Genomic DNA, 57671 nt, shown 5'->3' with positions numbered 1-57671 from the left:
GCAACAGAAAATTTGCCGACTGACAACACTAGCGACATGCCGCATTTGCCACTCGCGCAAATGGCGGAAGCATTAAAGCGCGCCATTTGGGCCGCAGCTGCCCACAAGGGCGACGATATCAAGCTCAATGCCGGCAACACGCATTAATCTGCTTTTCAGTTGCGTAAAATTTCCAAAACAGAAGCGACAAGAGGTTGCGGCTTATAGCCGAGACGGGATGGGGTTAGCCCTAGGCGCACAACCACTAATTCTTCCTCTGGGCTTATGGCGATGGATTGCCCATCATGTCCCAGCATCCAAATCATATCGTCTGGTAGGCCCAAACCATCGTCAGGGTTTAGCTGATCTGGTGTATGACCACGCGGACCATGCAGCCACAATTGCCCTTGGCCATATTCATTTTCGCCCCAAGGGGTGACTGATTTTGGCGTTGGCGAAATCATGAAATCGAAAAAGGTCTCTGGTAAAATCTCCTTGCCAAACCATTGGCCGCGTTTTGCCATCATCAAGCCAAATCGCGCCCAGTCATGCGCCGTCGCATAGAGATAAGAAGAGCCCATAAAGGTGCCACTTGCGTCCATTTCAAATACGGCGCTTCGCATGCCGAGCGGCTCGAACAATGCACGATCCGGCCAAAATAAGGAGTTTGCGCCCAGCTCATTTTGCCAAATACGCGCCAAGATGACACTGGTGCCCGAAGAATACTCAAACTGCGCATTGCCAACATCGTCCTGTAAATCTCGTTCAGCAACAAAGGCAGCAGAATCTTCTGTGAGATAAAGCATGCGGGTTACGTCTGAAACGTCGCCATAGTCCTCGTTCCACGCCAAACCACTTTCCATGCCCATCAACATTTTCAGGCTTATGTTCGCCCGCATATCATTATGCCAATTTGTCATCAGGTCCGTGCGGTTGAGGCTGAAATCATCCGTCAGCAATGCGCCAATCAATGCCGCATTCACTGTTTTGGTCATCGACCAGCCAACAAGAGGTGTTCGCGCGTCAAAGCCCTCGCCATAACGTTCAGCAACAATGCGACCTTTATGTACGACGACCACAGCACGCATGTCGGGCCCGGTTAAAACCGGATTGTCCATCACATCTTGCAGCAAATCGCTTTGAGACTGGATCACCTTGTCGCCCATCGGCCAAATGCTATCCGCATCATATTGTGCGAATTCCGGTCGCGTTAGGCTGAACTCTGCCAATTGTCCACGATCATTTGAAGGCAAGGCCGCACAGCCCAAGCCGTCTCGATAGGCTGCAGTGCCGGGGGCGAAAATGCCAAACAAACGGGCAGTGACCTGCCGTTGGTCTTCATCCACATCAACACGAACATAGCTTAATAGCGGATGCCCTGGTGCTTGCACGTCATTTTGCAAAACCAATTGCGGATCACGATCAGCCACAAACACATTGGAACAAACAATCTTGGCAGCATAATTGGTGCCAACGCGCAAAAGATCGGGTGGTGCGGTCAACAGAAAGGCGAAACCGCCGACCAGCACGAGCAAAAGTGCCACAACTACCCATTTAATGGCTGATTTTACGCGCCGCATTTTGTTCTCCCTACCAAAGTTTGGTCATTGAATTTGTTTTTAAAGGTCAAATCAAGTCAATGGCTGCGTTCTTCCCACCAATCTTGCGCCTGCATGGCCCAGTAGGCCATTTGCGTGCCCATGCGTCCGACCAAACCACCGCTCCAGCGAGCCTTATAGGGAGAAAACAGACGATAGCGATCGGAACTGCCCATTATGGCTTCGGCTACAAGATTGCCGATGAGGGCGGTGGTGTTTAAACCATGCCCGCCAGTTGCGGTGGCGGACCAAATGCCCGGTTCTAGCTCGCCCAATAGGGGCATCTTATGCACACAATATCCCATTAGGCCGGACCACGCATATTCGATCTCAATTTGATCCAATTGCGGATAAATAGCCTTTATATCTTCACCCAACAGCTTAGCCAGCTCTTTGGGTGCGGACTTTTGCGTTGTGATGCGCCCACCCCAAAGCAGGCGCTGACTAGCATCGACCAGGCGATAATAGTCGCCCGCGCGGCGCGTGTCCGAAATGGCGCCGCGATATGTAATGGCCCGTTCAAGCAAGGTGCGCATCGGCTTTGTAGTTACCACATATGTGGCAACAGGCAGCACTGCGCCTTCAATTCGTGGATAAAGATTATGCAAATATGCAGAACCACAAAGCACCACTTGGCCGCATTGAATGCGATAACCATTCTTGGTTGTGAGCTCAAATCCGTTGGTGAGTTTTTGTAGGTCGATCGCAGGACTATTCACAAAAATATGCGCGCCGAGTTTGCGGGCATCGTCGGCCAGACCAAGCGCATAATTCAGCGGGTGAATATGCACAGCGTTGAAATCTTCTAGGCCCTGATGATAGACATTTGTGCGCAAAAGGCTGCGCACTTCTTCTGTGCTGCGCGCTTCATAGTTTGCGCCATAAAACTCATTCATTTGCGCGGCTTTACGCAACATGGTGTCGCCCACATCGTGGCGCACGACCGACATCCAATTGTGGCCCATTGGCTTTTGTGGCACCGCAAAGCCGGCCATCCGGTCTTTCACATATTGCGTGCCCTCTTGCGACAATTGAAACAGCGATTTGGCATGTTCACGACCTAGCTCCTGCTCAATTGCGCCTATACCTTCGGCAAATCCATCAGAGACAAAGCCGCCATTGCGACCGGAAGCACCCCAGCCAATTTCGTTTGCCTCCAGCACGCATACCGATTTGCCGCCAGCGTTCAGCTCACGCGCAGCGGTAAGTCCGGCAAGGCCCGCACCGACAATGCAAACATCTGCTTGTATGTGGCCTTTTAGGGTCGAGAATGGCGCGATCTTGATCTGCGTGTCTGTATAAAAACTATCGATGTAGGGCATGTTGGAATCGCTAAAAGAAAAAAGGTTGGACCACTATCTTAGTCGATTTCCACTTGCTCGGGAAGTTGCCATTCTATGGGCGCGCGACCGTTCTCCTGCAAGAACGCATTCGCCTTTGAGAAATGGCCGCACCCTAAAAATCCACGATGTGCGGAAAGGGGCGAGGGGTGAGGCGCTGTTAGCACCAAATGACGGTCTCGATTGATAAAGCTGGCCTTCTTCTGCGCATAGCTACCCCAAAGCAAAAACACGCTAGGTGAAGCCTGTTCATTCACCCGATGAATGATTGCATCGGTGAACTTTTCCCATCCTTTGCCCTGATGTGCGCCAGCTTGCCCACGTTCCACAGTAAGCACGCTATTGAGCAGTAAAACGCCCTGCTTTGCCCAACTCTCCAAAAAGCCATGCTTTGGCGGCGATATGCCAAGGTCGCGTTCTATTTCTTTATAAATGTTGATTAGGGAAGGGGGGATACGCACGCCGGGTCGCACACTGAAACTAAGACCATGTGCTTGCCCAGGACCATGATAAGGATCTTGCCCCAAAATCACGACTTTCACGTCGCCCAGTGGCGTAAGGTCAAGCGCCCTGAAGTAGTTTGAACCTACAGGAAATATCGTTGCGTTTTGAGATTTTCGCTCCAGCAAAAACGCCTTGAGATCTTGCATGTAAGCGCTGGCAAACTCCCCTGCCAACGCCTCTTTCCAGCTGTCTTCCAATTGAATATCGTTCATCTGAAACAATCCCCTACCAACGTCCTAAGAGGGTACTGAATTTCTGCAGTTCAGCAAGGCCATAAAAAAAGCCCGCCGAGAAAATGAAAATATCTGGCGGACTCTATGCTTGATGGATAGAAGGTATGGTTACTCTGGATATTCCATGCACGGATTGTATTCAAAGCGTGCATTTATGGACATCTCGCACTCTTCTTCATTTTTTGCTGGACCAGAACGTGTAGCGCCAGATGCATTTTCTTCGATCATGCAGTTCTGCATTTTCACGCCATCACGAATATCCATGTCGCCTGAGCGTGGGAAAATACACAGAATATCCCATGTACAGCTACCATCGTTCGGCCAAGGATATACCGGTTCATGACAAGCAGCGAAAGCAGACGTAGCGCTAAACACACTGAAGAACACCGCAGGTAGGATTAGTTTTTTCATTGGATTTCCTCCCTTAACCAATTGTTAACCAATTGCCGCGGTGTTAATTTTGCATTTTTTTTAATTAGTCGCAATTGCAATTGCGAATCACTCTTAAATTTCATGCTTAACGAAGATCTCGTAAGACTATGCTAGAGTGCCTAAAATAGATTGGCCGCAGGGAACGAATGCGCTTAGGAAGCGAATTTAAGTCCAAGAAGTTATGCGCTGGCAGATTTTCCGTCAACGCGTCATTCCAGAGTTTTGTAGTTAGCTGTTTTAGTGGCTAAAATCCGCTGCCAGGTGCTTCTGGGCCATCTGGACCCTGCGGATCTTCAGGCTCTTCAGGTTCGGTATGAGGCGGCGGCGCGTAGTCCGATTTTTTAGATCGATCAAGATGACATTGTTGCATCTTTACACCATCTTTAATGTCCATATCGCCAGAACGGCCTAGGAAACAAAATACATCAAAAACACATACGCCATCATTTGGCCAAGGATATTCCGGTTCATGGCAAACCTCCGCTAGTGCGGACGATGTGCCCAATAATGCTGTCAAAGTGGCAGCAATAAAAAATCGTTTCATTTTTTTACCCCATCTTATGGTGAGAATCACCAAGCAATGGGGAAGTGGTTGCATCTTAAGTGCATCAAATCAATGGGGATTTCCCCATCACATTTTAATCAATTAATGCGATAATTAAGTGTATCGCGCTGGGCAGTTCAGCGGTGCAACGAGATAAAATATTTGAGGAAAAATGGTGCTGCCGGAGAGAATTGAACTCTCGGCCTCTCCCTTACCAAGGGAGTGCTCTACCCCTGAGCTACGGCAGCAATTGCGTGATCTAAGACTGATCATAGGCGACACGAATGTTTCGCATCAAGCGCCGTGGTTACTGCCACAATGATTTGTACAACGCAAGGGGAAAACTGGACGAGCATGTAAAAAACATGCAAGAAACAGAGCAAACATGTCGGTGTAGGATTTTCACCCCAATAGAACGTGATTGAAGTGATGACATCTCAGCCCCAAAAATCAAAAGATGAGTTGAAAAAAGAACGACTTGCCGCGCAGCTGCGGGCGAATTTGCGCCGTAGGAAAAGTCAATCAAAAGCACGGGTTGAAGCGCCCACTGGGCTGGCTGAACGCCCAAAGGGAAAACCCAGCGCATTTGAAAAAATGAAACAAAATAAGGAATAAGTGCTCATTTGCGCGCTTAAATGCTACCTTTTGGCCGCATTTTTGTTCATAAGGTGAGCCACGAATTATCTCAGATCCCCTGTCGGATCACGCTAAAAGGAAAAAATATGGATCGCATTCGATTGGTAGGTGGCAATGAGCTTAACGGTGAATTGCCAATTTCCGGCGCTAAAAACGCCGCGCTGCCCCTCATGATTGCATCTTTGTTGACCAAAGATCCCTTAGTTCTCAACAATGTTCCTCGCCTCGCTGACGTAAAACAGCTTGAGCGCATTTTGGAAAATCACGGTGTGGATATTTCTGTGCAAGGCCGTCGTCGTGGTGATGATGATATGCAAGGCCAGCGCATTACGTTCACAGCCCACGACATCGTGGATACCTGTGCGCCTTATGAATTGGTCTCCACCATGCGCGCCAGCTTTTGGGTGATTGGCCCGCTTTTGGCACGAATGGGCGAAGCACGCGTCTCGATGCCTGGTGGCTGCGCCATTGGCACACGGCCAGTCGATTTCTATATCGATGGCCTGCAGCAACTTGGCGCCGAGATCGAAATTGATGGCGGATATGTGAATGCAAAAGCCCCCGGTGGACGCCTTAAAGGTGGCAAAGTGGTGCTGCCGCGCATTTCAGTTGGTGCAACCCATGTGATCATGATGGCTGCCACATTGGCCGAAGGCACGTCCGTGATTGAAAATGCAGCGATGGAACCTGAGGTGACCAATCTCGCGGAATGTTTGGTCGAAATGGGCGCAAAAATCGAAGGCGTAGGTACACGTACGCTCACCATTCAAGGTGTTGAAGCATTGCACGGCGCTGAAGTTGATGTGATCCCTGATCGGATTGAAACGGGCACTTATGCCATGGCCGTGGCGATGACGGGCGGCAATGTGTTGCTGAAAGGCGCAAATGCAGCCCATCTGCAAGCGGCGCTTGATGTGCTGAAAGAAACAGGGGCAGAGGTCATTGAAGAAGATGACGGTATTCGCATTGTGAAAAACGGCAATGCGGTAAAGCCGATCGATGTGGATGTTTCTGAATATCCTGGCTTCCCCACCGATTTGCAGGCGCAATATATGGCACTGATGAGCCGCGCCGACGGCACATCTACAATTCGCGAAACCATTTTTGAAAATCGCTTCATGCATGTAAGCGAATTGGCGCGGCTGGGCGCTCATATTGATGTGGAAGGCCAAGCGGCTGAAGTCACTGGCGTGGAGCATCTAAAAGGCGCACAAGTGATGGCGACGGATCTGCGTGCATCTGTTTCATTAGTGATCGCCGGTTTGGCAGCGGAAGGCGAAACCATCGTCAACCGCATTTATCACCTAGATCGGGGCTTTGAACGGCTTGAAGACAAGCTTAGCCGTTGCGGCGCAAAAATCGAACGTGTCTCTGGCTAAACTCTGGGGCAGGCAAGAAAACTTGGCCTGCCCATTGTGAACCCACCTCACACACATTAGGTATGACCCAAGGCTTGATAATGCAGGGAACCGAAAATGGCTGATCTCAAATTGCTCGCACTCGACCAAGAAGACTTGGACGTCATCGCGACCTACACGCAAGATGCCATCATCAAAGTGGGTGACATGGGTTTTGCACCAAATGACAAACGCTTTGCTTTTTTGATGAACCGCTTTGCTTGGGAAGCAGGCGAAAAATCGAGAAAGGGTGAGCGCCGGCGCGCTGCTATGCATTTTGACCATGTGTTGAGCGCCAAAACCTCTGGTTTTGACATTAACGCTAAAGATGGTGTTCTGGAGCTTTTGACCGTCCGCTTTTCAGAAGGCGACGCGCCTTCTGGCGTGGTGACGCTTGAATTTGCTGGTGGCGGATCTGTCGCGCTGGAAGTGGAATGTTTGGAAGCCCGTTTGGCTGATCTAGGTGCCGCATGGCGCGCAAAAGCCAAACCCACCCACGAACTTGAAGAATAGGTAAGTATATGCCGCAAAGACTGCGCACCGCTGACGCTGATTTTGAAAACAAATTTGACCTGCTGCTGAATGCCAAACGCGAATCCTCGGTTGAGGTGAGCGATGCGGTGGCCGAAATTCTTTACCAGGTGGAGCAGCATGGTGACGCAGCGCTGATTGAACTCACCGAAAAATTTGACGATCTTCAGCTTTCGCCTGAAGGGTTGGCTTTTGATCAAGATGAGATCGACCAAGCCTATCTCGATACGCCGGATGAACTGATCAATGCGCTCAAACATGCGTATAAGCGCATTACGGCTTATCATGAACGGCAAATGCCAAAGGATGAATTGTTCGAAGACGAGCAGGGCGTCACGCTAGGGTCGAAATGGAACGCGGTCGATGCAGTGGGTATCTACGTGCCCGGTGGCCTCGCCAGCTATCCTTCTTCCGTGTTGATGAATACAGCCCCAGCACGAGTTGCGGGCGTGGAGCGGGTCGCCATGATGGTGCCTACACCCGGTGGCAAGGTGAACCCAACGGTGTTAGCGGCTGCCAAAATTGCGGGGGTAGATGAAATCTATCGCATCGGTGGAGCGCAAGCGATTGGTGCATTGGCATTCGGTACGCAATCTATCGCCCCGGTGAACAAAATTGTCGGCCCAGGCAATGCTTTTGTTGCCGCCGCCAAACGCAAAGTGTTCGGCAAGGTGGGCATCGATATGATTGCTGGCCCGTCAGAAGTACTTGTTATTGCTGATGAGAGCGCCAACCCGGCTTGGATTGCTGCTGATCTGTTGGCACAGGCCGAACACGACACAGCCGCTCAATCCATTTTGGTGACCACCAGTACCAAACTAGCCGATGATGTGATGGCCGAAGTCGAACGTCAGCTGAACCTGCTGCCGAAGAAGCATTTGGCAGGTCCGTCTTGGGCTGATTATGGCGCGGTGATCGAAGTGAAAGATCTCGACGAAGCGTTCAGCATTTCCAACCGCATGGCGCCGGAACATTTGGAATTGTCGCTCGATAATGCGCAACAATATGTCCACAAAGTGCGGCACGCTGGCGCAATCTTTTTGGGGCACCATACGCCCGAAGCGATTGGCGATTACATTGGTGGCACAAACCACGTATTGCCCACAGCGCGATCTGCACGCTATGCCTCTGGCTTGAATGTGCATGATTTTATCAAACGCATTTCGATTTTGGGGTGCTCGCCGTCTTCATTATCGGCCTTGGCACCAGATGCAATCGCGTTGGCAGAAGCAGAAGATTTGCAGGCCCATGGACGTTCGGTCTCAATTCGGCTTAATCTGTAGCCTCGTTTAGATTTCGACATAGGCCACATGCGCATTTTAGACCCTGAAACCGACAAGCTTGTCACCGTTACACTGGATCCGGAAACCATCATTTCCATCGATCCAGACGAGGTGCATGAACGGCGCATCGCGGTTTATGATCTGGTGGATGAAAATGCCTTTGCCCCCACGAATGGGGCGAGCGGTCCATTTGCACTCCACCTGTCGATCCAAGGCAATCATTTGGTTTTGGATGTGCGTAATCCCGAAACCAACGAACCGATCGCCGCACACTTTTTGTCGCTCACACCCATGCGGCATATGATTCGCGACTATTTCCGTATTCGCGACAGTTATTATGACGCAATTAAGAGCGCGCAACCGTTTCAAATTGAAGCAGTGGATATGGGTCGGCGCGGCCTGCACAATGACGCTGCTGAAATGTTGCGCGAGCGCCTTAAGGGCAAGCTGGAGATGGATCTGAATACGGCGCGGCGTCTGTTCACGCTGATTTGCGCGGTGCAGCCTTATGCTGATCGCTCGGTGAGCATCACGCAAAAACAGCCCTCCGTATTGTTTGTGTGTTCAATGAATTCGGTGCGTTCACCCATGGCGGCGGCGCTGGCACGGAAATATTTCCCATCAGAGCTTATTGCGCGTTCAGCTGGCGTCCGTTCGGGCCAAGTTGACCGCTTTGTCCATGATATAATGGAAGAAATCGGCATCGACATGTCGGTGCATACGCCGCACACGATGGACGAACTGGTCGCCACCAGCTTCGATTTGATCGTAACCCTTTCAGATGAAGCGCCTGCTGCGGTAGATGCAAAAAATTATGAAGCGGGAGCGCGCTTGCATTGGGATGTAAGTGACCCCACCTTAGAAGAAGGCAATCGCGAACAGCGTTTAGATGCATATCGGGCCTTGCGAGAAGACCTTTCTCGTCGAATAAAGGCCGAATTGCCCAAAGCCTTGACGGCGGCGCAAGCAAATGGTTCACAAAAGCCGTGATTTTGTATAGTTTGCGCCAACCTATGCTGCTATAAGGCAGAAAAATTAGCTCAGGAGACAGAATGGCTAAAGAAGAAATGCTCGAATTCCCGGGCGTCGTGCAAGAATTGTTGCCGAACGCGACCTTCCGGGTGAAGCTTGAAAATGACCACGAAATCATCGCCCACACTGCGGGTCGGATGCGCAAGAACCGTATTCGCGTTTTGGCAGGCGATAAGGTGCTTGTTGAAATGACACCTTATGATCTGACCAAAGGGCGGATCACCTACCGCTTTAAATAAGCGAAACGCGCTTCGGCGCTGTTGCGGAGTTTTCAACTATGGTGGCCCGTCCAGACCTGATTTTGGCGTCTGCATCGCCGCGCCGCTTGGCGCTGCTCAATCAAATTGGGATTGAGCCGGATCATTTGGTGCCTGCCGATGTTGATGAAACCCCGCTCAAGGGCGAAACAGCGCGCAAACTTGCTGCGCGCTTGGCGCATATGAAGGCCATCGCCACCCAGCATAAAGCCCGCCAAACCGGCATTGACGAAAATGCATTGGTGTTGGGCGGCGATACGGTGGTGGCTGTGGGCCGACGCATTTTGCCCAAAGCTGAAATGCTGGAAGACGCTGCAAACTGCCTCAAGCTTTTGTCTGGCCGTACCCACAAGGTCTATACCGGAGTGTGCGTGCTCACGCCAAGCGGGCAGGCGCGCCGCCGCATGGTGGAAACTAAAATCCGCTTTAAACGCCTGTCCAGCAACGAGGTGGAGGCGTATCTCGCGTCTGGCGAGTGGCAGGGCAAAGCAGGCGGCTATGCCATCCAAGGCATTGCGGGCGCTTTTGTGGTCAAACTGCAAGGCTCTTACCCAGCAGTTATGGGCTTGCCCCTTTTTGAAACCGTATCGCTGTTGAAGGGCGAGGGATATCCTATCCAGTTCAACTGGTTGAACTCCGCTTCAGGCATCTAGGAGCCAGCAATGGCAGACAGCAAAACCCCTGGCGAAACTAAAGTCACCGGCTTGCGCGCGCCCAAACCATGCGTGATGTGCGGCAAACCGAGTGACCGCAAATTCCACCCTTTTTGCTCCAAACATTGCGCAGATCTGGACTTGGGCAAATGGCTCAACGGATCATACGCAATTCCCGTTGTGGAAGAAGATGGAGCTGAATTTGATGAGGAAAATTAACAGCTTGGGCACAAGCTAAATTTTTCTCTCAAAATTGTGCATTTTTTGCATCTCGGCGCTGGACACAACGGATTGAAGGCCCTATAACCTCGCCATCATGCTGATTGCTCCGCGCAATCAAATTGTGCCCGGATAGCTCAGTTGGTAGAGCAGCGGATTGAAAATCCGCGTGTCGGTGGTTCGAATCCGCCTCCGGGCACCACACTTTTTTCCTTTAAATACAGTGTTTTGCGGGTGTATAGTTGCTAATGATTAGCCCTGCTTTATTTGCCCTTAGGTAGCAACCAGGTAGCAATTGTGTTTCCATAAATTAAGTGGGCAGAGGATATTTTAAAACGATTTCCGTTTTGATCGAGTTACAAAATATTGTCGGATTGACGAAAAGTTAAATTTTTACTAACATTTGCAGTATAAAGTCATCTACTGGATGCACTGACATGCAGTCGCGAACCAAATCGTTGATGTGCATGGCATATGTAGCGTAGTTTGATCTCGATTTCTCCATTTGACGGAGATACAGCTACCTTCCTGCGGGGGTACACCGAAGGCATTTTGCCCAAGGGCTATTCAAACAAAACAACCGAGAACCGGTTATCTAGCGCTTTCGCTGGTAGCCGTTTTGCGTGGGCTTTGATTTGAACGGCGCTTGGGCTTTTTTTGTCTCTAACAGCCATCTTCAAAATTCACGCTCCAATTTTAACGTGAATAGGAGATGGCAATTGATGCAATCTTTACTACCGAATATCTCTAAAGCTGACTTCACCTACGTGGTGATTCAGACATTGATAATGCTTTATCGCGCCGACAAGCTCGATGTAGATCACGTTCAAAGCATACTTGAGGCTGAGTTTCCTAAACAAATGGCGCGGAAAAGGCGCAGGCGTGTAGGCAGATTCAAGCGTTCCAGCAAACGCACCGGACGACCTCAATATAACTCCGACGACATGCTGACACCGGATAAGGCAGCCAAGGTGCTCAGTCTTTCAGTCAAAACACTCGCCAATATGCGAAGCGCAGGCGGCGGTCCTGTGTTCTTGAAGCTGGCCAACCGCACCATCCGTTACCGCTATAGCGATCTAGAAGTCTTTATCGCGAATAGCGCGAAGCAAAACACCAGCCAGTATTAAGAAAGGAAACACCGTGAAATCACGTAAAACGCTCACTTTGAATGTTGCCAGAAGGGGCTCTCCGCCTAAGCAACGGGGTCAGAGAACAGTGTACCTAGGTAAAGATTCCGGCCAGTTTAAACCCAATTCAGAAAAGCTTAATCAGCGTCCTAGTCCGGTGCATAAAAGCGTAATGATTGGCATAAAGCACCATGCACCTATTCCATCGAGAACCGTTAAGTTCTCAAGCGAACTGAGTGTTGAGTCAGCGCAGAACCTGGAACAAGTCACTTTTGATGCCGAAAGGCTGGCCACAGCTCTTAAAAGCGACTTGATGGTTATGTCAACCAATGAGTATTCGAGTTTGATGAGCCGGGTTAAGCTGAAGGAGTTAACCGGAAAGATGATGCTCAAGGAACACGAGGTCGCCATACTTCTTCATACGACCGCTGGTGCGCTTAGAAAAAAGAGATCGACCCATTCAAAAAACATGCCTCTATTTGTCAGGAACGGAAGGCGAATTTTGTATGATTTGGAGGACGTGTTGTCTTATATCGAAAATAATAAGTCTTCATAGTCCAGGAATGCCTTGGGTTGCATCTTTTGTGTAGGGTCTAGGTGGGACAATGCGTAACACTTTTTGCCAATGTTACTTTGGAATTTGAATGTATTCGGGGGACACCAGATAACATCGTTGTTACCTGATGTCCCCTAATAAGGATATAAAATTCCTGTTGCTTGTATAGTCATATATATCATTCAGTACACCATTTAGATGCTACAACTATCGCTTTGAATAGCTCCCTTGGCGAATAATGGAAAATATACCCTGTCGCATAAATCGCAGCAAAAGGGGGGAGTATGGTTGAATATCAATCTAAATCACCAATTGAAAAGTTTCGCGCGCAAGAGATGGAAAATCACAAAATACTTCTACAGTACCACAAGGACAAGCGTTCGAATATGGTGGACATTTCACAGGTCATGCCTCTGCTTGCAAGGAGCAAAATGAAGTGCATGTATGCAGTTAATCATTATTCAAGAATTGGATTGATGAGCGTCTTAATGGATGTGATGGCTAAGTCCTGCGATTTTTCAGGTGAACGATTAAGGATGATCACATTCGCGCCAGCCAGATACGCTTTGAATCTTGAAGACGCTAACACATTTAAACCGTCGTCAATGAAAAAGATGATTTCTCACTATATGCAAGGCCATGATTATGTGGGTATGATTGAGCCCGCGTATTATCCAAATAGTTTGCACCCTGAAACATCGCGCAAAGGAGTAATTCACTGGCATGCCCACTTTTTGAGCTGGGGCAGTGGTAAAGTTAAAATAAGCAAAATCAAAAAACTCGCAAATGCTAAACACGATAGTCTTGTGCATGGATGTTCTGCATTCCATACGAAGACCGTAAAGGTGGGGGAGGTTCCGTCAACGCTCGCCTACATCTTTAAATCGCCGAGAAACGCGTATTGTAGCTTTATCTCGGCTCGCGAGGGCCAAAATATTGCGGGTGAAAAGCTATTAGCGTCCATGAAGCAGCGTAAGAAAAGGTTGCGACCTGGCGAGGCAGCGCGATTGGCGCTGGCCATGAAAGATTTCGATTTGGATCAGCTGCTTGTTAGTGGTGGCGAAGGAAAGGTTTTTGTTGAGCAGATTGGCGCACAAGCGTTTGGGCGGAGATGATAGATTTTCCCGTTGAACTTAAACAATTTTTGAAAATTGTCCTTCCACAAAACCGTCACACCGTGTTAAGCGCATTTTGTATATAAGATGTTGTTTTAAAAGACTAAATTTGACATTCAGTCAGTTTTGTGCAATAGTATACCTGCTTTGATGCGATGCATTGAAGCTAGGGGGCGGCCTTCGGGCCGCTCTTTTTGTTGGTAATCATGCCAACTCGCGGCAGACCTTTGAGCTGCCTCAAAACAATTCCCTTCACACACGGAGATTTTTACCATGGCACAACCAGCCAAACAGATGCCCCTTGTCGATTCAAGTGATCAACCCGCAATAATAGTGTTTCATAAGGATGGCGCCGAGCCTGCTAGAGGCTCATGGTTTGCAGCAGACAACGTTATAGCCGCAAAGAAGGGCGCAAAGGCAGATGGCTTTGAAACGCTGGTCGTGAAGAGCAATGAAGCACTTGCCCTGGCCAACCGTGTGCCAAAAGGCCGTGTCTTTGAGCGTAGCGGCAAACTGTTTATGCCCCGCATCCAGAACACCGTGTTTGAGCAACTCACCAAGCTCGCGCCGAAAAAGCGTAAGGCAGCACATTTGCAAGTTGTGGATAGCAGTGCCGGTAAACCAGGTGACGCAAAGGAAGCGCCAGCAAGTGAACGTAAGGCTGAGGATGGCCCTGTGCGTCCAAAGGGAGCGCCGCCACAGGACTGGTCCAAAATGGGTGTGGGCAGCCTGGTGCTGACCCGTGACATCGAGGAGGATGATGAAGCCTTCTACCTCGCTGTTGTTGTGGGCAAGTTCAATGCAACGACTTACTCGCTCAAATGGCGTGACTATCCTGAAATCGATCCAATCACACGTGATGTGACCCAATTGGCGTTGTTGCACCCAAAAGTTGATGTGACAGAGCTTGATTGGGAGATGGAATAATGCTGACCGCCAATGTGCGCATTCGCCAACTCAATGATGCGTTTAGATCCAATATGCAGGGTGGTCAGATCTTCATCACACCAGGCATTAGTGAGTTGCCAATTGATAGTCAGCTTGCCCTTCTTGAAAAGGTGAGGACATTCGATCAATTCGATGAAGATAATGATCCCCACAACGAGCATGATTTTGCGGCCATTGACATGCAGGGTGTGCGCTATTTTTGGAAAATTGATTATTACGATCCCAAACTGGAATGTGGCTCATCAGACCCGGCCGACCCCAGCCAGACCTGTCGTGTTTTAACAATCATGTGTGCGAATGAATATTAGAACAAAAGGGGATCAAACATAAAAGTTGATCCCTGCACGCACTGAAAGGTACGGCGCACAAAAGACGCACAAAGCCCCGCATATTTTGACAGAAAGTTTTTGGAACAGATTATGATTGAACAACTTGCAAATGCCGCAACGTTTGGCTTTGGTGCCAGCTTCGGACGTGACCTTTACCGTGCAGCCAAAAAGAATCCCATCATTTGGGCGATCATCGGCATCCTGATGATTGCGTTTGGTTGGCGCAATTTATATCTCGGTGTTGGCCGTGGACCACTTTACAAATTCTTTGTGAACTATCTTGGATCGGCCATTTTGATCATCATTGGCACGGCAGGTTTTTTGGCAGTTGGGCTAATGGCGATGAAGGAGATGGGTGGTTTGCCGCTATTGATTGCTCTGGGACTTATTCTGGTTTCTACCATCGCGGGTAACATCTGGGGTATTAAAGACCGCAAAAAAAACGCGTGCAAGCGGCGGAGGTCGCACAACACAACAAAGAGTTCATGATTGAAACTGGTTTGAGCGATAGCGACTTTGACAGTGAGCTTTTGCAGGACCAGGAGGGTAATCTATTGAAGTTAGTTGAGCAAACTGACGACAAGATCGTGTTTTCGGTTTCGGGCAAACGCGGGTATCGCGCGGCCATTAAGCTCGAGAATGGCCGTATGATTGATTATACGGGGGTAGTGAGGCATTAGGCGAGGCTACCCCCCTCAAGCGATAAACGCCGTAGAAAAGGGCTTTATGTAATGCAAGGCGGCCATTTAAGCGAGTCGATTGCTGAATAACCCGCGCAGCCTAGATCCACTTAATCTTTTGACAAACGCAATGAATGCAGAAGCAGAATTCAACCTTCGGACTGGTTGAAGGGCCGGTTAGCGGACTTTGACACATTCGCTTGGTCATCACGAATTACCAAATTGGGCGGGAAGCGGACTTGCGGAAGAGCAACGTTATCGCCGTCCTTCTTCAGCATAGCAGACGTCCAAACAACAGGTTTTATTGATAGGGCTATAAAAACATGCCCTAGTGTTCGCCGATATCAGAATCGTAGTATTTGCTTTCCGTGTGAAAGACAAAATGAAAGATGCATTACATTGCTGATTGACAACAAAAACCATGGAAGAGTCAGCGATGTGCTCAAAGACGCCCTAACATTGGATTCAAAGCTCTCTGTTCTGGCGGGGCTTTTTTCTGTCTACGGTTTTTCTGAACTTAAGTCAGAGTTGACTAGGCTTCGATCCGTTCGCCTATTGCTAGGCCAACCGAAAGCCCGTGATCAGTTCTCGTTGGCCGGAACAAGCGATGAAGCAGGGCTGCGAAATAACCTGGATCTGCAACAGATCGCGGCTGAGTGTTATGACTGGATTAAGAAAAGCGCAGATGTCCGCATGCTGGACTCATCACCAATCTCGCAGAACATATTTGGAATTGAGAACACGGAAAACACCGTCTCGATAACCGGCTCATCAGACTTCACCGCTAGAGGTCTGGGCACAGTGCGTTCCAACGCTTTCGCAATGAACACGGTAACAACCGAGCCCGCTGCTGCAAAACAGCTGATACAATGGTTTGAAACGATCTGGAACGATCCGACAGCTACCAGCGACGTCAAAGAAGATTTACTGCGTAACCTGTCGAGCCTGGCTCAGGACAAGCCAGCTAACCAGATATACTTTTTGACGCTCTTCAATCTGTTCAGAGATTTTCTAGAAGACATAGATGAAGAGAACATCATCCGGTCCAAAACCGGTTTTAAAGACACCATAGTTTGGAACAAGCTTTATAAGTTTCAAAGGGATGGCGTCATCGGTGCGATCGATAAGCTTGAACGCTACAACGGGTGCATCATTGCCGATAGCGTCGGGCTTGGGAAAACCTTCGAGGCTCTGGCGGTTATCAAATACTATGAGCTTCGAAATGATCGGGTTTTGGTTCTTGTTCCCAAAAAGCTGCGTGAGAATTGGACGGTCTACACGGTCAATGACAAGAGAAACCTACTTGCCGCAGATCGTTTCAATTACGATGTTCTCAATCATACGGACCTCAGTCGGGCTTCAGGGAAATCTGGTGAAATCAATCTCGAAACCCTGAACTGGGGCAACTATGACCTCATCGTCATCGATGAATCTCACAATTTCCGAAACAACAATCCACGGGCTGACGGCGTTACGCGCTATCAAAAGCTGATGCAGGACGTCATCAAGAGTGGCGTTGAAACAAAAGTGCTTTTGTTGTCGGCGACACCGGTCAACAATCGTCTGAATGACCTCAAAAACCAAGTCGCATTCATCACCGAGGGAAAAGACGCTGCTTTGTTGGATATGGGTATCCCAAGCATAAATCTGACTCTACGCAGAGCCCAGACCCAGTTTAACACCTGGTTGAAAAAGCCCGAAGCCGAGCGCACCACCGAGAGCTTGCTCGAAAGCCTGAACTTCGCATATTTCAAGCTGCTTGATCTGCTGACAATCGCCCGCTCTCGGCGACATATCGAAAAGTACTACGATACCACGGAAATCGGGAAATTCCCTGAGCGCCTCAAGCCACAAAACGTTAAAAGCGATATCGACATTCAGGGTCGCTTCCCGGCGCTCAAAGACATCAATCGCTCGATCAAGAAGCTTAGCTTGGCGGCTTATGCACCGCTCGATTATGTCCGCTTGGATAAGCAGGAAGAATATAGCCGCCGATATGACCAACAGGTCAAAGGCGGGACATCAACACTTAAGCAGGTTGATCGTGAGCGCAGCCTTATCCGCTTGATGCGCGTGAACATGCTCAAGCGAATGGAAAGCTCTATCCATTCCTTTGCGCTGACAGTCGAGAAGATTCACACGCAGGTGGGCGACTTCCTTGCGCGGATTGAAGCGCATGAGGCTGCTGAGATAGAAGAACTATCCATTGAAGATTTTGACGCAGAAGCGCCTGAGCTTGCGGATTTAGCGATCGGGAAGAAGGTCAAGGTTCTGATCCAGGATTTAGACCTGCACCGAATGAAGCAGGATTTGGCCGCAGACTACGAGCTGCTTGGATATCTCTTAGCAGAGGCTCGCAACGTCGCCAGCGCGGATGATGCGAAGCTGGCCAAGCTGAAGGACACTATCGCCAAAAAGCTGGAGACCCCGATCAATGGTGGAAACAGGAAGGTGATCGTATTCACTGCCTTCTCTGACACTGCCGAATATCTCTACAAGCATATTGTGGCGTGGGCTCAACAAGAATTTGGATTGCATGCCGCCCTTGTCACAGGAAGCGGCAGCAATCAATGCACGATCAAGGGCTTGCCCAGAGACCTGAACAACATCCTCACCTGGTTTTCTCCAACCTCGAAAGAGCGCGACAAGATAGACCCTGACGCGGACCAGGATATCGACATTCTCATTGCAACGGACTGCATCTCTGAGGGGCAAAACCTGCAGGACTGTGACATGCTGATCAACTACGACATCCATTGGAATCCGGTTCGAATTATCCAGCGGTTCGGTCGTGTTGATCGTTTGGGGTCGAAAAATGACGCCATTCAGCTGACCAATTTTTGGCCGAATATGGAACTCGACGAGTATATCAATCTTGAAGCTCGGGTAAGTGGGCGCATGGTGTTGTTGGATATCAGCGCCACGGGCGAAGAAAATGTCATCGAGTACGATGAAACCCGCCAGATGAATGACCTGGAGTACCGCCGCAAACAGATGAAGCAACTTCAGGAAACCGTGATTGACCTGGAAGACATGGATGGCAGTGTGTCGATCACCGACATGACCCTCAATGACTTCCGGATGGACCTATCCGGTTACATGAAGCAACACATGGAAGCTCTTGAGGATGCGCCTTGCGGTTTTCATGCGGTTGTTTCCAACAACGTGCCTGAAGCCATTCCGGGCGTGATCTTCTGCCTTCGGGACACAAAAGGCAGTGTCACGACCGAAGACACCTATGCGCTTGCTCCAAATTTCATTGTCTTCGTATCTGACGAAGGTGAAGTGGTGTTCAATCACCTACAAGCCAAAAAGAGCCTCGATCTCTTCAAGAAGCTGGCCGCCACGACAGAAAATCTGGATGCCGACGCCATTGCCAAGCTTAACGGTGACACGCGCAAGCTCAAGGATATGGTCCATTATCGATCTCTTCGGGACATCGCCATTGCCAGTATCATCGGCAAAAATGATGAGAAAGGCGTCGAGAGTCTTTTCAACCGAGGCGGAACAACACTGACGGGGTCGCATCTGAAAGGCTCAGGTGATTTTGAGGTTGTCACATTCTTCATCATCAAGGAGGGCGCATGACGACCAGGTCTCTTACTTTCCTGGAAATTCCCGAAAACTGCTGGCTCGACAAGCCGCTGTTCAAGAAGCTGTTTCTGGATCATGGTGAGTTGGATGCGACCGAGAAGAAGGCGCTCAGTGAAGACGTTGAGCGTATCCGCTGGCGCTACACACTGAAGCCTGACACCATCAACCTTGCCCCCTATGCCGACGATCAACGCGAGTATCTTGAAGTGGCGGTCCTTACCGTTGAACTGGCGGATGCCAAACGCATCAACCGTCTGGCTGGACTTATCCACCGCGCAATACCCTATCCTTTGATCATTGTTTTTGAATGCGATGGCAAGCTGGCGTTCAGTGTAGCTGAGAAACGGATCAATCAGGCCGACAAGTCCAGGCTGGTGATCGAAGATCGCTGGCTTACGGGATGGATTGACCTGTCTGATCCAAGCACGGCGCAAGAGACCTTTCTGTCATCGATCGGGCTGTCCCGACTGCCTTCGACAAATTTCTATGCGCTCTATCAGGCCTTTGTCGCACAAGTCATAGCCCTGATCGCCGCAGAACGCACAGGAACATTTGCACCAGCCACGGTTGCCGTTGCGCGCCACCACGCCGAAACGCTACAAGAGATCAACACGCTGGACCGCGAGATCGCCGAGCTTCGCGCCAAACTCAAGAAAGAGACACAGATGTCCGGGAAAATATTGCTGAATTCTGAGATTAAAAAGCACAAGGATGCTATAGTCTTTCTCGAACAAAAACTTGATTCCAATAATATAAATTGATTGCCCGATGAAAAATGTAACAAATCAGGACGGACAAAGCGCCGATATCGTTGCCGAGAATATTGAGAAGTTGAAAGAGCTGTTTCCAGATGCCTTCACCGAAAGCGGCGTGAATTTTGACGTGCTGCGCCAGCTTTTGGGCGATGCATCCGTTCTGGATGAAGGTGAAGAGAAATACGGGCTCAACTGGCATGGCAAGAAAAAGGCCCGCCAGATCGCCCTAACCCCTAACACGGGAACTTTGCTCCCCTGCCCAGAGGAAAGCGTTGACTGGGACACGACCCAAAATCTGTTCATCGAAGGCGACAACCTGGAAGTCCTGAAGCTCTTGCAGAAGAGCTACGCGGGCAAGGTGAAGGTTATTTATATCGATCCGCCATATAACAAAGAGAAGGACTTCGTTTACCCGGACAAATTTCAAGACAACCTGGACACCTATCTGCAATACACCGGGCAGTTGAGTGATGAGGGCTTGAAGTTTTCCAGCAATACCGAGGCAGGTGGTCGCAAGCATACAGCGTGGGCCAATATGATGTATCCACGGCTGAAGCTCGCAAGAGACCTTTTAAAAAAGGATGGCGCCATATTTGTTTCTATCGACGACAATGAAGTCGGTACACTAAAGGCAATCTGCAATGAGATTTTTGGCGAGGAAAACTTCGTAGCCCAAATTGTCTGGCAAAAGTCAAAAAAGGGAGATTCAAAGCTCATTGCATCCGTTCACGAGTACATTCTGTGCTACGCAAAAAACAAGACGGCTTGTATCGAAGCGGGTATTTGGCGCAATCGGAAGGAAGGCGTTGACGAGGTTCTTGAGCAATACAATCGCTTGAGAAAGGAGCACTATCCCGATCATAACAAAATCCGCGAACAGATGATGGCGTGGTATCGCGGCCTAAAGAATGACGATCCGAGGAAATCCCACAAACATTATAACTGGTCTGATGAGCGGGGATTATATTTTGCCGCTGACTTTGCGGGACCAGATGACGGTCGCGCTAGTAGGCCACGGCATGATATCTTCCACCCAGAAACCGGCAAATCCTGCAAGAAACCCTCGACGGGTTGGCGATGGGACGAGGCAAAAACTAATTGGGCCTTGGCCCAAGACCCGCCCCGCATCCACTTTGGGCCGGACGAAACAACAATTCCAAATCGAAAAAGCTACCTGAAGGAGACGGCCCTAGAGCCTTATCCCTCGCATTTTTATCAAGATGGGCGAAGTGCAACCCTACAAGTTGAGAAGCTGCTAGCTCCGGGCGTCTTCACGTTTCCCAAGAATACAAAAGTATTGGGGAAGCTTATCAATCTCTTGGCTTCCGAAGATGACATTGTTGTCGACTTCTTTGCCGGATCTGGCTCAACAGCGCATGCATGCATGTTGCAAAATGTTGAGGAGAAATCTTCGCTTCGCTATGTCATGGTTCAGCTTCCGGAACTTCTAGATGGCGAGAAAAGCGAGCAAAAATCTGCATTTGAGTTTTGTATCGAAAATGGACTCAAGACAAACATCGCGGAAATCGGCAAGGAGAGAATTAGGCGCGCCGCTCGGGAAATCACTTCGGAATATCCTGATTTTCAAGGCGACCTTGGTTTCAAGACTTTCAAGTTGACCAGCTCCAACATCCGTGCCTGGAGTCCTGATCGCACCGATCTGGAAGAGACCCTGCTTTCCCACAAAGAGCATCTGGTCGAAGGGCGTAGTGAGCAAGATGTGCTCTATGAATTACTCTTGAAGCGTGGGATTGAACTGACCGTACCGATCGAAGAACGGCATGCGGCTGGTAAGACGCTCTATTCCATCGGCTATGGCGTTCTTTTCTCTTGTCTCGACACATCAATCAGCGCAGGCGAAGTTGATGAGGTCGCCCAGGGTATCCTTGACTGGCACAAGGAACTGGAACCGGAAACTGATACTCACGTCTTCTTCCGCGACAGTGCCTTTGCCGATGACGTTGCCAAAACCAACATGGCCGCCATTCTGCAGCAGAACGGCATTTCTCATGTCCGTAGCCTTTAGGAGTCACCATGAGCAAAAAGATCAGCGGCTCCGAACATGCGCTTGCGAAGATATTCAGCTCGGATTTTGAATACCACATTCCTGCCTATCAGCGCCCCTATGCTTGGGGCGTCGATCAGGCATCAGAATTATTTGACGATCTTCTGGCCTTCCACAAAACCGAAGACGAAGATGGCTATTTCCTGGGTAGTATCGTTCTGATCAAGTCCGAAGGTGAACCCTATTCGGAAGTGATCGATGGCCAACAGCGCTTGACGACACTAACCATCCTATTGTCCGCGATTGCATCACGCCTAAATGGTGAGCTACAGCAGGAACTGAAGGATCACATTGTCGAACCCGGTAAAGCCCTTAAGGGTATCAAGGCCCGTCCCCGTTTGTCCTTGCGTGAGCGAGACAATGCCTTCTTCGCCAAATATGTCCAGGGATTGAACCTGGATGCGATACAGGGGCTCGATCCCGCAGGGCTTGAAAACGAGTCCCAAGTCAATATCCGCGCCAACAGCGATGTCTTTTGCACATCGATTGATAAAGAATTTGGGGAAGATGCAAAGGCTTTGGCGGAGTTTGTCACCTTCATTCTGACCCGTTGCTTCCTTGTCGTTGTATCAACGCCGAACCAACAATCGGCTTTCCGCGTTTTTTCCGTGATGAACAGCCGTGGGTTGGACTTGCAGCCCACTGACATCATCAAGGCTGACACGATCGGAAAACTGACGTCGGAGAAAGAGCGGCAGACTTATAATGACAAGTGGGAACAGATGGAAGTTGCGCTCGGTCGTAACGGCTTCAACGATCTGTTCACCTATATCCGCATGATCTATGCCCATGAAAAGGCGAAACGCTCCTTGCTGGAAGAGTTTCGGATGCATGTCTTGTCCAGCGTCACTGATCCAAAACCGCTGATTGATGATGTGCTTGAGCCTTATGCAGACGCACTCAGCATCGTGCTGACTGCAAGCTATGTTTCTACGGCCAATGCTGAAGGCGTCAATGGATACCTTAACTGGCTTGGGCGCATAGATAATTCCGACTGGATCCCGCCCGCAATTCACTTCCTTGCCCGGTTTGGGGAGGATTCTGAGGCCACGCTTACATTCTTTGAACGTTTAGAGCGCTTGGCTGCTTATTTGCACATCTGCCGCAAAAATGTGAACCAACGGATCGAAGCCTACAGTGAGCTGATTCGGGAAATCGGTGAATCTGAAGATGGTACGGATCTGGATTGGGTCGAGCTAGATGACGATGAGATTGAAGAAATGCGGGAAGCTCTGGACGGCAACGTCTATGAGCTTACGCCCCGTCGCCGCAACTATTTGATCCTGCGTCTCGACTCTTTTCTCTCTGATGGGGCTGCAACCTACGATCCGAAGATTTTGACGATTGAGCACATTCTGCCCCAGACGGTAGCCGAGGATAGTGAATGGGAAGAACTATGGCCGGAAGCCCAGGATCGAAAAGCTTGGGTGCACCGGATTGCTAATCTTGTTCCGCTCAACAAAAAGAAAAACTCGGCGGCGCAGAACTACGACTTCCGAAAAAAATGCGATGTGTATTTTTTGGGATCAAAAAACGTTTCTTCATACGCCCTGACTTCTCAGGTTCTTAAGGCCAAGTCCTGGAATCCTGAAATGGTCCGGGATAGGCAAGCAGAATTGTTGAAAATTCTGTATGATAACTGGGACTTACAGAATTCAGACCAATGAAACTCCATTTTGAAGACAATCTCGATTATCAGCAATCCGCCGTTGCGGCAGTAGTGGATCTGTTCAAAGGGCAGGAAATCTCCCGCTCGGAATTTACCGTCACCTATCGCCCGGAAAGCGGGCCACAAGGTGTGCTCGGTCTTGAGGAAAATGAACTCGGTGTGGGTAACCGTCTCCAACTGATCGATGATGAACTTCTGGAAAACCTCAGCGAAATACAACTGCGCAACGGTCTTGCAATGGACAAGGTTTTGCAATCAGGCGACTTCACCGTTGAGATGGAAACCGGAACAGGAAAGACGTATGTCTATCTTCGGACAATCTTCGAGCTGAACCAGGAATATGGCTTCACCAAATTTGTGATTGTCGTGCCTTCGGTTGCTATCAAGGAAGGTGTTTATAAGACGCTCGAAATCACCCGCGACCATTTTGAGAACCTCTACCCGAATGCCAAAGGGTATGAGTATTTTCTCTACGACTCATCAAAACCCGGCGATATTCGCGGCTTTGCAACGAGCTCCACCATTCAGATCATGGTTATGACCGTTGGCGCGATCAATAAGAAAGATGTCAACAATATCTACAAGGAAAACGAGCAGACTGGCGGCGAAAAGCCAATTGATCTGATCAAGGCAACCAACCCGATTATTATTGTTGACGAACCCCAGAGTGTGGACGGTGGCCTCAAAGGAGCAGGTAAAACTGCACTGCAGGCGATGAACCCACTTTGCACGCTGCGTTATTCCGCAACGCATGTCGACAAGCACCATATGGTCTATCGGCTTGATGCAGTGGATGCTTATGAGCGCGGTTTGGTAAAACAGATCGAGGTCGCGTCTCTGGAGATCGAAGGCGGGCACAACAAGCCTTATGTGAAACTGATATCAGCCCACAATCGACAGGGATCAATCACCGCAAAGATCGAGCTCGACATCGCTAGCGGAAAAACCGTCAAACGCAAAATCCTAACAGTAGAAGATGGTGACGATCTGGAGCAGCTGGCAAACCGTGCCATCTACGAGAATATGCAGATCGGCACGATCACCGTTGGCCCGGAAGAGACGATTGAACTCAAAGGCCCAGGTCTCGACAAGGTTCTCCGGCCTGGTATGGCGCATGGCGGAGTTGATCCAGATGAGCAGAAGCGCCTCATGATCCGGCGCACGATCAAGGAGCATCTAGACAAGGAAATTCGCTTCAGAGAAACGGGCCGCCCGATAAAGGTGCTGAGTCTATTCTTCATCGATAGCGTCGAGTTCTACCGGCAATATGACGAAGACGGCAATCCGGTGAAGGGTAAGTACGCCCTAATGTTTGAAGAGGAATACGCCAAGCTTGCCAAACAACCTGCTTACCAGACTTTGTTTGCCGGTATTGATCTGAGCAATGACATCGACGAACTCCATGATGGTTATTTCTCGATCGATAAGAAAGGTAGTTGGACGGACACCGCCGAAAACAATCAAACAAATAGAGACAACGCCGAACGTGCCTACAGCCTCATCATGCGAGATAAGGAGAAATTGCTCAGCTTCGATACGAAGTTGAAGTTTATCTTCTCACACTCTGCACTTCGGGAAGGATGGGACAACCCGAACGTTTTTCAGATCTGCACTCTGCGTGACATGAACACGGAGCGGCAACGCCGTCAAACGATAGGTCGTGGGCTGCGGCTTTGTGTGAATCAATACGGTCAGCGCCTACGCGGCAATGAGGTGAATACCCTCACTGTAGTCGCCACCGAGAGCTACGAAGACTTTGCTAAAAACCTTCAAACGGATATTGAAAAAGACACCGGCATCAAGTTCGGCATAGTCGAACCACATCAGTTTGCAGCGGTTCAGACGACCGATGGTGAAGGAAATATCCAACCACTCGGCGTAGAAGCATCTGAACGCCTTTGGGAACATTTAAAGTCAGAAGACCTCATCGACGCGAAAGGCCGGGTACAAGATAGCCTTCGGGAGCAACTCAAGGATGGCACACTTGGCCTGCCGGAGGAGTTTGCCGAACAGGCTGAAGAAATTGAAGCCATATTGAAGAAACTGGCAGGTAAGCTCGACATCAAAAATGCTGATGACCGGAAAGTCATTCGGACACGAGAGGCGATCCTGCAAAGCCCTGAATTCAAGGCACTCTGGGATCGAATCAAGCATAAATCGACCTACCGGGTGGAATTCAACAACCACAAACTGGTTGATGATTGCGCTACGGCCATTCGCAACAGCGAGCCGATCACAAAGACTCGTGCTCGATTTAGAAAGGCAGGGCTGGAGATCGGAAAAGGCGGCGTTGCCGCTAAGGATGATGGAAAAGCCAGTGCCTATAGCACGATTCAGGAGAACGATATCGAACTTCCCGATATCATCACCGACCTTCAGGATAAGACGCAGCTCACACGCAATAGCATCGTTAACATATTGCTTAAGAGTGATCGGCTGGAAGATTTTAAGCGAAACCCCCAACAGTTCATCGATCAAGCCGCCGAAGGGATAAATCGAACCAAGCGCCTCGCTCTGGTCGATGGCATCAAGTACCGCCGTATTGGCGATAATCACTTCTATTGCCAGGAATTGTTCGAGCAGGAAGAACTCAAATCCTATCTGAAAAACGCGATCCCAACTGAGAAATCAGTGTTTGAGTATGTCGTCTATGATTCTGAAGGCACAGAACGCAAATTTGCAGAAGACCTCGAAGCCAACGAGGCGGTGAAGGTTTACGCGAAACTACCAGCTTGGTTCAAAATTCCAACGCCGCTAGGCAGTTACAATCCTGATTGGGCTGTCCTGGTCGATCACGATGGCGAAGAAAAACTCTACTTCGTTGTTGAAACGAAAAGCAGCGGCTGGTGGGACGATCTGCGTCATCAAGAGGGAGCGAAGATCAAATGCGGCGAAAAACACTTTGCTGCAATTGCCGTTCCTGAAAATCCGGCAAAATATATTAAGGCAACATCAGTGGACGGCATGATGAAGTATACATAGCGCAACCCGCTTCACTTGCTCGAAACATGTTACGTTGCAAAGCAGTCGCTGTTCCTAACGTCAGCTATTAGGCTGCTGCGACGCAGGATTTGCTGATCGCGAGTGTCTGCAATTGGCCGGGAGCGCCGAAAACCTACCAAAGTCAAATGTCTACCTTGCGCTCACAGCAGCTATCCAATGCTTCGAGTAAACCAGAACAGATTCCGCTGCTTTTTTCGGCCCTTTCTGTCATTAAACCCTCTATTGTCTTAGGCTGTGTGCATACACCTGAAGCACGTCACTTTAAGGTACACCTTAGTGTGACACAGCAATGTTGCAGTCAAAGTTGTAACATCTGGGTTGACATCGACTATTTGTGACTTGCTAGCCTCAAGCCTAAACCCTGAGGTGACATATGGCGAAGTTTGGCTATGCCCGAGTGAGTACGCTTGAGCAAGATCTGGAAATTCAACATGAACGGCTAAAAAAAGAGGGCTGTACCTTAATCCGTTCGGAAAAGGTATCTGGTGGCAGTCGAGACCATCGCACTGAGCTTGCCACCATTTTAGAATTTTTGCGTCCAGGTGATGAGTTGGTCGTGACCCGCCTTGATCGATTAGGTCGCGACACCCGAGACGTTTTAAACATCATTCATGAGTGTGAACAAAAGACCGCGTTTGTAACAGTGCTTGATCCATACGTGTCAACAAAAGGCGAAATGGGTCAAATCGTGATGACGGTTCTTGGCATGGTGGCTCAGATGGAGCGTCGTTTTATCAAAGAGCGACAACGGGAGGGTATTGAACGTGCCAAGCAGCAAGGCAGATATAAAGGTGGAAAACGGCGTATTGATCGTGAAGCGGTTTGGCGAATGAAAATCGATGGACTTGGTCCCAGTGCCATTGCGCGTGAACTTGGTTGTTCAAGAATGCAGGTCTATCGGGTGCTGGCTGAAGATGCGAAGTCAGGAAACGCACCGTGAAAGTTTCCCGCTCACGCCAATCATCCTATCAGATTTATTTACACACAAATGACCGCCTTGAGCCCGTTGAAGACCTTTAACTGCGCGACCAATCCAGGCCCGCTTCTGTAAATGCTGGATGCCGAATGCTGTTCTCTTCAGTCTCGAGAATGCGACAGAAGGAATGTACTAGCGCCTAGTGGTGGAACAACTTCCAAAATCGTCAGTCCTAGATTTGTCTGAACCAAGTAAATGAAGCGACCGTTGTGCACCTTTTTTTGGTACCGCCACTGCGGTTCGGACAGAAGCCGAGATTGAACCGCATCCACGAACTCGTCTGCATGATTACCCATCAGTGCCAGAGAACAAATGCGGCTGTTTGGCTCAATCTGCAACGACATAATTGGAAATTCAGGAGCTGATCCCGTCCAAGTGCCTTTAGAAGACTCCGAATAACCATGCTCCGGCAGAGTTTCGGCAAAACTCGAAAAATCAGGAAGTGAGCCAACACATGCTGTGAAAAACCGATCAACATGTTCATCAACAGCAAACGCGCCATTCGCCAAAGTTAGAGACAGAACTGAAGCAATCAGAAATCGACCGATTGCTAAATGTGCTCTGTAAAGATGTGGGTGAATATTGGACGGAGACAAATGCGACATAGGATCAATCGTAAAGTAAGATATTTGATAAGAATATAGAGATTAGTCTTTGACAGTCAATCAGAACAGTATCTCGAAATGACCAAATTTCCTATTCGGCCGACCTTTAACTGGGCCGTTTTAGCCGCTGAAATAGTAGTATTAAAAGGGCTGATGTGTAAGCCGTTGATTGGTGAAAACAACGGTCGCTTTGTCCGCATTGCTGACGACCGCTCCGAGCCCTTTTTCGGTATTTGAACTACGGGCTGTTGCCGGTAGCTCAGGTTTTTTCAGAGAGCACAATGCTCTTAATTGCTGGAAATCGACTACTGTTTGAATGTTCGTGGTTCGGGTTGACGATAACTGACCTGATCTGTGATTTGATGTTTTTGCCAGTATTCGAACAGGTCCAAGCCGTCGTCGAGCTTTTCAATATGAACAATCTGTTCCGTTTCCTCCTCATTGTAGGGAGCAGCCAAACCTTCGACAGTCGAGGCGTCACCTACCACAAGGTTATCAAAGATCTTCAATATCTCTGGCTCTGCCACCACCGTGCCCCCGGCATAACCAAGCGCCTTTGTCGGTTTAACTCCAACTCTATAGATTTCAGGACCGACAACCTCATAGTATGTTGGCTCCGCTGTAGGACGGTGTATCAACATGTGTGGTGGCGAAAGAAATTTACTAGCCAGATTAACCACCAAACTTGCAGTTCGACCTGCTGTGCTTTCTCGATAGACTTTCAGATTCAATGTCTTTTCGACAGCCCGATCGGAGGTCGTTTGAAATTGAATAGAACCGCTGGACGACATAGCTATTCGACGGAGATCCTCTTCAGATTTTATCGAAGGTAGGCTAGTCAGGTAGACGTAAGCAGCATTGGCAAGCTCGCTTGTCCCTTGCAGATTCCAAGAAGATGATCGGAGTTTTCCACTGCCGACAATACTAGAGAATGCCTTAGGATTGGTAACGTGACGCAAGTTAAGGTCAAAATCTCCATCCGATCTTGGTTTGCAAACCCCAGAAACAAACCGCCTCAGGTCCTTTTTTCCGCTTATTCTACATCGATAGATTTGCGCGCCATCATCAAATCTTCTAACTAGTTGATCAGATTGGATCTGTATATTCAAACGTGTCAGTATTTCGGATCTAGGTTTTCCAACGTCAACCGAAAACCTAGCGAGACTAACTTCAGGATTTACGTTAAGAGCCAAGACGGGAGGGCTGAAAAAACTTGGTTGAAAGAAATGCCATTTCGATTTTTTGATAAACACCAGCTCTGGCAAGAGTATGCTACCAAACGTTGCATGCCCCAATCTAAGTTTTACAAGTCCGTCTACGTGAATTTCATCCTCTCCTATTGGCGCACGTGACTGCCGAGCAGGAGGCCCTGGAAGTCCTGATAGTTGCGGTATCAAAACCATATCTCCATAATTTCAGACAACTCGGTTCGAGAGGGTGCCCTGAGTAATAGAATTAAACGGGTAGCTGAAGATATTCAACAAAGTCTTCCGTAAACTCAAAACGATCAATATTGTTGTGCGTCGTTTCAATGATCGCACCATAATTCTGCATCACTCTCAGCATCGGTTTCAAGTGGTCGTGGTCTTCAAAAAAATACGTGAAGATGGGATTGTTTGAGTCGCCGTTGTAAGACCATTTCTTGGAAAGAATTACGAATTCTCGGATAAATGGATTAGTATTAATATCATCCCGCATTTCCGCTATAAGGCTTGGCATCTTGTTTTCAAGCTTTTGAAAGCTCCGCGACACTACAATTGCAAATCCGCGAATACCTAGATAAGCCCGCATTTCTGCTAGAGTTTTCCACTCTCTAAGTTGATCAACTGAATGACTGATGACATCCGCGTCTACCAGCCTACTACAGGTTTGACAGAGCCAAATACCATTTTCAGCAGCGGCTCGTTCCTCAGAGGTCATAGTAGGATCATACCTCGGCCCGCCCTCAGCAGCGGCAGTAATGTGCGCGGCGACACCAATGCTAGCGCTATCGTCGCCACCGTCCGGCCCAATTGTCGGACGTAAGCAGTTCTGATTTGAACAACGGTAGCCTGCGCGTTGCGCAATTGTTCTTATAACGAGCGCTCTAAAATCATCACGGTTTGCCATAAACAAAACAATACGGGATCAGGTGTGTTGTGAAAAGCGGTCGTTAATCTCGTCCGAGAAAAAGTCAGCTTCGTCCGCATTGCGGACTTCAAATAAAATGGCTCCAATGTTCGCATTGCAGCTTAAAACCATTATAGATGCGGCCAACTGCGAACACCTAATACGATGTTTGCTGCTAAGTAGAGGCTTGCCAAAATAACCAACTGCGATAGGCTATCTTGTGCACTGTACCCGACCATAACCCCACCCCGGAAAGCATAAAGTTGAATCAGATAAAGCAAAAAAGTCGGCCGCTATCAGCACGGGCGGTACGCGCGACCGGTCGTTCAGCGTTATTTTTGGCTAAAGTTGTTGGAAAAGCCAGTTGGTCAATCGCCAAGCCGGTGGGGCGTCAGATAGGTAAGCTCCTTTTAAAGGGCGGTAGAGCAGTCAAGACCAATGCGTCTACACAACTCTCACAGTTTGAACTTAGGCGTACCAGATTTACGCCAGAGAACTTCTTCGAAAAAGGTGCGACTACTCTGGAAGACCTTATCGATGCGCTGCTAATTGAAAAGCGTGGCACGTCTGCCAGAATCGTTACAGCGCTTTCGAGTAAATTGGCTGCGGCAGGTACGACAGCAAGTTTATTTTCCATCGCATCCATACTGGGAACAGCCAGTACGGGAACGGCCATTTCTTCACTTTCGGGTGCGGCGTTCAACAGTGCGGCATTGGCGTGGATTGGAGGAAGCGTTGTTACCGGCGGGTGGATTGTATTGGGCCTATCTGCCGCAGGAGGCGCGCTCGCATATTTTGGAACTCGCCGACTCGTCGGAAAATGGACAGGAAAAAAGCGCAAGAAAAAATCCTTGGACCCGCAAGAGATACGGTTCGTAGAAACCTGTTTAATGTTGGCAACAGCTTTTCGTGAGCGGGCAAATCAAAATGCAGTGTTAGACCCGCTGACCGCTGCATCCCTGCAGCATAACTTAAAACATGATCTTCTCGAACAATTAGATATCTGTATAGCTAAAGTTGAGGACTGGCCGGATATTCCGCTGAGGCGCCTTAAAGATCGCAAGGTAGATTTGGTTGAATTATTAGATGCTTTATCAACGACCCACGACCAAAAGTTGTCGGTTGGAATAAAAAGCTTCACGACAGTTCCCGTGGTTACGGGGGTAGTATCCGCCACGATATTGAAATTGATGGCCGACAAGTTGCCTCCCTTTACGGAAGATGAAGAGCTAGTACTTCAGGCGCTACGTCGATCAAACAATAGTCTTACCGATGCTAGTGTGTTTGAACTGTCAAAATATGTTCAGTCGCTATCCGTTGAGCAAATTGCAGGGCTCAAAAACAATGTAAAGGGTATTTATCATGAGCTCGCGTTTCAGCGGCAAGAAAACCTAGATGGCGACGAGTACATTGTCGAACTTTTTGGCGATACGAACCATGCCGGCGCCGATGTCCGTATTGTTAATGTTGAAACCGACGACGTTTCCGAGGTTCAACTCAAGGCGACAAATTACGCGTCTTATGTACGTGAGCACAACGAAAAATACGAAAACATCGATGTGCGCGTAACCAGTGAAGTTGCGGAGTTGTCGCCGGATTGGTCTTCGTCTGGGTTTAGCAACGTTGTCCTTACATCTAACACGTCCTCTACATTACAAAAGCTTGGACAAGGGGAAGGCGCAGATGTTGTTGACAGTATGGGGGTTGCTGCGATGGTAACACTTGCGACTAATGCCAAGTCGATGTTGAAGGGTGAGGCACTTTCGACAAAAGCAAAACAAAAAATCATACAGGACGGAGTGGTGGCTGCAAGCGTTGCTGGGATTGTGCAGCTTATTATCTAGTGGGATAAGTGTTCTGCTGTATTCACGATACGGGTGACAAAGCGATGCCCAACCAGCGTTGACTGATTTAGTCGCAGTAAAATGGCTCTTAGTCCCTTTACAGCTGTACCTGCACTAAGCAGAGAACAACCATTAGTGTTCGTTGTGGACATCTGCTTCTCAGGTTTAAAAGGCTACGTTCACGGCCCGTATTTATGCTAGGTGCAGTATTTGGCAAGAGTGTCAAAGCTGGTTTTGTTCTGACGCGCATGCCTTTCTTGTCTATTGGCGCCTTCGTGAAACATTTATGTCGGCAACATCATGACAGCATTTAGTCGAATATAGAATTTTTGCAAAACGTAACTTGGCACTGAGTTTTTTCTAAGATAGGTGCACTATTTAGGGGATTTAGGATGACAATGCTCCTTGATAATATTCTTAAGGACTACATCGCCAATTTCTGGGGATATGGTGATCTCAAAGCGCCTATTTGGTTCGTTGGAATGGAAGAAGGAGGCGAGTTGGAGAGCAACGAGTTTAATCGTGTGCTAGAACAATGGAATGAGGAAGGTCAACCTCGAGTTGTTGATATCTGCCCCCCAAATAGCTCACCCTCCAATCCGTGGTTCAACACTTCCAATCCGCCTATTCAAAAAACCTGGGGCAAGCTGATTAGAGCGACTTTGCGGGCGACGAATAAAAGTGTCACCAATGAAACAATCAGAACATATCAACGTTACCAGCTTGCACGACCTAACGGGGACACAAGCCTGCTGGAGCTAATGCCTTTGCCCTCAACAAAAATTGCAGAGTGGCCATACATAAATCAGTCCGAGCTACCCTTTTTGCAATCTCGAAAGGCCTATATGGATAAGGTTTGTCCGGACCGTATTTCTGGGCTCAAAAAGTTAATCATAAATTGGACACCAAAAATCGTCGTTTTTTACAGCGCGACGTACCTTTGTTATTGGAATGACATCGTGGGCAAGGAAGAAGATTGGCATGACAACGGCCTTTTTAAAACAGTCAGAATGGGAGATGTTCAGTTCTACTGCATTCAACATCCAACTAGCCGAGGCGTGACGAATGAGATCTACAATCAACTTGGTTCCCATATGGCTTCAGCAATGTAGCACGAACGACCATGCCTTCAGTTATTCGACCTCCGAGTAGGTCGAATTGTCCGCATTGCCGACTACAGCTGTGAGCCGATCTAGCGCTGAATAAACCCATTTCGATTAGCGACCAAAGCCATCCCTGTGTCAAAGTCCATAAATTTATTCGACAAAAAATTCGATTTTAATTTTTTGTCCAGACGGCTTTACGTTTAATGTGCCTAAATGAATGTTTAAATGGGTGATATCATGGCAACGTTCTTAGGATATGATCCTGGCGGTCTCGGTAAAAACGGGGTTGCCGCAATTGAATTAGGCTCAATCACGCCTACTGTTTTGGACACAGCCCTAGTGCGTGACGCTTCTGAGGCGATAGTATGGCTATCTAAGTATTCCTTAAATGCAAGAGCACTCGGTATCGACACACTCCTTGCTTGGTCGCTTAGTGGTCGGCGAGCTTGTGATGAAGAGTTACGGAGCAAGTACGGCGGGCACTCGGTTATTTCGCAGAACTCTCTATATAGTGCAATGACAATTAACGGTGCGATTGTAGCAAAGCGCATGGGGTTGCCAGCCTATGAGAGCCATCCAAAACTATTGTTGAAAACCCAAGATGCGAACGTCATCCGGCCCGCTTACCACAAATCAGTCTCCGAGAAAAATACAGATCATGAAGGAGATGCTATCATTGCCGCATATTGTGCGGCTATGGGCTATACTCAACGATGGTCTAATGATCTCTTCTCCGAATTCGAGGATGACCTTGAAATGGTGGTGCCAAACGCCAGATACCCTTGGTTTGAAAATGTTCAAACCCAAAAGTCATAGTCGAAAAAATCTGCTATCTTGCGAACACAATATCGGCATTTCAATCCGCAAACTCATCAGCACGGTTACAAGCGCCGTGACTTACAATGGTTTCAAGACCAAGTGTAACTACCTCAGTGTAAAATTGCCCCCTATTAAATAATTTGGCCAATGTGCCTGGCGCAAATACAATATTGGTGAAAAATGACCCGGAATCCTTAAATTCTGCTAGGTACTTGTCACAGCCATCCGTGTCACAACGTTGATATGTGCCAGCCTCTTGGTCGACTATCAAATATATCGGAGTTTTAGTTTCTTCACACGGACTCTGTACGTCACAGGTTGCTTGCTGAAAGGGCTTGCAGATTAATTGTGCGGCGGCGGCTGGCATTGTAAGCATTGCCGTCACTGCTAGTCCGGCAGCGATTTTCCAAATTTGCTTCATATTAGATCTATTCCCGCGTCTGTGCAGCAAACCGAAGTTCGACTCTTGATTTCTTTTTAAACCATCCCTTAGGATTGCACTAGGCCGAACAGGTTTACGGTTAAGCCATTTCGTATGTAACAAACTCAGCTTTTTATAACAGAACAGCACCACCCTGAACTCGAGCAGATGCCTGTTGGTCAATCGGCGCCAACTTGTGAAAGTTTCCGCAATATTGTCGCTGCATCCCAAAGGTCTTGTTCTGTGAGTTCAGGGTGGTCATTGCGCCTGCTTGGTCCACCGCAAGGATCGATAGCAAAGCTACCTAACTGCTCAAGGCGCAAATAGATTTCATCTGCATGGTTTGTGTAAAATGATTTGACGTCGTTGGCAGACCTGAAGCCAAACCGCTTTTGCAGCCGCGCAAGTACCAGGCTTTGTCGCTCAATTTTCATCGCTGAGCGAATATAGATATCGTTTGGCGCTTCATCATTGCCAATGAGATAAATAAGCTCCAATTGTCCCTTGGACATGCGCTGTGGCAGGGCATCTGTCATGCCAACATTTCCCAAAATATGAATCTAAATATGCAGCCATTGTGCCAGCAAATTGGCCAAGTGTGAAGGTCTGTGTTTGTCTGATGAACGGGCGGCATGCGCTAAAGGTTTATTGATAATGATCTATTAGTGTTTGCTCATATTTAGCACATTTGCGGACAAAACAGGTTGCGATCAGATATGTCACAGCGCCAAGGCCGCACAAGCCGTGCACCAGAAAAACCACTTATTGATGTTCGTATGATCTTGGTGCTTGCAATGCTTGCGACCGTGTCATTCTTTGCTGTGGTCTGGCTCGCTCGGGGGTGGACACCGCCACAAACCGTTAGGCACTTTGTGGCAGCCGCCGGATGTGATGCTGCGGCGAGTGCGGGTGTTTATGAAACCGAAAGGGGATCACCAGGCTATTGGCAACATCTTGATGACGACCACAATGGCGTCGCTTGTGAATTAACAAAGCGGCCAACAGTCGGTCTATGTAGCGGTGGCAACAGAGCAGCGCGCCGTGTCACTTGTGTTGTGGATGGCGATACCATTTGGGAAGAAGGTAACAAACTTCGCTTCTTGGATATTGATGCCGCTGAAACCGATAGTAAGGCAAGTTGTGCGGCAGAGCGTGTTGCCGCAGCAAAGGGCGCACAGATGGTGATTGAGGTCATGCAGACTGGTTATCGCATCCATTATACCGGCCGCACAGGTGGTTATGGGCGTGATCTTGTCAAAATGTACAACTCAGGTGGTCAGGATGTTGGGCAGTTGTTGATCCAACAAGGTTTTGCGCAACCTTGGCCGAACAGTTCAAATCCGTGGTGTGATTGAGGTTGGCAGTGCAGGGCATAAAGCCCCGTATCAGGCAAAGTTGCCAACTGCTTCAAGTTTGGTCTGCGGACTTGCCCGCAATTCGCCGAAAAACATCCCCAGTTTGCTCGCTGTATTGCCGCTGTGCCTCTAACAAGTGATGAGCGTAGCGCATTGTTGTTTGTGCTGATTTGTGCCCAAGCAATGAACCTGCCTGCGCCAACGATTGTCCGGTCATGACTGAGTGCGATGCGAATGTGTGGCGCAGGCTGTGGAGTGTGGCCGTTTTATCGATCTGGGCACTTTCACGTATTCGGTACCAGGGCCTGGTCAACGCAATGGGTTTGCCTGCCGCGCTGCTTTCGAGGACCAAACCTGACTGCTGATCACGGTATAAACTCTTCAGCACATCTAGTGCCATGCTGTTCAACGGCACCAAGCGTGAGCCGGTTTTGCTGTCTGGCAGGAATATTGTGCCACGCGCCATGTCGACATGCTGCCAGTCTAAATTCACAATTTCACCAACGCGTAGACCAGTGAACAGAAGCAGGCGAATACCAGCAGTTGCTGCAGGTAACTCTTTCGGTACTCTGTCAGCCGTGTCTAGTGCTTCAAGCAGGCGTCCAATTTCCGCCTCGCTAAGAAAACGATCCTTTTTGTTTTCTCGAAACTTTTTGATCCCCATTGCTGGATTGTCGGTCCGCAGGTTCCAATCTATCGCGCACCCAAACATTTTTGACAAAAGCGCTAACACACGATTGGCGATGCCTTCGCCACCTCTGATTTGTCTGCGCCCCCTTGGTTTGGCAGATAGCTTTCGCGCAGTCTTTCCCTCACGGATGTCGAGCTTCAATCTTTCAATATCAGCGCGCGTAACATCTTTGACCTTCATCTTGCCAATCAAAGGTATCACATGGTTTTCGATATTGGCTTTGTCGGTTTGAATGCTTCGCGGCTTTTTGTGAATTTCCGCATAGTCTTTGAGATAGCGTTGCGCGAGTTGATTTACGGTTTCCGCCTGTCGATCGTTCTGTCGAATTGCGCTTATGTCTTTGCCCAGTGCAACCTCTGCCAGCCACTGTCTTGCAATTTTGCGCGCTTGCTCAACTGTAAAAGTGCCGTGTCGTCCAATCGATGGGCGTCTTTGTTGGCCGCTTGTGGTGCGATAATAGACAAAATAGCTTTTGGTGCCTTTTTCTGAGACCTTGACGCCGAACCCTTTGACTTCGCTGTCCCACTTCACAATGTCCTTGGTTGATGGTTCAAGGCCTTCCACTAGTGTTTTCGTCAATTTTACGGCCATTTTGCCACCAATAGCGTTCCAGGTAGCAAATAGGTAGCGCGAAAGAAGGAAATATGCAATTCCTAAATGTTAAGATTAATTTGCAGTAATCGATATTATGTATATTATTCAATGTGTTGATGTTCACATTGGGAATATCCTCGTCTTTCGGGGAAGTTATTGGTTTGGGTTGAAAATCCGCGTGTCGGTGGTTCGAATCCGCCTCCGGGCACCACTTTCCCCCCTAAAATTGTCGGATTTTGGATTTGCAGTGTTGCTGCGTCCGATTATGTTGGGGCCCTCCACTCAACAACTCAATTTTAGTGGCTAAACAACCCGCACTAATGCCGGTCCGGACTGGACTTTTGTCTACCAATAAAGATGATACATTTTGCCCATGCCAAACCTGCAGTTGAGTGCGTTTTATTGCTGGCAAGGTGGGCTTAGCTATTATGGGTGGCGCCGGAGCAGTTCCGGCAGGGGGCGGGAGTATGCAGTGTCAAAGATAGGTAATGAGACATTTTATGAATACCAAAAAAGCATCGAAACGATCACTGAGTACGGTGTAACACAAAAACGATTGCAACGAGCACTCCAAGTGACTGTCGATATTCTTAATCGGGAAATGGACGGACAAGATTTCGAGGACTTTGACAACGGAGCTGACGTTCTTTTTGAAACGGCTGCTGAATTTGCCGATGTTTCAGACGACAAGATTGCGGAGTTTGCAAATATCGACATAGGTGATCTTGATTATTTTCGCGAATTCGGATTTGCCCAAGTGGACTCGGACGACCCATTCGTCCTCGCAGAGCCACTGGGTCATAAAGTTGGTCAGCATAATTTCGGAACTGTACAGGATGTTGCTTTTAAAATATTCAGTGCATTGCAAAGCATTGTTGATGATTTTCATGTCAATGAAACTGATGAATTGGATTCTGAAAGCGCCAGCGATGTACCGGAAGTGGCCGATACGAACGAACCGTCCAAAACGATTTCTCGATGGGTCGTCAATCCACTCCACAAGTTCGAAAACCAATTGGCGTACAAAGATTTTGTTGTTGGCCTTGAAAAACTGATAGCTGATCTAGAAGAAAGCAAATCTTTTGCAAATTCAGAAAATGTCGCAGAAGCTCGTCGGCAGCACTTAGTGGGATTGGTGGAAACTGTCCTAAAGCTACTCGACGCTCCAATGATCGACGCTGAATTGGTAAAAACGGGTAAGAGTGAATTTGAGAAATTCGGAGATGATCTAAAAGAAGAAACGAAAAGTGCGGTAAAAAAAGGAATCGTCAAACAGGGCATGAACTTGCTTGGAGAAATTGCCAAGTTTTTGTTGGGCTCTGGCTAGACCGGATCACCAATCAGCCTGCCGCCGAGCTCGACATCTTTGTGCTTTTGGTCATGGCCCGAGTTGACGCCATTGTGCGTGAGGCATGACTATTCAATAGTTACATCGCCACGAATGATTATGTCGGTCGCATCCAAAACAATCATGTTTTCACCTGAAGCAGTCACATTCCTTTTACTTTGCTCGCCACAATCGGTAGCCCGCTGACAAAGACCATATGCATACCGTCATTGATACTGATCGGTGCGCAATCTTTTATGAAAAGATTGCGCCGTTCACCACCCCGTTTTCGCCATTCCAATCCATCTAGCAGCTGACTTGTGTGGTAATGTCCGATACATCGAATATCTTATCGCTGGCTCGCCTTTTTGCACCACATTAGCCAAAATACTTTTTCCTCGTCGTTTCAGCTAATGATGAACTCGTCAGGCACACACTTCTCCATTCTCCCAACAATCGCAATCACTTGTATCAATAGTTTAGAATGGTTCTAAACTATTGATTTTTCTATTGATTTCTAAATTAGTCTCAGCTAAAACGCCTTCATTAAAAACATGATGATAAAAATCATGTTATGTGGTGTTTTGGACACCTAACTTTTGGTATTGCTGAAGATCGCGACCTTTTTGTTCGGCAATATCGAATCTGGAACGTGAAGCCTTACTTCACGTTCCAGAAATTTTTGGTCTCGGCCGTGGAGGATTTCGATGCAAAAATCTCAAACTCAGTTCATTACAGAAAAAGGCGCCCGATATATGGGGCAGTTGTGCAAGCATTTTGCGCACAAAATTGATGCCGGTTTTGATGGCAATCACGGCTATGCCAATTTTCCGTTTGGTACAGCAAAGTTGCGGGCAGACGAAAACCAGCTCGAAATCGCCATCGAGGCTGAAGATGACGCTGCGCTAAACCGCACCAAAGATGTGATTGAAAGCCATTTGGTGCGCTTTGCCTTTCGTGAAGAGTTGGAAAAGCTGGATTGGCGCGACGCCGCATAAATAATCTTGCGCATTGTAGGCAAGTTTTGTGTACGTTGCTACACGCTAAGACATTAAAGCGGTGAGTGAGCATGGATCGGCGAGAGTTCTTTTTGGGCGGCGCAGCCGCACTGTCAGTTGGCGCAGCTTGGGGCACAAATGCCTTCGCGCAGCAAGCCGCCGCCATCAATTTAAACGTGCAAAATGCGTCATTCGACCTAGGGAAGGGGATTACCCACGGCCTCGTCTCCACGGTCAGCAATGCGCCGCCACCTGTTTTGCGCTTGCGCAAAAATCAACTCGCGAAATTGCGAGTTAGCAATCAGCTAAGCGACTACACGACAATGCATTGGCACGGGTTGCGCATCCCCAACAAAATGGATGGCGTGCCTTATCTGACGCAATTTCCCATTGGGCCGGGCAGCAGCTTCGATTATGAATTTACGCCGCCAGACAGCGGCACCTACTGGTATCATCCTCACTGCCAAACCATGGAACAAATGGCACATGGGTTGACGGGCATTTTGGTGGTTGAAGACGAGAATGATCCGCAATTCGATGCGGAAATTGTGCTCAATTTGAAGGATTTTCATCTCGACAAAAATGGTGGGCTGGATACGCCTTATACCAAACGCGGCGCAGCACGCGGCGGCACCATGGGCAATGTGATGACCAGCAATTGGCTGCAAAACCCGACCTATGACGCGCCAGCGGGCGGCATTGTGCGCCTGCGCATCGCCGCAACGGACACTGCGCGGATCTACCGTTTGGCGCTATCAGGCGCTAAAGGCAAAGTGGTCGCCATAGACGGCCACGCGACCGATTTGGTGCCATGGCCCACAAAGGACGCGCCCTTGATCCTAGCGCCCGGTCAGCGCGTTGATATGGCCATACAAATGCCGGAAGAGGGACGGGCGGTAACGCTCAACCACCATGCGCTGTCAGGCAGTCGTGCTTTGGCGCAGCTTCGTCCAGTGGGGCAAAGCCTAAAACATCAACTTCGTGATTTGCCTGCCTTGCCGCGCAATCAATTGCCGGAGCCGGATTTATCAGCCGCCGAAACCCATGAGTTCTTGTTTGGCTGGACGCCGGAGGCCGACCCGCAAAATAATGGTTGGTGCGGCTCGCTTGGTTATTCATTTTGGTCCATCAACAAAACACCTTGGCCGGGCGATGCGGAACCAAATGTCGGGCCATTGGCCGAAATGAAACTGGGCAAGAGCTATATATTGCGCCTACGCAATGAAAGCCCTAATGATCACCCCATTCATTTGCATGGATTGGTGTTTAAATTACTACGGTCCAACAAACGCGAAATTCCGCAAATTTGGACTGATACCGCCCATTTGCTGAAGGATGAAACCATGGAAGTGGCCTTGGTCGCCGACAATTTGGGCGATTGGGCGTTTCACTGCCACGTGATTGAGCATCAAAAATCTGGCTTGGCCGGATATTTGTCTGTGGTTTAGCCCCGTTTTGCACAACAAACCTTTTATCGCTTGACCTTACATTGACTGGAAGCTTTAGAACAGTCACCATGACTGTACGCCGCAAGGGAGCTTTGTGCTGCAAAAACAGCTTTGGTTCCCAACCAGACGTTTTCAACGCAGCGCGGTGCGCAGCCTGAAACGTAAGCACATGTGAAAGGTACGATATGCCAATATGTTGTGAAGAAAAGAAGGCTGATAATCTGCCAGCATCCACACAAGAATTGTTGTGCAAAGCACACGCAATCGGGTTTTCTGAAGAGGAGTTGGCAGAACTTCTCAAGCTTTATGGACAATCAGAAGAGGTGCGGTGATGAACATTGGCAGCGCCGCAGAGCTGACCAGCCTGCCCAGCAAGACCATTCGTTATTACGAAGATATTGGCTTGATCAAACCCGGCCGGGCTGAAAATGGGTATCGTGATTATTCGACAGACGATGTGCACCGGCTGCAATTTTTGCAGCGGTCGCGAAGCCTTGGCTTCACTATTGAAGAATGCCGCACGCTGCTCTCGCTTTACGATGATGAAGGGCGCGCCAGCGCCGACGTAAAACGCATTGCCCGCGAAAAAATCAAAAAAGTGGAAGAGAAAATCGCCGAATTAGAAAGCCTGCGGTCAACGCTCAAAGTATTGGTGAAAAACTGTCATGGTGACCAGCGCCCAGATTGTCCGATTTTGGACGACCTTGCTGGCCACAATAGTCGATCAGCCTAGCAATTCTTCCCGCCACGGCGGGTTGGCGCCATCGCGTGATACGGTGATCGCCGCTGCCTGCGCGCCGCGAGACAGCGCACGCCGCAATTGATCTTCGCTTATGGTCAACAGCGTGGAGAATAGATTATCTTCCTGTAGCGCACTCAGAAAGCCTGCGGTGAATGTATCGCCTGCACCCACAGTGTCGACCACTTGCACTGGTTCTGCAGGTACGGATGCAGAAACATGCCGCCCCACAGCCTCAACCCCGTCACCGCCCTTGGTGATCAAAATGAGATCGGTGCCGAGACCTAAAATCTCTTGGATCTTCTCGTCCACTGATTTCAGTCCGGCAATCCACGCCAAATCCTCATCAGACACTTTGAGAATGCTGACATGCGGAAATAGGCCATCCAATTCGCGCCGATAGGCAGCTTCATCAATGATGAAATTGGGGCGAATGTTCGGATCCATCATCACAGGGATGTGCTGGGCTGTTTCGGTGAGCAGGCGCTGATAATAGGGGCCAGAGTTTTCGCCCAACAAGCTGATACCACCAAAAAAGGCCAAATCTACTGTGGCGGGCAAGGGCAAAACTTCATCTGCTGCAAAGTCCTGCGCTGCTGTGCCTTCATCATAAAATTGATAGCTCGCATGGCCATCGACCAAGTGTACAATGGCCAATGGGGTCGGCTTTGAACTGCGCTTCAAATGATCCAGATTGACCTTGCTGTCATGCAGCGCGAGGCGCAATTGCTCGCCTAAATCATCAGTTGCGATTTTAGAATGAAAACCAACATCCGCGCCAAGACGTCCCAAGGCAATAGCCGTGTTAAACACCGACCCACCAACCGCAGGCGCAAACCCCACACGACCATCAGTTGCCCGCATAGGCAACATATCAATCAGCGCTTCACCACAACATAAAATCACAGGCTAAATCCTTCTAAACGCGGAAATATTCTTCCAAAGGTAGTTGGCTTTGCGTGTTTGGTTTTAGCAACGGTTTCGCGCCAACTCCATTAAAAACAAACTGATTGTTGGGCACAGTTTGATTGACCACGCTTGTGCCCTGTCCCAACACGCAATGATCACCGATATTTGTGTCACCTATGATCGCGCTGTTGGGATATATGATCACGCCATCACCGATCGTGGGGGCAAGCCCGTGGTTTTTGCCAACAGTCGAATTTTGATAAAGCACAAGAAAATTGCCATATGTCGCTTTGGCCAAAACAATTCCGGCCGAATGACCAATGAAAAACACGGGGGGCATCTCAATTTCATAAAAGAGGTCGATGGCATTCATAGCCTTGTTCAGCAGAAACAAACGTGTCGGAAGCTCACGTACCCTTGTCTGAGTGTAAATTTCATTGCTGAGCAAATATAGAAACGTGCAATATTGGGTTGAGTGTAGATGGTCGAACTTGCCGGGCGTCCACATCTTAACATGTTTGATGAGGTGGTGTAGGCGTTCCAGCGTGCGCGGCAGATGCGTTTCGATCTCGGCGCACACATCTTCAATATCAGTGTCCGGCAGTAGATTATTCAGTTGGCGCGCAACATGTTCTGCAAGCTCATTGATCTGCATCTTCACGCCTTAATTGTTCAAACAAATCAGTCAGCACGTCGGCGCAGAGATGCCCGGCCATTGCCTCCCGCGCAACTTGCGGAACTACCTCAAATTTGGTGCCATTTTGCTCAAAATATGCACCTTCATATGGTGGAAACCAAAAGGCCCTCGCATAGCGGTCAATGGTGATTTGATCTGCACCTTCCGGAATTTTCTTCATTGGCAAAAATTCATCTAGCGAGTGGTAGCGAACTTGATGCTTTGGTTGTGCATCTGATGGCAACTCCTCGCCATGTTCAATCATCTCAACAAATTCTTTGAATAGGGAAATCATCTCTCTTTGCGCAAGTTGTTCCAACGCAAAACCTGTCAAGATGTCAGGCTCTATTGGAAAGCGACGTACCTTAAGCAAGGGGCCGTCATCAAAACCTTCACCTAAGTGATGGCATGTGCACCCAAATTCCTTTTTATTTTCCAAAATTGCTAAATTATAGGTGCCCCAGCCACCATATTCGGGCAAGGGCGCCGCATGGAAATTCACGGCAGCGCACTTTGCTTTCGATGCAATTTCTGGTTTCACAAGATGTCTAAACATGTAGGAAATCACTACATCTACATCATCGACAAGCGTGGTGAGTTCGCCTTGCTTTACAACCGGAACCCCTAGCGATTTTGCCGCAGTCTTGAGGTCAGGCTCTGGATACCATGGGTGGGAAATGGTGCCAGACACGCACACTGCTCTGATATTCCAACCTTGTTCATGTAGGTGGGTCAGCGCGACGACCGAACCGGGTTTGGAACCCATAAAGATGACACTTGGTTTGCCCATCTATTTTGCCTTATTCGAAAAGAAATTAGCAATTGTGTCGCTAACTTGATCAACGAGCGACAAGTCCATCATGGAGTGGAGCGGTAGCGACAAGATTTCGTGCCCTACGGCATCGGTAACGCTTAAATCCCCCTTGCGGCAGTCTTTCCAAAGCGTGAACCAATGGCCCGGCTGCCAATGGATACCGGTATCGACACCGCTCTCTTTAAGATAGGCCCGCAAATCATCCCGGTCCTCGCTTGGTACACGAATATAATAAAGGAAGGGATTTACATCGCTGAAGGTCGACTTTGGTGTTCGTACTTCAGTCACAGGCTTCAGGCGTTCCGAATAACGTTGTGAGGCGGCCACGCGCGTCTCGCGAATTTGCTTTAGTTTCTCGATCTGTTTGACACCAATCGCCGCGTGCAAGTTTAACATGTGGTAGCGGAAGCCAACCCGTTCCACATCAAATGTCCACGCACGCTTGTTCTGATACATCACCTCAGATGGTTGCTGCATACCGAGAAGGCGTAGCTCTCGAACATATTTCTGTTCCTCCTCAGTGCGCACAACTACCGCACCGCCATCAAGGCAGGTGATGGTTTTGACGGGATCGAAACTGAACACACAGATATCCGAATATGAGCCTACAGGCTTGCCCTTATAGTGAGAGCCGAAAGAGTGGCAAGCATCGTGAATGACCCGCAGTTTATGCTTTTGTGCAAAAGCTTCGACCTTGTCGTAATCGGATATGATGCAATCATAATCCATGATGATGATGGCCTTGGTCTTGTCGCTGACCAACTCTTCGGCCTTGTCGATATCCAGTTCCAGGGTATCATCATCACAGTCGCAAAATACGATATCCGCACCCACCCAACTGATGGCTTGATAGTCGGCCGAGCAATTAAACGCCGACACAATGACCTCGTCGCCCGCTTCAACGCCAGCGACAAGCAATGCAACATGCAATGCGGCCGTGCCTGTGCTGACCGCCGATACATGCCGATCAGGCGCGTTGATCACTTCCGCGATTTTTTCTTCGAACTGCGCCACATAGCTCCCCATGCCGAGCCAACCCATTTCAAGAGATTCAGTGGCAGCGCCAATTTCATCAGGTCCGATTAGTGGTTTAAATACTGGAATATCGCTCATATTGGGCCTCAAAAAGCGGATCGAGATTTCGATTCAATGTCAGTGTAACGTAAAATTTCTATTCTGCTATATTCAGCTTCGGAATTGCCCAAACAAACTTGGTTTTGCGGTGCAATTGGGGTTTCAGCGATTCCATGATTTCTGACGCGATATTCCACGGTAAGATCAAAACCGCATCGGGTTGTTCTTCAATTAGCTTTTCCGGGGATGTGATGGGAATGCGGCTGCCGGGCATATATTTCCCCTGTTTGGACGGTGCGGCGTCTGCAATCATAGGCAGCAGGTCCGGTGTAACGCCAGCGAAGTTCAAAAGCGTGTTGCCCTTCGCGGCGGCGCCATAGCCTACCACTTTTTGCCCCATACTTTTGGCATTGCTCAAAAACAGAACCAGCTCTTGCCTAATCCTTGATGCTTCCATTTGTAGCTTTGAATAGGCTGTCATGCCTTTTAACTCTGCGTCCAACTCCGCCTGCAATATGGCGTCCACATTCCCCGAGGGTGCGCGCGGGTCATCAGAATGGGTAAGAAGAACGCGTAGGCTGCCGCCATGTGTGGACAGTTGTGCCACATCAATGACTTTTAATTTTGCGTGTGCGGCGATCGAATGCACCGCGATTAACGACAGATAGGAAAAATGCTCATGATAGATGGTATCGAACTGAAAATCGCGCAGCAAATTTAAAAGGTGCGGAAATTCGAAACTGATCGTGCCACGAGGCTTGAGCAAGTGAGCTGCGCCCGCGACAAAGTCATTGATATCCGGCACATGGGCCAAAACATTATTGCCAACGATCAAATCGGCGCCGCCATATTGGGATTTGATTTTTTCACTGATGTCCAAGCCGAAGAATTCGCGGCATTGGGGAATGCCCAATTCTTCTGCAGCGTCTGCCGTGGCTGCAGTTGGCTCCACACCCAGGCAAGGGATGTTTGCCGCAATAAAGTTCCGAAGCAAATAGCCATCGTTCGATGCCAATTCGACAACAAAACTTTCCGAATTCAAGTCAAAACGATCTATGGCATTTTTCGAAAACGCAGCCGCATGTTTCAACCAGCTTTTTGAAACTGATGAAAAATATGCATAGTCCGGTGTGAAAAGGGCATCTGCCCGCGTGAAATCCTCGGTTTGAACCAAAAAGCACTTATGGCAAACCTTCACTTTCAATGGGAATGTGGCCTCCGCTCGCTTCAAATCAGTTTCGCTGAGATACGCGTTTGAGGGTGGCATTTCGCCAAGATCAATCAGATCATGTTGCAGTTCTGTTTGACAGTGGCGGCATTTCATAGGTCCACCCCATCACCAAAGCTGGCAAACGAGGGCAATTCCACATCGCGGGCTGAGAGGTTTATTGGCGGCAGCGGCCAATTGATATTCAAATCACAATCGTCAAATCGGACACCGCTCTCGCTCTCGGGATGGTAGGCCGCTGAATGATGGTAGAGCAGGGTGGCTTCTTCGCTCACCACTTGAAAACCATGGGCACATCCATCTGGTATCAGCAAGCCGCGGCGGTTTTCGGCGCTAAGCTCCGCAGCAATATGATCTCCATATGTAGCAGACCCTCTTCGCAAATCAACCGCGACATCCAATACATAGCCTTCCAGCACCTGCACAAACTTCATCTCGGCGTGGGGTGGCAATTGCAGATGCAGCCCCCGCAAAGTACCCGCGCCGTGGTTTTGGGAGAGGTTTGTTTGCGCGACGGGCTTATCCCATCCCAAAGCATGAAGTTGTTCAAAGCAAAATAGCCGGGAAAAACTTCCGCGTAGATCGCCAACAAGCTGGCGTTCCAATATTTTCACGCCTTCGATCTGTGTGTCGACGACCTCAAATTTCATGTGGCCCCCAAAAAGGCATCAATATCTTGATCACAAAGGTTTATCGCATCTTTGTTGTCGTAAAACGCCTTATACCAGCCGATCGTATAGCGAAGCGCCTGTTGACTGGTCAATTGCGGTTGCAGGCCAAATTCTTCATCAATACGCCCAACATCAAGCTGCAACAAGCCAGCTTCGTGCGGCCCATTTTCATTGGCGCTAAATTCCACTTCGCCGCAGCCGAACATTGCTTGAGCGTTTTGAATCAGTTCGCCAACCGTCATCATATCATGAACAGACGGACCAATATTGTAGCTTGCATGGCGTGTTTGGTTGGCGCTTTGGCACAAGAAGAGATAGCCAAGTAACGGTTCCAACACGTGCTGCCATGGCCGTATCGCATTTGGTCGACGCACTGCCAAAACGTCGCCTTGTGTCCATGCTCTAATAGCATCTGGGATGATGCGGTCGACCGACCAGTCGCCGCCGCCAATCGCATTGCCGGCCCGCACGCTGATCAATTTGGATTTGGTGTGCTCAAAAAAACTCTGGCGGTAGGACGATATTACAATTTCAGTAGCCGCCTTGCTCGCACTATAAGGATCATGACCGCCCAACGGATCATCCTCCCTAAAGGGCTTCCCCTGTTCCAAGTTTCGATAGACTTTGTCTGTCGTTGCGACAAGGCAGACTTCCGGCAGGTGCGAAATGCGCAAGGCCTCCAACAAATGTGTGGTGCCCATAACATTGCTTTCGAATGTTGAAAGCGGGTCTTCATATGACGGACGAACAAGAGCCTGCGCGGCCAAATGCAAAACGATATCTGGTTGAACAGAGCGGATAATGTGTTCCACTTGATCAATATGTCTCAAGTCGCCCAGATGGCTTGCCATGCGCCCTTCAAGATTGAGCAAATGAAATAGATTGGGATTGCTCACAGGTGGCAGCGAAAATCCGCTCACTTGTGCACCAAGGCGCAGCAACCAGTGGCAAAGCCATGCGCCTTTAAAGCCAGTGTGGCCCGTCACCAAAACTCTTTTTCCAGACCAAAAATGAGGGTCAAGCCTTGGCTCTGTCATCAAATGTTAGTCCCACACTTTCCACGGTGCCATGCCGGACTGCCAAGCGCGCTCCAATCTGTTTTTATCCCGCAATGTGTCCATTGGTTGCCAAAACCCGTCATGGTTATAGGCGCGCAATTGATCGACTTCTGCCAGTTTTACCAATGGCTGCTCTTCCCAACTTGTCTGATCATTTTCAATCAGATCAATACATTGCGGCGAAAGAACAAAAAAGCCGCCATTGATTGAACCGCCATCCCCACGTGGTTTTTCGTTAAACCCCGTCACGGCGTTTCCTTCGGTTTCCAAGGCACCATAACGCCCGGGTGGTGCCACTGCGGTGATGGTGGCCAACCGCCCATGCGCACGATGGAAATCGACAAGCTCGCTGATATTCACATCGGCAACACCGTCACCATAAGTCATGCAAAAGGCTTCATCGTCTGCTACATAGTGTCCGATGCGCTTCAACCGTCCGCCAGTAAGGGTGTCGATACCTGTATCGACAAGCGTCACCTTCCACGGTTCTGCGTGACGTTCGTGCACATGCATTTCATTGTTTGCGATGTCAAAAGTAACGTCGGATTTATGTAAAAAGTAATTGGCGAAATATTCTTTGATGACGTAGCCCTTATAGCCGCAACACACGACAAACTCATTGATGCCGTGATGGGAATAGAGTTTCATAATATGCCATAAAACAGGCATGCCGCCGATCTCAATCATTGGCTTCGGCCGCAAATGCGTTTCTTCTGAAATGCGCGTGCCGAGTCCTCCGGCGAGTATGACAGCTTTCATGCCTCTGTCTCACAATAGCGGTGCCACATCTGCCGATAAGCCGTTTCCATACGCTTCACGAAAGCCTGCTCATCCATTGCGGGGCTTGCTTCCAATTTTTTGCGCATAGTACTGCGAATGGCGGCCAGTTTATCGAGATCACGGGCTAGATTGACGGCAATATCGACATATTCATCTTCGGTTTGCGCCACCCATTCGCCAAATCCTGCGTGGCGTAAGATAGCGCCACCCAATGTGCCAACACTCGCGCGGTTGTAAAGCGTGACATAGGGGTTGCCCATATAAAGATGTTCAAAAAGGGTTGTGCCAGAATTGTGTGGGAAACAATCAAGCGCGATGTCAATTTCGCGCAATACATCCCAAGGAGGGCTGTTAAAACCCATGATTAAGCGATCATGCTCAATGCCAAATTTGGCAAACTTTTCCGCCACCTGATCACACATCATAGGATCTTGATAATTGCGGCTATCCAGGCGCAACTTTGAGCCATCAACGCGCTTAAGGATGTCGGCCCACACTTTGATAGTTTTCTCATTCAATCGCACAGAGCGCGACAGAGTACAAAAGGTCACAAAGCCGTTTTGCTTGGCTGGCAAGGGACTGACTTCGCCCATGTCAGATCCCGGTCGATAAACCACCGAAGGACCGTCCAGCCGCCAAACTTCACGCTCGCCAAATAAATGATCGTCTCGTTCGGGGGTGACATTCTCATCGCCCACATAATAATCGATGGCATCCATCCCCGTCGTATAGCCGAAGTCCAGCCAATGCAAAGATACAGGAGCAGGGCGCCGAGCAAAGGTCTGGAGCCGATTTCCTTTTGCATGGCCGGAAATATCCACCAAGATATCGATTTCGTCAGCCTGAATGCGCTTCGCTAAGGCAGAGTCGCTTAACGCGTTGGTTTTTATCCAATGGTCACTGTTGGCTTTGTATCGTTCGGTATAGTCGTCAGATTTCGCCATGTCCGCATATGCAAAAATCTCAAAATTTTGATGGTCCGCATGTTCAAACAGCGGCGGCAGGTGATAGGCAGCAGCGTGCTTGTAGAGTGTCGAACTCACATATCCAACACGCAACCGCTTTTCCGGTTCCTTAACGTTGGCATGTGGTAACCGTTGATCTTTCAGTGGTTGAGCAAATGTTGCATCATATTTCCTGTACCACTCAAAAATCTCTTCGCCGCTTTTGCACGGATCATAGTTCATCGTGAACAACATGTTGGAATAGGCTTCGGAATATTTTGGATTTGCCAAAATGGCCTGTTCAAAATGCTGTTGAGCGGCAGAAAATGAACCATATTCTTGATACAGAATGCCCATATTGTTGTGCGCACTAGCATATTCAGGGCGCAGCTCAAGGGCGCGTGCTAACGATTGTTTCGCCTCCACAAGCATCCCACGACGCAAAAATGCATTGCCTGCATTATTGTGCATCCCAGCCGAGTTTGGAGCCAATTCGATCGCTTTAGCATAGCTGTTGCTCGCATCGCGGCTTCTGCCCATATTGAACAACACATTGCCATGATCGTTATAGGCGTGGGCATGTTCTGGATTAAGGGTATAGGCACCTTCAAAGCAAGCCAGAGCTTCTGAATTTTCGCCCAGATCGGCTAGCGTGAGGCCGAGATTGTAATAATGGTCGGCATTGTTTGGTTCAATTTCGGCCGCCTTTTGCAGATGCGCCACCGCATCAGCAAAATGCCCCTCTTCCCGCTGCAACAATCCGAGATTCCGATGTGCGGCGGCAAACTGCGGTGCCTTCTCAAGTAAATCCAGATATTGCGTCTTTGCGTCTTCAATGCGGTCGAGGCGTTGCAATGCATGTGCGCGATTAAATAGAGCGTCCAGAAATTTTGGTGCGAGCTTTATCGCAAACTCGATGTATTTAAGACCTTTTTCGATGTCACCTTTGTCGACCAACAGATTGCTTAAATTGCTTAGGGCTTCCGGGAACTGCGGTTGTAGTTCAATGGCGGTTTCAAACGCCTGTTGGGCCGCGTTATTATTTTCCAACGCTTTCTCAACTAGTCCCAGACTGTTATAGGCTTGCGCAAATTTCGGATCAGCTTGAACGGCCAACATGTGGTGGGTACGTGCACCCTCCAAATCCCCCAAATCCTTCAGCACGCCTCCCATATTATTGAGGAAATGTGGATGATTTGGATTGGCAAGCAACGCCTTTTCCAAAAACTGTTTGGCAATGTCTGGCTTGCCGACCTGCTTGGCCAACAAACCCATTAAATGATTGGCATCCCCATTCTGCGGATTAATGTTCAAGATGGCTTTATATTGCTGCTCGGCTTGCGGTAACTCGCCTTTTTGATGATGGGCGATGCCTTTTGCCAACATGTCTTGAATTGGGCCCTGACCAGTGCCGACGCCTTGCTGTTTTTTTGCCATCTTTTCCTGACGACGACGTTCGGATCGGTTCATGGCTAGAGGCCTCTTATTCCAAAAAGAATCAATTCACTTTTGATGCTAGCATCAAAGAAATGAACGGCATAATTGCACCTCCAAATGCAAAAAGGCGGAGCGCTAAGCGCCCCGCCTTCTGTAATAAGCATCAATGAAGATGACTTATTCTGCGATTGTTACATCAGCAAAATAAGGTACACCCAATGTTGAACGCCAGAAGCCGTTCACATGTGTGCCCATCATCATATAGAGATTGCGGTGATACATTGGCAAAATCACGTGATCATTCATCATGATCGCTTCCGCATTCGCCATATGTTGCAATGATTCAGCCTGATCAACAGCCGCTTTTGCAGCAACGATTTCAGCGTCATAGCTGTCGTTGGCCCACTTGGCCAAGTTGTTCGGGCTTGTTGAAACAAAATTGTCCAAGAAAGTCATTGGGTGCGGATAGTCAGCGCCCCAACCCATTTGCGCAATCTGGTACTCAACCTTTTGCACTTCTGGGTAATAAACTTTCCACTCGCTCACATCGATTTGTACGTCGATGTTGAGGTTCTCTTTCCACATTTGCTGAATAGCTTCGAGCAGTTTTTGAATTGGAGGAGAAGAGTAGGTCATGAACACAGTTTCAGGGAAACCTTCGCCATTCGGATAGCCAGCTTCAGCCAACAACTTCTGAGCTTCTTCAACTTTCGCTGTTTCGCCCAAGCCATAATCTTCAGCTACATCGCGGAAATCTTCGCCCGCAATGTTCATGCCATAAGGCACCAAGCCGGTTGCTGGAACGTCAGCAGATTGCAAAACGAACTCAACAATTTCTTGACGATCGATGGCCATTGAAAGCGCTTTACGCACCTTCACGTCATCAATTGGGCTCGCCGCTGGGTTGAAGAATGCGTATGTGGTGCCCAAAGATGGGATCACAAGGAAAGCATCGCTTTCAACAGACAAACGAGGCACTTCTGATGCTGGTACGGATTCGATGCCGTCAACATCGCCAGCTTCCATCGCAGCCAAAGCAGTTGATTGCTGTGGGATCAAACGGAAGGTCAGCTTGTCGAGTTTAACATTTTCCGCACCGTAATAGTTTGGATTTTTCTCGAAAACAAAGCCTTCACCCAAGTTCATTTCAGTCACGCGGAATGGGCCGGTGCCGATATATGTGTCTGGGCTACGTGTCCAACCTTCAGGGTCAGCTTCCACAACATCCTGACGAACAGGGAAATATGTTGAGTAGGCCACAAGCTGCAACATATAAGGCACGCGCTGCTTCAAAGTGAACTCAACGGTGTGCTCGTCAACAGCCTTCATGTTTGGCTTGGCTTCTGCACCTTCATAAAACTCTTGTGCGCCTTCAATGTGATAAAGAAGGGCAGAGTTTTTCGCGCCGCTGGCAGGGGTCAAAACCCGTGTCCATGCATAAATGAAGTCATCAGCGGTTACAGGCTTGCCGTCTGACCATTTTGCATCTTCACGCAATTTGAAAGTGTATGTCAGGCCATCTTCTGAGATTTCCCAGCTTTCAGCCAAGGCCGGCACAATTGCGCCGTCTGGTGCAAACTTCACCAAGCCTTCAAATGTGTTGCCAATGATTGGCGCCGCAAATGTTTCGTTTGTGGTGCCTGGATCGAACGTGTCAGACTCATTGTTGACCACATAGACAAGTGAAGATTCAGCATATGCTGCACCACCAAGTGCCAATGAAGTTGCTGCAATGAGAGGGATCAGTTTTTTTAACATCTCACTCCTCCATTGGGGAAAATCCCCATTGTTATCATTCGGGCCATTTTGAGTTGGCCCTTGGTTTAATGTGCCGATTATTCGGCGTAATGGCAGGCAACTTTGTGGTTGTCAGCCAATTCTTTTAACTCAGGCTCTTCTGCCGCGCACAAATCCGTTGCCAGCGGGCAACGGCTGCGGAACCGACAGCCCGAAGGCATGTCGATCGGGCTTGGGATTTCGCCCTGCATTTGGTCCTGATTGTCCTTGCGCGCCTCCACGGGGTCCGCAATGGGAATGGAAGCCAGAAGCGCTCGGGTATAAGGGTGTTTCGGATCGTCATAAAGCGCATTGTTGGGCGCAATTTCAACCAATTTGCCCAAATACATTACACCAATTCGATCAGAAATGTGCTTCACCATGGAAAGGTCATGGGTGATGAACAAATAGGTGAGGCCCAGCTCTTTTTGCAGATCCTCAAGCATGTTCACCACTTGCGCTTGAATAGACACATCTAGCGCTGAAATCGCTTCATCGCAAATCACAAGCTGTGGGTTGAGCGCAATGGCACGGGCAATGCCGATCCGCTGGCGTTGACCGCCAGAAAATTCGTGCGGGAAGCGGTTGGCATGGTCTTTGTTCAATCCCACCACTTCAAGCAATTCATGCACCCGTGCCGTGCGGCTTTCATCATTGCCGATGCCCGCAATTTCCAAAGGTTCTGCAATTAAGTCGCGCACATTCATGCGGCCATTCAGCGACGCATAAGGATCTTGGAAGATCATTTGTATGTCGCGACGGTGCGGGGCCAAATCCTTCTCTTTGAGCTTGGCCAAATCCGCGCCGTTAAACTCGATAACGCCATCGGTTGGGCTATAAAGCCGGATCAGCGTACGGGCGAGGGTGCTTTTGCCGCACCCGCTTTCGCCCACAAGGCCCAGCGTTTCGCCGCGACGAATGTCGAGATCAACACCGTCAACGGCCTTGAGAAACTTTGGGTTCTGACCAAAAAAGCCAGCAGAAACTTGAAAGTGCTTTTTCAGGTCGCGCACGCGCATCAAAATTTCATCGTCACGCATATGTTTCTGATTATCCATTGGTGACCTCCGGCGCGTCGAAAATGGATTGCAAGGCCTTTGGTGCCTCTTCATGGTGCAGCCAGCAGCGCGCTTCGTGCACCGTAGGTTTCGCATTCGGACGCTCAAACAACGGGGGCATCGCCTCCAAACATTGCTGTATCGCGTGCGGACAGCGCGGCGCGAACGGGCACCCCTCAGGCGGCCGCAACATATCTGGCGGCGAACCGGGGATCGGTGTTAGCCGCTCTTTGGTGTGGCTGCGCACATCAGGGATCGAGTCCAACAGGCCCGTCGTATAAGGGTGCTGGGGAGCTTCAAACACGTCATAAACGTCGCCTGTCTCCATCACCATGCCGCCATACATGACCAAAATCCGGTCAGCCACTTCGGCGATCACGCCCAAATCATGGGTGATCAAAATGATGGCCATGCCCAGCTTTTCCTGAAGGTCTTTCAGCAACAGCAAAATCTGGCGTTGAATGGTCACATCAAGCGCGGTGGTTGGTTCGTCCGCGATCAGCAATTTTGGGTCGCAGGTGAGGGCCATGGCGATCATCACCCGCTGGCGCATGCCGCCAGAAAATTCGTGCGGATAATTGTCCAAACGGCTTGCAGCACTTGGAATTTTCACCAATTCAAACAGCTCAAGCGCCCGCTTGCGGGCTTCGCTGCGTGAAACAGGCTTGTGTGCCACGATGGTTTCGATCAACTGCTCGCCCACCGTCAGGGTCGGGTTCAAACTGGTCATCGGGTCTTGGAAAATCATCGCAATGTCATCACCGCGGATGGCACGCAAATCTTTATCGGACAGACCGGTGAGCAATTTGCCCTCAAAATCTGCGGACCCATCCACCACTTCGCCATTGGCCTTTAGAAGGCCTAAAATGGAGAGACAGGTGATGGATTTGCCAGAGCCACTTTCGCCCACAATGCCCAAAATCTCGCCAGGCTTCACGTCAAAGCTAACGCCGCGCACCGCCTGCACATCACCACGCGAGGTGTGGAAATGGGTGGTGAGATTATCGACTTTCAATAAAGGTGCTGAACTCATTTGCGCAACCTCGGATCAAGTGCATCCCGCAATCCATCGCCCAAAAAGTTAAACGCAAACATGGTCAATGAAATTGCAGCTGCAGGGAAAAACAATTGGTGCGGATAGGCGCGCAGGGTTTCCACCGCTTCAGCGGTCAAGGTGCCCCAGCTGGCCATCGGCACGCTCACGCCCAAGCCGATAAAGCTCATAAAGCTTTCAATAAAAATCGCGCTTGGGATCAACAGCGTCAGGGTCACCAAAATCGGTCCCATCGTGTTGGGCAACAAATGGCGTGTCAAAATCCGCTTGGTGCTGGCGCCCATGGTTTTGGCCGCCGCCACATAATCTTGATTTTTCAGCGAAAGCATTTGTCCGCGCACAATCCGCGCCATATCCACCCAGAACACCGAGCCAATGGCGATGATGATCGAAAGAAAACCGGATTGGAAAACCACCATCATCAAAATCACATACAGGGTGAGTGGGATGGTCGCGATAATTTCGACAATCCGCATCATCACATTGTCTACATTGCCACCGAAATAGCCGGCAATGCCGCCATAGAAAACGCCGATAAAGAAGTTTACCATGGCCGCAACAAACGCAACGGTGAGCGAGATGCGCGCGCCATAAAGCTGGCGCACTAGCACATCGCGGCCCAAACTATCCGTACCGAACCAGTTGGTCTGGTTCCAACGATAGCCAATAGATTCAACCGCATTGCCGTCCCCATCCACCAGGGTCGCAGGCAATGAGCTATAATCTACGCGCACTTCCGCATCATCAAACACATAGATGTGCTGCTTTTTCATCAAGTCTTTGCGCTTGGCGCGCACAAGGCCTAGAATTTCGCCATTCTCCGCCACTTCATACAGTTTGAAGTTGCCGCTATTGAGAAACACATATTGCGCGGGCCCATCTGTCGGCTCTGCCTTATACACTTCAAAGACCGGCGGAATATTTGAAAGCTTCAAATCCTGATCATAATAGGTGTGATGGGTGAGCATCGGGCCAAAAATGGCGGCCAAAATCAAAAAGATGATAAAGGCAAGGCTGGCCATCGCAGGGCGGTTGCGCCACATGCGTTGGCGCACATCCTGCCAATAGGTCAAGCTTGGCGCCGCGATAAATTCCGCATCTTGGCCGCCCTGATCAACTGGCGCCCATTTTTCCTTTGAGATTGTCATATTTTGCTCGGTCATTGTGCTTTCTCCCCAAGCTTAATGCGTGGATCGAGCACCATGTACAAAAGGTCAACAATCAGAATCATCAGCATCAAAAACGCCGCATAGAAAATCGTAATGCCCATAATGGTGGTGTAGTCTCGGTTGGAAATGGACAACACAAAGTGGCGTCCAATGCCCGGCAGGGCAAAAATCTGTTCAATCACAAAAGAGCCTGTGAGCAAGTTGGCCACAACAGGGCCCAACACGGTCACAATGGGGATCAGCGCATTGCGCATACCGTGCTTGAACAAAATGGTTTGAGGGTGCAGGCCCTTGGCGCGCGCAGTGACCATATAGTCTTGGCCCAACACTTCCAAAAGTGAAGAGCGCGACAAACGCGCAATAAAGGAAAGCCAAAACCCCGATAGGGCCGCCACTGGCAAAATATAGCCCTGCCAACTATCCAGCCCGAAGGTCGGCACCAATTGCCATTGCAAGGCAAACAGATAAAGCGCGATGGTTGCCAAAACATAAGACGGGATGGCTACGCCCATTGTGGCAATCGCCATAATGGTTGTGTCTTGCCATTTGTTTTGGTTGAGCGCTGCGACAATGCCCAAAGGAATGCCCAAAGCCACAACGCACAACATGGCCAAAAAGCCAGTCTGTGCGGTGACAGGCAAACCTTCGCGGATCAAATCGTTCACCCGCACGCCGGGATATTTGAAGGATGGTCCCAAATCGAAGGTCAGGATGCCTTTGAGATAATTCAGATATTGCTGCCAGATTGGCTGGTCCAAGCCATATTTAGCATTCAACGCCGCTTTGATTTCTGGTGCCAACATTTTTTCTGACGTGAATGGCCCGCCGGGAATGGCGTGCATAAGGAAAAATGTCAGCGTGATGATCAAAAACAAAGTTAAGATCATCATCAAAATGCGTTTGATAAGATATTGTAGCATTAAGCGCCCCACTGGATGGTTGTCTTAGACAAGGCGTCATTGTCCCCTAGACGCTTCTGTCGCAACCTTACTAGATCGCGTGAGGATACAAGATTGGCGGCGTGAGTAAAGATTTTTTTATGTTACAAAAACTTTTTCGATGGCGATTTGGTGCTATATTCGTTGAAATTCAGCCCTTGCCCCGCGAATATCATTCTGGGGACAAGTTTATCACTGATTTAGAAGACAATTGCGCCAAATCTGAATTAAATTTTCAGTATTGTAACACTTTCATATTTGATTAAACGCAGATTCTGATTAGTGTGCGAAAAGTTAAACGAGGGAAATCGACCATATGGCTTCACCCCCATTGCTTATTCTTGGGAACGTGAATATCGAACTGGTGATGGGTGACTTAGGTCATTGGCCGGATTTTGGTACTGAGATGACAATGTCATCTTCCGATTTTCGCGCGGGCGGTGCAGCGGGCACTACAGCACTTGCTTTGTCTGGCTTGAGTGTTGACCATCGGCTGATTGCGACTGTTGGCTCAGACAATCTTGGCACTTGGCTGCAAGGCGAGTTTCAGCCAGGCACCACGTCATGGACAACC

At 49.1% G+C, this 57671-nt stretch carries 56 protein-coding genes, 2 tRNA genes and 1 pseudogene (2 of these 59 only partly in view); 33 read left to right on the top strand and 26 right to left on the bottom strand.

Annotated elements, in window-relative coordinates; genetic code table 11:
* Window positions 1-147, top strand: partial view of a pyroglutamyl-peptidase I gene (pcp, locus tag ACP15Y_RS06030; RefSeq protein ID WP_424982097.1) — the end only. It extends 504 nt beyond the left edge of the window; 147 of the gene's 651 nt are visible here — the last part of the coding sequence; its start codon lies beyond the left edge, outside the window; its stop codon occupies window positions 145-147.
* A gap of 8 nt (window positions 148-155) precedes the next feature.
* Here pcp and ACP15Y_RS06025 read toward each other — a convergent pair whose 3' ends face one another.
* The 6 genes from ACP15Y_RS06025 to ACP15Y_RS06000 all read right to left on the bottom strand — a co-directional run bounded on the left by ACP15Y_RS06025 (window position 156) and on the right by ACP15Y_RS06000 (window position 4878).
* Window positions 156-1559, bottom strand: coding sequence for a serine hydrolase domain-containing protein (locus ACP15Y_RS06025; protein WP_424982096.1), 1404 nt, complete (start codon window positions 1557-1559; stop codon window positions 156-158).
* Between the two features lie 56 nt (window positions 1560-1615).
* On the bottom strand, window positions 1616-2899 hold the full coding sequence (locus tag ACP15Y_RS06020) for an NAD(P)/FAD-dependent oxidoreductase (protein WP_424982095.1): 1284 nt from the start codon (window positions 2897-2899) through the stop codon (window positions 1616-1618).
* Window positions 2900-2937: 38 nt separating this feature from the next.
* Window positions 2938-3633, bottom strand: a complete 696-nt coding sequence (ung, locus tag ACP15Y_RS06015) for a uracil-DNA glycosylase (RefSeq protein ID WP_424982094.1) — start codon at window positions 3631-3633, stop codon at window positions 2938-2940.
* A 129-nt stretch (window positions 3634-3762) separates the two neighbouring features.
* Window positions 3763-4065: a hypothetical protein gene (locus tag ACP15Y_RS06010; protein ID WP_424982093.1), complete on the bottom strand. Its 303-nt coding sequence runs from the start codon at window positions 4063-4065 to the stop codon at window positions 3763-3765.
* A 265-nt stretch (window positions 4066-4330) separates the two neighbouring features.
* The gene (locus ACP15Y_RS06005; RefSeq protein WP_424982092.1) at window positions 4331-4630 is read right to left on the bottom strand and encodes a hypothetical protein; all 300 of its coding nucleotides are present in this window, start codon (window positions 4628-4630) and stop codon (window positions 4331-4333) included.
* 173 nt (window positions 4631-4803) lie between these two features.
* A tRNA-Thr gene (locus tag ACP15Y_RS06000) sits at window positions 4804-4878 on the bottom strand.
* Window positions 4879-5047: 169 nt separating this feature from the next.
* Between ACP15Y_RS06000 and ACP15Y_RS05995 the strand changes: the two genes are divergently transcribed.
* The 23 genes and pseudogenes from ACP15Y_RS05995 to ACP15Y_RS05885 all read left to right on the top strand — a co-directional run bounded on the left by ACP15Y_RS05995 (window position 5048) and on the right by ACP15Y_RS05885 (window position 27419).
* Window positions 5048-5245, top strand: a complete 198-nt coding sequence (locus ACP15Y_RS05995; protein ID WP_424982091.1) for a hypothetical protein — start codon at window positions 5048-5050, stop codon at window positions 5243-5245.
* 107 nt (window positions 5246-5352) lie between these two features.
* On the top strand, window positions 5353-6645 hold the full coding sequence (murA, locus tag ACP15Y_RS05990; protein WP_424982090.1) for a UDP-N-acetylglucosamine 1-carboxyvinyltransferase: 1293 nt from the start codon (window positions 5353-5355) through the stop codon (window positions 6643-6645).
* 96 nt (window positions 6646-6741) lie between these two features.
* Window positions 6742-7176, top strand: a complete 435-nt coding sequence (locus ACP15Y_RS05985) for a DUF2948 family protein (protein WP_424982089.1) — start codon at window positions 6742-6744, stop codon at window positions 7174-7176.
* An 8-nt stretch (window positions 7177-7184) separates the two neighbouring features.
* Window positions 7185-8477, top strand: coding sequence for a histidinol dehydrogenase (gene hisD, locus ACP15Y_RS05980; protein ID WP_424982088.1), 1293 nt, complete (start codon window positions 7185-7187; stop codon window positions 8475-8477).
* Window positions 8478-8504: 27 nt separating this feature from the next.
* Window positions 8505-8969, top strand: a pseudogene (locus tag ACP15Y_RS05975) (UPF0262 family protein); the annotation flags it as partial.
* A gap of 6 nt (window positions 8970-8975) precedes the next feature.
* Window positions 8976-9467 carry an arsenate reductase ArsC gene (locus tag ACP15Y_RS05970; protein ID WP_424982470.1) on the top strand — a complete coding sequence of 164 codons (492 nt, stop codon included), beginning with the start codon at window positions 8976-8978 and terminating at the stop codon, window positions 9465-9467.
* Window positions 9468-9529: 62 nt separating this feature from the next.
* On the top strand, window positions 9530-9748 hold the full coding sequence (infA, locus tag ACP15Y_RS05965) for a translation initiation factor IF-1 (protein WP_027833738.1): 219 nt from the start codon (window positions 9530-9532) through the stop codon (window positions 9746-9748).
* 38 nt (window positions 9749-9786) lie between these two features.
* Window positions 9787-10419, top strand: a complete 633-nt coding sequence (locus tag ACP15Y_RS05960; protein ID WP_424982087.1) for a Maf family nucleotide pyrophosphatase — start codon at window positions 9787-9789, stop codon at window positions 10417-10419.
* A 9-nt stretch (window positions 10420-10428) separates the two neighbouring features.
* Window positions 10429-10638, top strand: coding sequence for a DNA gyrase inhibitor YacG (yacG, locus tag ACP15Y_RS05955; protein ID WP_424982086.1), 210 nt, complete (start codon window positions 10429-10431; stop codon window positions 10636-10638).
* Window positions 10639-10764: 126 nt separating this feature from the next.
* A tRNA-Phe gene (locus tag ACP15Y_RS05950) sits at window positions 10765-10840 on the top strand.
* 520 nt (window positions 10841-11360) lie between these two features.
* Window positions 11361-11765 (top strand): helix-turn-helix domain-containing protein, encoded by a 405-nt coding sequence (locus ACP15Y_RS05945; protein ID WP_424982085.1) that lies wholly within the window; start codon window positions 11361-11363, stop codon window positions 11763-11765.
* Window positions 11766-11778: 13 nt separating this feature from the next.
* Window positions 11779-12321: a hypothetical protein gene (locus ACP15Y_RS05940; protein WP_424982084.1), complete on the top strand. Its 543-nt coding sequence runs from the start codon at window positions 11779-11781 to the stop codon at window positions 12319-12321.
* A 284-nt stretch (window positions 12322-12605) separates the two neighbouring features.
* Window positions 12606-13436 (top strand): hypothetical protein, encoded by an 831-nt coding sequence (locus ACP15Y_RS05935; RefSeq protein ID WP_424982082.1) that lies wholly within the window; start codon window positions 12606-12608, stop codon window positions 13434-13436.
* Window positions 13437-13709: 273 nt separating this feature from the next.
* Window positions 13710-14363, top strand: a complete 654-nt coding sequence (locus tag ACP15Y_RS05930; protein ID WP_424982081.1) for a hypothetical protein — start codon at window positions 13710-13712, stop codon at window positions 14361-14363.
* Entirely contained in the window at window positions 14363-14692 is a 330-nt protein-coding gene (locus ACP15Y_RS05925; protein ID WP_424982080.1) for a DUF3768 domain-containing protein, read from the top strand. Before ACP15Y_RS05930 ends, ACP15Y_RS05925 begins: the two co-directional genes overlap by 1 nt.
* Window positions 14693-14803: 111 nt before the next feature.
* Window positions 14804-15202, top strand: a complete 399-nt coding sequence (locus tag ACP15Y_RS05920) for a hypothetical protein (protein WP_424982079.1) — start codon at window positions 14804-14806, stop codon at window positions 15200-15202.
* A complete protein-coding gene (locus ACP15Y_RS05915) occupies window positions 15199-15393 on the top strand; it encodes a hypothetical protein (RefSeq protein WP_424982078.1) in 195 nt (64 codons plus the stop codon). Before ACP15Y_RS05920 ends, ACP15Y_RS05915 begins: the two co-directional genes overlap by 4 nt.
* Before the next feature lie 399 nt (window positions 15394-15792).
* Complete coding sequence (locus tag ACP15Y_RS05910; RefSeq protein ID WP_424982077.1) at window positions 15793-18981, top strand: helicase-related protein; 3189 nt, start codon at window positions 15793-15795, stop codon at window positions 18979-18981.
* Window positions 18978-19748 carry a DUF4391 domain-containing protein gene (locus ACP15Y_RS05905; RefSeq protein WP_424982076.1) on the top strand — a complete coding sequence of 257 codons (771 nt, stop codon included), beginning with the start codon at window positions 18978-18980 and terminating at the stop codon, window positions 19746-19748. Before ACP15Y_RS05910 ends, ACP15Y_RS05905 begins: the two co-directional genes overlap by 4 nt.
* A gap of 7 nt (window positions 19749-19755) precedes the next feature.
* Window positions 19756-21768, top strand: coding sequence for a site-specific DNA-methyltransferase (locus ACP15Y_RS05900; RefSeq protein ID WP_424982075.1), 2013 nt, complete (start codon window positions 19756-19758; stop codon window positions 21766-21768).
* 8 nt (window positions 21769-21776) lie between these two features.
* Window positions 21777-23474 carry a DUF262 domain-containing protein gene (locus ACP15Y_RS05895; RefSeq protein WP_424982074.1) on the top strand — a complete coding sequence of 566 codons (1698 nt, stop codon included), beginning with the start codon at window positions 21777-21779 and terminating at the stop codon, window positions 23472-23474.
* Entirely contained in the window at window positions 23471-26458 is a 2988-nt protein-coding gene (locus tag ACP15Y_RS05890; RefSeq protein WP_424982072.1) for a type III restriction-modification system endonuclease, read from the top strand. Before ACP15Y_RS05895 ends, ACP15Y_RS05890 begins: the two co-directional genes overlap by 4 nt.
* Before the next feature lie 394 nt (window positions 26459-26852).
* A complete protein-coding gene (locus tag ACP15Y_RS05885; protein ID WP_424982071.1) occupies window positions 26853-27419 on the top strand; it encodes a recombinase family protein in 567 nt (188 codons plus the stop codon).
* A gap of 137 nt (window positions 27420-27556) precedes the next feature.
* On the opposite strand, the gene ACP15Y_RS05880 is transcribed toward ACP15Y_RS05885, so the two are convergent.
* The 3 genes from ACP15Y_RS05880 to ACP15Y_RS05870 form a co-directional block, all read right to left on the bottom strand.
* The gene (locus tag ACP15Y_RS05880; protein ID WP_424982070.1) at window positions 27557-28060 is read right to left on the bottom strand and encodes a hypothetical protein; all 504 of its coding nucleotides are present in this window, start codon (window positions 28058-28060) and stop codon (window positions 27557-27559) included.
* 305 nt (window positions 28061-28365) lie between these two features.
* Window positions 28366-29457: a hypothetical protein gene (locus tag ACP15Y_RS05875; RefSeq protein ID WP_424982069.1), complete on the bottom strand. Its 1092-nt coding sequence runs from the start codon at window positions 29455-29457 to the stop codon at window positions 28366-28368.
* Window positions 29458-29515: 58 nt separating this feature from the next.
* Window positions 29516-30169 carry a hypothetical protein gene (locus ACP15Y_RS05870; RefSeq protein WP_424982068.1) on the bottom strand — a complete coding sequence of 218 codons (654 nt, stop codon included), beginning with the start codon at window positions 30167-30169 and terminating at the stop codon, window positions 29516-29518.
* Window positions 30170-30432: 263 nt separating this feature from the next.
* Here ACP15Y_RS05870 and ACP15Y_RS05865 point away from each other — a divergent pair, with 263 nt between their 5' ends.
* From ACP15Y_RS05865 to ACP15Y_RS05855, 3 genes are all read left to right on the top strand, one after another.
* Window positions 30433-32013, top strand: a complete 1581-nt coding sequence (locus ACP15Y_RS05865; RefSeq protein WP_424982067.1) for a hypothetical protein — start codon at window positions 30433-30435, stop codon at window positions 32011-32013.
* Between the two features lie 392 nt (window positions 32014-32405).
* Complete coding sequence (locus ACP15Y_RS05860; protein WP_424982066.1) at window positions 32406-33125, top strand: hypothetical protein; 720 nt, start codon at window positions 32406-32408, stop codon at window positions 33123-33125.
* A gap of 219 nt (window positions 33126-33344) precedes the next feature.
* The gene (locus tag ACP15Y_RS05855) at window positions 33345-33935 is read left to right on the top strand and encodes a hypothetical protein (protein ID WP_424982065.1); all 591 of its coding nucleotides are present in this window, start codon (window positions 33345-33347) and stop codon (window positions 33933-33935) included.
* Between the two features lie 40 nt (window positions 33936-33975).
* On the opposite strand, the gene ACP15Y_RS05850 is transcribed toward ACP15Y_RS05855, so the two are convergent.
* Both ACP15Y_RS05850 and ACP15Y_RS05845 read right to left on the bottom strand, forming a co-directional pair.
* On the bottom strand, window positions 33976-34359 hold the full coding sequence (locus ACP15Y_RS05850; protein ID WP_424982064.1) for a hypothetical protein: 384 nt from the start codon (window positions 34357-34359) through the stop codon (window positions 33976-33978).
* A 179-nt stretch (window positions 34360-34538) separates the two neighbouring features.
* Complete coding sequence (locus ACP15Y_RS05845; protein ID WP_424982063.1) at window positions 34539-34895, bottom strand: hypothetical protein; 357 nt, start codon at window positions 34893-34895, stop codon at window positions 34539-34541.
* A 180-nt stretch (window positions 34896-35075) separates the two neighbouring features.
* On the opposite strand from ACP15Y_RS05845, the gene ACP15Y_RS05840 reads away from it, so the two are divergent.
* A complete protein-coding gene (locus ACP15Y_RS05840) occupies window positions 35076-35714 on the top strand; it encodes an excalibur calcium-binding domain-containing protein (RefSeq protein WP_424982061.1) in 639 nt (212 codons plus the stop codon).
* A 52-nt stretch (window positions 35715-35766) separates the two neighbouring features.
* Here ACP15Y_RS05840 and ACP15Y_RS05835 read toward each other — a convergent pair whose 3' ends face one another.
* A complete protein-coding gene (locus ACP15Y_RS05835) occupies window positions 35767-36996 on the bottom strand; it encodes a tyrosine-type recombinase/integrase (protein ID WP_424982060.1) in 1230 nt (409 codons plus the stop codon).
* Window positions 36997-37471: 475 nt separating this feature from the next.
* Here ACP15Y_RS05835 and ACP15Y_RS05830 point away from each other — a divergent pair, with 475 nt between their 5' ends.
* The 4 genes from ACP15Y_RS05830 (at window position 37472) to cueR (ending at window position 41505) form a co-directional block, all read left to right on the top strand.
* On the top strand, window positions 37472-38326 hold the full coding sequence (locus tag ACP15Y_RS05830) for a hypothetical protein (protein WP_424982059.1): 855 nt from the start codon (window positions 37472-37474) through the stop codon (window positions 38324-38326).
* A gap of 707 nt (window positions 38327-39033) precedes the next feature.
* Complete coding sequence (locus tag ACP15Y_RS05825) at window positions 39034-39324, top strand: DUF2218 domain-containing protein (RefSeq protein WP_424982058.1); 291 nt, start codon at window positions 39034-39036, stop codon at window positions 39322-39324.
* A 71-nt stretch (window positions 39325-39395) separates the two neighbouring features.
* Window positions 39396-40772 carry a multicopper oxidase family protein gene (locus ACP15Y_RS05820; RefSeq protein ID WP_424982057.1) on the top strand — a complete coding sequence of 459 codons (1377 nt, stop codon included), beginning with the start codon at window positions 39396-39398 and terminating at the stop codon, window positions 40770-40772.
* Between the two features lie 331 nt (window positions 40773-41103).
* Complete coding sequence (gene cueR / locus ACP15Y_RS05815) at window positions 41104-41505, top strand: Cu(I)-responsive transcriptional regulator (protein WP_424982056.1); 402 nt, start codon at window positions 41104-41106, stop codon at window positions 41503-41505.
* On the opposite strand, the gene ACP15Y_RS05810 is transcribed toward cueR, so the two are convergent.
* The 14 genes from ACP15Y_RS05810 to ACP15Y_RS05745 all read right to left on the bottom strand — a co-directional run bounded on the left by ACP15Y_RS05810 (window position 41497) and on the right by ACP15Y_RS05745 (window position 57079).
* Window positions 41497-42417: a carbohydrate kinase family protein gene (locus ACP15Y_RS05810; RefSeq protein ID WP_424982054.1), complete on the bottom strand. Its 921-nt coding sequence runs from the start codon at window positions 42415-42417 to the stop codon at window positions 41497-41499. The two genes, cueR and ACP15Y_RS05810, sit on opposite strands and share 9 nt — an antisense overlap.
* Before the next feature lie 13 nt (window positions 42418-42430).
* Window positions 42431-43075 (bottom strand): hypothetical protein, encoded by a 645-nt coding sequence (locus tag ACP15Y_RS05805; protein ID WP_424982053.1) that lies wholly within the window; start codon window positions 43073-43075, stop codon window positions 42431-42433.
* The gene (locus ACP15Y_RS05800; protein ID WP_424982052.1) at window positions 43062-43886 is read right to left on the bottom strand and encodes a formyltransferase family protein; all 825 of its coding nucleotides are present in this window, start codon (window positions 43884-43886) and stop codon (window positions 43062-43064) included. The genes ACP15Y_RS05805 and ACP15Y_RS05800 overlap by 14 nt, the downstream gene beginning before the upstream one ends.
* Window positions 43887-45023: a DegT/DnrJ/EryC1/StrS family aminotransferase gene (locus tag ACP15Y_RS05795; protein WP_424982051.1), complete on the bottom strand. Its 1137-nt coding sequence runs from the start codon at window positions 45021-45023 to the stop codon at window positions 43887-43889.
* 58 nt (window positions 45024-45081) lie between these two features.
* A complete protein-coding gene (locus ACP15Y_RS05790; protein ID WP_424982049.1) occupies window positions 45082-46308 on the bottom strand; it encodes a methyltransferase domain-containing protein in 1227 nt (408 codons plus the stop codon).
* On the bottom strand, window positions 46305-46862 hold the full coding sequence (rfbC, locus tag ACP15Y_RS05785; protein WP_424982048.1) for a dTDP-4-dehydrorhamnose 3,5-epimerase: 558 nt from the start codon (window positions 46860-46862) through the stop codon (window positions 46305-46307). The genes ACP15Y_RS05790 and rfbC overlap by 4 nt, the downstream gene beginning before the upstream one ends.
* Window positions 46859-47920, bottom strand: coding sequence for a CDP-glucose 4,6-dehydratase (gene rfbG, locus ACP15Y_RS05780; protein WP_424982047.1), 1062 nt, complete (start codon window positions 47918-47920; stop codon window positions 46859-46861). The genes rfbC and rfbG overlap by 4 nt, the downstream gene beginning before the upstream one ends.
* A 6-nt stretch (window positions 47921-47926) precedes the next feature.
* On the bottom strand, window positions 47927-48700 hold the full coding sequence (rfbF, locus tag ACP15Y_RS05775) for a glucose-1-phosphate cytidylyltransferase (protein ID WP_424982046.1): 774 nt from the start codon (window positions 48698-48700) through the stop codon (window positions 47927-47929).
* Window positions 48697-51135: a tetratricopeptide repeat protein gene (locus tag ACP15Y_RS05770; protein WP_424982045.1), complete on the bottom strand. Its 2439-nt coding sequence runs from the start codon at window positions 51133-51135 to the stop codon at window positions 48697-48699. Before ACP15Y_RS05770 ends, rfbF begins: the two co-directional genes overlap by 4 nt.
* Window positions 51136-51279: 144 nt before the next feature.
* Entirely contained in the window at window positions 51280-52860 is a 1581-nt protein-coding gene (locus ACP15Y_RS05765; RefSeq protein ID WP_424982044.1) for a peptide ABC transporter substrate-binding protein, read from the bottom strand.
* Window positions 52861-52937: 77 nt separating this feature from the next.
* Window positions 52938-53936, bottom strand: a complete 999-nt coding sequence (locus ACP15Y_RS05760) for an ABC transporter ATP-binding protein (protein ID WP_424982043.1) — start codon at window positions 53934-53936, stop codon at window positions 52938-52940.
* Window positions 53929-54969, bottom strand: a complete 1041-nt coding sequence (locus ACP15Y_RS05755) for an ABC transporter ATP-binding protein (protein WP_424982042.1) — start codon at window positions 54967-54969, stop codon at window positions 53929-53931. Before ACP15Y_RS05755 ends, ACP15Y_RS05760 begins: the two co-directional genes overlap by 8 nt.
* Complete coding sequence (locus ACP15Y_RS05750) at window positions 54966-56153, bottom strand: ABC transporter permease (RefSeq protein ID WP_424982041.1); 1188 nt, start codon at window positions 56151-56153, stop codon at window positions 54966-54968. The genes ACP15Y_RS05755 and ACP15Y_RS05750 overlap by 4 nt, the downstream gene beginning before the upstream one ends.
* Window positions 56150-57079, bottom strand: a complete 930-nt coding sequence (locus ACP15Y_RS05745; RefSeq protein WP_424982040.1) for an ABC transporter permease — start codon at window positions 57077-57079, stop codon at window positions 56150-56152. The genes ACP15Y_RS05750 and ACP15Y_RS05745 overlap by 4 nt, the downstream gene beginning before the upstream one ends.
* Before the next feature lie 334 nt (window positions 57080-57413).
* On the opposite strand from ACP15Y_RS05745, the gene ACP15Y_RS05740 reads away from it, so the two are divergent.
* Window positions 57414-57671, top strand: partial view of a carbohydrate kinase family protein gene (locus ACP15Y_RS05740; protein WP_424982039.1) — the start only. Its footprint extends 657 nt past the window's final position; 258 of the gene's 915 nt are visible here — the first part of the coding sequence; its start codon is at window positions 57414-57416; its stop codon lies beyond the right edge, outside the window.

This window comes from Maritalea sp. S77, assembly GCF_049801075.1.
Taxonomy (GTDB): domain Bacteria; phylum Pseudomonadota; class Alphaproteobacteria; order Rhizobiales; family Devosiaceae; genus Maritalea.
Note: the sequence above shows the minus strand (reverse complement) of the source record. Positions and strands in the feature narration are given on the sequence as shown.

Excerpts from the sequence above, each read along its gene's own strand:
- ACP15Y_RS06025 (WP_424982096.1), bottom strand. The coding sequence starts at position 1,559 with ATGCGGCGCGTAAAATCAGCCATTAAATGGGTAGTTGTGGCACTTTTG.
- ACP15Y_RS06020 (WP_424982095.1), bottom strand. The coding sequence starts at position 2,899 with ATGCCCTACATCGATAGTTTTTATACAGACACGCAGATCAAGATCGCG.
- ung (WP_424982094.1), bottom strand. The coding sequence starts at position 3,633 with ATGAACGATATTCAATTGGAAGACAGCTGGAAAGAGGCGTTGGCAGGG.
- ACP15Y_RS06010 (WP_424982093.1), bottom strand. The coding sequence starts at position 4,065 with ATGAAAAAACTAATCCTACCTGCGGTGTTCTTCAGTGTGTTTAGCGCT.
- ACP15Y_RS06005 (WP_424982092.1), bottom strand. The coding sequence starts at position 4,630 with ATGAAACGATTTTTTATTGCTGCCACTTTGACAGCATTATTGGGCACA.
- murA (WP_424982090.1), top strand. The coding sequence starts at position 5,353 with ATGGATCGCATTCGATTGGTAGGTGGCAATGAGCTTAACGGTGAATTG.
- ACP15Y_RS05985 (WP_424982089.1), top strand. The coding sequence starts at position 6,742 with ATGGCTGATCTCAAATTGCTCGCACTCGACCAAGAAGACTTGGACGTC.
- hisD (WP_424982088.1), top strand. The coding sequence starts at position 7,185 with ATGCCGCAAAGACTGCGCACCGCTGACGCTGATTTTGAAAACAAATTT.
- infA (WP_027833738.1), top strand. The coding sequence starts at position 9,530 with ATGGCTAAAGAAGAAATGCTCGAATTCCCGGGCGTCGTGCAAGAATTG.
- ACP15Y_RS05960 (WP_424982087.1), top strand. The coding sequence starts at position 9,787 with ATGGTGGCCCGTCCAGACCTGATTTTGGCGTCTGCATCGCCGCGCCGC.
- yacG (WP_424982086.1), top strand. The coding sequence starts at position 10,429 with ATGGCAGACAGCAAAACCCCTGGCGAAACTAAAGTCACCGGCTTGCGC.
- ACP15Y_RS05945 (WP_424982085.1), top strand. The coding sequence starts at position 11,361 with ATGCAATCTTTACTACCGAATATCTCTAAAGCTGACTTCACCTACGTG.
- ACP15Y_RS05935 (WP_424982082.1), top strand. The coding sequence starts at position 12,606 with ATGGTTGAATATCAATCTAAATCACCAATTGAAAAGTTTCGCGCGCAA.
- ACP15Y_RS05930 (WP_424982081.1), top strand. The coding sequence starts at position 13,710 with ATGGCACAACCAGCCAAACAGATGCCCCTTGTCGATTCAAGTGATCAA.
- ACP15Y_RS05925 (WP_424982080.1), top strand. The coding sequence starts at position 14,363 with ATGCTGACCGCCAATGTGCGCATTCGCCAACTCAATGATGCGTTTAGA.
- ACP15Y_RS05920 (WP_424982079.1), top strand. The coding sequence starts at position 14,804 with ATGATTGAACAACTTGCAAATGCCGCAACGTTTGGCTTTGGTGCCAGC.
- ACP15Y_RS05915 (WP_424982078.1), top strand. The coding sequence starts at position 15,199 with ATGATTGAAACTGGTTTGAGCGATAGCGACTTTGACAGTGAGCTTTTG.
- ACP15Y_RS05905 (WP_424982076.1), top strand. The coding sequence starts at position 18,978 with ATGACGACCAGGTCTCTTACTTTCCTGGAAATTCCCGAAAACTGCTGG.
- ACP15Y_RS05900 (WP_424982075.1), top strand. The coding sequence starts at position 19,756 with ATGAAAAATGTAACAAATCAGGACGGACAAAGCGCCGATATCGTTGCC.
- ACP15Y_RS05895 (WP_424982074.1), top strand. The coding sequence starts at position 21,777 with ATGAGCAAAAAGATCAGCGGCTCCGAACATGCGCTTGCGAAGATATTC.
- ACP15Y_RS05890 (WP_424982072.1), top strand. The coding sequence starts at position 23,471 with ATGAAACTCCATTTTGAAGACAATCTCGATTATCAGCAATCCGCCGTT.
- ACP15Y_RS05885 (WP_424982071.1), top strand. The coding sequence starts at position 26,853 with ATGGCGAAGTTTGGCTATGCCCGAGTGAGTACGCTTGAGCAAGATCTG.
- ACP15Y_RS05880 (WP_424982070.1), bottom strand. The coding sequence starts at position 28,060 with ATGTCGCATTTGTCTCCGTCCAATATTCACCCACATCTTTACAGAGCA.
- ACP15Y_RS05870 (WP_424982068.1), bottom strand. The coding sequence starts at position 30,169 with ATGGCAAACCGTGATGATTTTAGAGCGCTCGTTATAAGAACAATTGCG.
- ACP15Y_RS05860 (WP_424982066.1), top strand. The coding sequence starts at position 32,406 with ATGACAATGCTCCTTGATAATATTCTTAAGGACTACATCGCCAATTTC.
- ACP15Y_RS05855 (WP_424982065.1), top strand. The coding sequence starts at position 33,345 with ATGGGTGATATCATGGCAACGTTCTTAGGATATGATCCTGGCGGTCTC.
- ACP15Y_RS05850 (WP_424982064.1), bottom strand. The coding sequence starts at position 34,359 with ATGAAGCAAATTTGGAAAATCGCTGCCGGACTAGCAGTGACGGCAATG.
- ACP15Y_RS05845 (WP_424982063.1), bottom strand. The coding sequence starts at position 34,895 with ATGACAGATGCCCTGCCACAGCGCATGTCCAAGGGACAATTGGAGCTT.
- ACP15Y_RS05840 (WP_424982061.1), top strand. The coding sequence starts at position 35,076 with ATGTCACAGCGCCAAGGCCGCACAAGCCGTGCACCAGAAAAACCACTT.
- ACP15Y_RS05835 (WP_424982060.1), bottom strand. The coding sequence starts at position 36,996 with ATGGCCGTAAAATTGACGAAAACACTAGTGGAAGGCCTTGAACCATCA.
- ACP15Y_RS05825 (WP_424982058.1), top strand. The coding sequence starts at position 39,034 with ATGCAAAAATCTCAAACTCAGTTCATTACAGAAAAAGGCGCCCGATAT.
- ACP15Y_RS05820 (WP_424982057.1), top strand. The coding sequence starts at position 39,396 with ATGGATCGGCGAGAGTTCTTTTTGGGCGGCGCAGCCGCACTGTCAGTT.
- cueR (WP_424982056.1), top strand. The coding sequence starts at position 41,104 with ATGAACATTGGCAGCGCCGCAGAGCTGACCAGCCTGCCCAGCAAGACC.
- ACP15Y_RS05805 (WP_424982053.1), bottom strand. The coding sequence starts at position 43,075 with ATGCAGATCAATGAGCTTGCAGAACATGTTGCGCGCCAACTGAATAAT.
- ACP15Y_RS05800 (WP_424982052.1), bottom strand. The coding sequence starts at position 43,886 with ATGGGCAAACCAAGTGTCATCTTTATGGGTTCCAAACCCGGTTCGGTC.
- ACP15Y_RS05795 (WP_424982051.1), bottom strand. The coding sequence starts at position 45,023 with ATGAGCGATATTCCAGTATTTAAACCACTAATCGGACCTGATGAAATT.
- ACP15Y_RS05790 (WP_424982049.1), bottom strand. The coding sequence starts at position 46,308 with ATGAAATGCCGCCACTGTCAAACAGAACTGCAACATGATCTGATTGAT.
- rfbC (WP_424982048.1), bottom strand. The coding sequence starts at position 46,862 with ATGAAATTTGAGGTCGTCGACACACAGATCGAAGGCGTGAAAATATTG.
- rfbG (WP_424982047.1), bottom strand. The coding sequence starts at position 47,920 with ATGACAGAGCCAAGGCTTGACCCTCATTTTTGGTCTGGAAAAAGAGTT.
- rfbF (WP_424982046.1), bottom strand. The coding sequence starts at position 48,700 with ATGAAAGCTGTCATACTCGCCGGAGGACTCGGCACGCGCATTTCAGAA.
- ACP15Y_RS05770 (WP_424982045.1), bottom strand. The coding sequence starts at position 51,135 with ATGAACCGATCCGAACGTCGTCGTCAGGAAAAGATGGCAAAAAAACAG.
- ACP15Y_RS05765 (WP_424982044.1), bottom strand. The coding sequence starts at position 52,860 with ATGTTAAAAAAACTGATCCCTCTCATTGCAGCAACTTCATTGGCACTT.
- ACP15Y_RS05760 (WP_424982043.1), bottom strand. The coding sequence starts at position 53,936 with ATGGATAATCAGAAACATATGCGTGACGATGAAATTTTGATGCGCGTG.
- ACP15Y_RS05755 (WP_424982042.1), bottom strand. The coding sequence starts at position 54,969 with ATGAGTTCAGCACCTTTATTGAAAGTCGATAATCTCACCACCCATTTC.
- ACP15Y_RS05750 (WP_424982041.1), bottom strand. The coding sequence starts at position 56,153 with ATGACCGAGCAAAATATGACAATCTCAAAGGAAAAATGGGCGCCAGTT.
- ACP15Y_RS05745 (WP_424982040.1), bottom strand. The coding sequence starts at position 57,079 with ATGCTACAATATCTTATCAAACGCATTTTGATGATGATCTTAACTTTG.